Annotated in this window: 56 protein-coding genes (2 of these 56 running past the window's edge); 29 read left to right on the top strand and 27 right to left on the bottom strand. The window is 54.3% G+C overall.

Features of this window, described 5'->3' with window-relative positions:
- The 5 genes in view from recG to gmk are tightly spaced (at most 52 nt apart) and all read right to left on the bottom strand, a layout consistent with a single transcriptional unit that may run on beyond the window.
- On the bottom strand, window positions 1-514 hold the 5' portion of the coding sequence (recG, locus tag ACH1XZ_RS11805; RefSeq protein ID WP_395595715.1) for an ATP-dependent DNA helicase RecG. It extends 1,568 nt beyond the left edge of the window; only the first 514 of its 2,082 coding nucleotides appear in the window; its start codon is at window positions 512-514; its stop codon lies off the left edge, out of view.
- A gap of 5 nt (window positions 515-519) precedes the next feature.
- Window positions 520-1,206 carry a tRNA (guanosine(18)-2'-O)-methyltransferase TrmH gene (gene trmH, locus ACH1XZ_RS11800; RefSeq protein WP_395595714.1) on the bottom strand — a complete coding sequence of 229 codons (687 nt, stop codon included), beginning with the start codon at window positions 1,204-1,206 and terminating at the stop codon, window positions 520-522.
- Between the two features lie 4 nt (window positions 1,207-1,210).
- Window positions 1,211-3,325 carry a bifunctional GTP diphosphokinase/guanosine-3',5'-bis pyrophosphate 3'-pyrophosphohydrolase gene (spoT, locus tag ACH1XZ_RS11795; protein ID WP_035895850.1) on the bottom strand — a complete coding sequence of 705 codons (2,115 nt, stop codon included), beginning with the start codon at window positions 3,323-3,325 and terminating at the stop codon, window positions 1,211-1,213.
- A 17-nt stretch (window positions 3,326-3,342) separates the two neighbouring features.
- Window positions 3,343-3,618, bottom strand: coding sequence for a DNA-directed RNA polymerase subunit omega (gene rpoZ, locus ACH1XZ_RS11790; protein WP_000135058.1), 276 nt, complete (start codon window positions 3,616-3,618; stop codon window positions 3,343-3,345).
- Window positions 3,619-3,670: 52 nt separating this feature from the next.
- The gene (gene gmk / locus ACH1XZ_RS11785) at window positions 3,671-4,294 is read right to left on the bottom strand and encodes a guanylate kinase (protein WP_035895845.1); all 624 of its coding nucleotides are present in this window, start codon (window positions 4,292-4,294) and stop codon (window positions 3,671-3,673) included.
- Window positions 4,295-4,550: 256 nt separating this feature from the next.
- Here gmk and ligB point away from each other — a divergent pair, with 256 nt between their 5' ends.
- Entirely contained in the window at window positions 4,551-6,227 is a 1,677-nt protein-coding gene (ligB, locus tag ACH1XZ_RS11780) for an NAD-dependent DNA ligase LigB (protein WP_395595713.1), read from the top strand.
- On the opposite strand, the gene ACH1XZ_RS11775 is transcribed toward ligB, so the two are convergent.
- The 3 genes from ACH1XZ_RS11775 to ACH1XZ_RS11765 form a co-directional block, all read right to left on the bottom strand.
- Entirely contained in the window at window positions 6,224-6,841 is a 618-nt protein-coding gene (locus ACH1XZ_RS11775) for a trimeric intracellular cation channel family protein (protein WP_035895841.1), read from the bottom strand. The two genes, ligB and ACH1XZ_RS11775, sit on opposite strands and share 4 nt — an antisense overlap.
- Window positions 6,842-7,087: 246 nt before the next feature.
- Window positions 7,088-8,821, bottom strand: coding sequence for a phosphoethanolamine transferase CptA (locus ACH1XZ_RS11770; protein ID WP_395595712.1), 1,734 nt, complete (start codon window positions 8,819-8,821; stop codon window positions 7,088-7,090).
- Between the two features lie 281 nt (window positions 8,822-9,102).
- Window positions 9,103-9,966 (bottom strand): YicC/YloC family endoribonuclease, encoded by an 864-nt coding sequence (locus tag ACH1XZ_RS11765; RefSeq protein ID WP_395595711.1) that lies wholly within the window; start codon window positions 9,964-9,966, stop codon window positions 9,103-9,105.
- A gap of 203 nt (window positions 9,967-10,169) precedes the next feature.
- Here ACH1XZ_RS11765 and rph point away from each other — a divergent pair, with 203 nt between their 5' ends.
- Window positions 10,170-10,886, top strand: a complete 717-nt coding sequence (gene rph / locus ACH1XZ_RS11760; RefSeq protein WP_395595710.1) for a ribonuclease PH — start codon at window positions 10,170-10,172, stop codon at window positions 10,884-10,886.
- Window positions 10,887-10,949: 63 nt separating this feature from the next.
- Window positions 10,950-11,591 (top strand): orotate phosphoribosyltransferase, encoded by a 642-nt coding sequence (gene pyrE, locus ACH1XZ_RS11755; protein ID WP_395595709.1) that lies wholly within the window; start codon window positions 10,950-10,952, stop codon window positions 11,589-11,591.
- A 37-nt stretch (window positions 11,592-11,628) separates the two neighbouring features.
- Here pyrE and slmA read toward each other — a convergent pair whose 3' ends face one another.
- The 3 genes from slmA to coaBC all read right to left on the bottom strand — a co-directional run bounded on the left by slmA (window position 11,629) and on the right by coaBC (window position 14,034).
- Entirely contained in the window at window positions 11,629-12,225 is a 597-nt protein-coding gene (gene slmA / locus ACH1XZ_RS11750; RefSeq protein WP_035895831.1) for a nucleoid occlusion factor SlmA, read from the bottom strand.
- Window positions 12,226-12,377: 152 nt separating this feature from the next.
- Window positions 12,378-12,836 (bottom strand): dUTP diphosphatase, encoded by a 459-nt coding sequence (gene dut, locus ACH1XZ_RS11745; RefSeq protein ID WP_185667490.1) that lies wholly within the window; start codon window positions 12,834-12,836, stop codon window positions 12,378-12,380.
- Entirely contained in the window at window positions 12,814-14,034 is a 1,221-nt protein-coding gene (gene coaBC, locus ACH1XZ_RS11740) for a bifunctional phosphopantothenoylcysteine decarboxylase/phosphopantothenate--cysteine ligase CoaBC (RefSeq protein WP_395595834.1), read from the bottom strand. The genes dut and coaBC overlap by 23 nt, the downstream gene beginning before the upstream one ends.
- Before the next feature lie 176 nt (window positions 14,035-14,210).
- Between coaBC and radC the strand changes: the two genes are divergently transcribed.
- From radC to mutM, 4 genes are all read left to right on the top strand, one after another.
- The gene (radC, locus tag ACH1XZ_RS11735) at window positions 14,211-14,876 is read left to right on the top strand and encodes a RadC family protein (protein WP_395595708.1); all 666 of its coding nucleotides are present in this window, start codon (window positions 14,211-14,213) and stop codon (window positions 14,874-14,876) included.
- 219 nt (window positions 14,877-15,095) lie between these two features.
- The gene (gene rpmB / locus ACH1XZ_RS11730; RefSeq protein WP_002436699.1) at window positions 15,096-15,332 is read left to right on the top strand and encodes a 50S ribosomal protein L28; all 237 of its coding nucleotides are present in this window, start codon (window positions 15,096-15,098) and stop codon (window positions 15,330-15,332) included.
- Window positions 15,333-15,354: 22 nt separating this feature from the next.
- Window positions 15,355-15,522: a 50S ribosomal protein L33 gene (gene rpmG, locus ACH1XZ_RS11725; RefSeq protein WP_003024094.1), complete on the top strand. Its 168-nt coding sequence runs from the start codon at window positions 15,355-15,357 to the stop codon at window positions 15,520-15,522.
- A 98-nt stretch (window positions 15,523-15,620) separates the two neighbouring features.
- Window positions 15,621-16,430, top strand: a complete 810-nt coding sequence (gene mutM / locus ACH1XZ_RS11720; RefSeq protein ID WP_395595707.1) for a bifunctional DNA-formamidopyrimidine glycosylase/DNA-(apurinic or apyrimidinic site) lyase — start codon at window positions 15,621-15,623, stop codon at window positions 16,428-16,430.
- A 52-nt stretch (window positions 16,431-16,482) separates the two neighbouring features.
- Here mutM and coaD read toward each other — a convergent pair whose 3' ends face one another.
- The gene (coaD, locus tag ACH1XZ_RS11715) at window positions 16,483-16,962 is read right to left on the bottom strand and encodes a pantetheine-phosphate adenylyltransferase (RefSeq protein ID WP_395595706.1); all 480 of its coding nucleotides are present in this window, start codon (window positions 16,960-16,962) and stop codon (window positions 16,483-16,485) included.
- 8 nt (window positions 16,963-16,970) lie between these two features.
- Window positions 16,971-18,248, bottom strand: a complete 1,278-nt coding sequence (gene waaA / locus ACH1XZ_RS11710) for a lipid IV(A) 3-deoxy-D-manno-octulosonic acid transferase (RefSeq protein ID WP_395595705.1) — start codon at window positions 18,246-18,248, stop codon at window positions 16,971-16,973.
- A 403-nt stretch (window positions 18,249-18,651) separates the two neighbouring features.
- On the opposite strand from waaA, the gene rfaQ reads away from it, so the two are divergent.
- The 6 genes from rfaQ to ACH1XZ_RS11680 all read left to right on the top strand — a co-directional run bounded on the left by rfaQ (window position 18,652) and on the right by ACH1XZ_RS11680 (window position 25,073).
- Window positions 18,652-19,722, top strand: a complete 1,071-nt coding sequence (gene rfaQ, locus ACH1XZ_RS11705; protein ID WP_395595704.1) for a lipopolysaccharide core heptosyltransferase RfaQ — start codon at window positions 18,652-18,654, stop codon at window positions 19,720-19,722.
- A complete protein-coding gene (locus ACH1XZ_RS11700) occupies window positions 19,719-20,834 on the top strand; it encodes a glycosyltransferase family 4 protein (protein ID WP_395595703.1) in 1,116 nt (371 codons plus the stop codon). Before rfaQ ends, ACH1XZ_RS11700 begins: the two co-directional genes overlap by 4 nt.
- Window position 20,835: 1 nt before the next feature.
- Complete coding sequence (gene rfaP, locus ACH1XZ_RS11695; protein WP_395595702.1) at window positions 20,836-21,633, top strand: lipopolysaccharide core heptose(I) kinase RfaP; 798 nt, start codon at window positions 20,836-20,838, stop codon at window positions 21,631-21,633.
- Between the two features lie 18 nt (window positions 21,634-21,651).
- A complete protein-coding gene (waaO, locus tag ACH1XZ_RS11690; protein ID WP_395595701.1) occupies window positions 21,652-22,668 on the top strand; it encodes a lipopolysaccharide 3-alpha-galactosyltransferase in 1,017 nt (338 codons plus the stop codon).
- Between the two features lie 57 nt (window positions 22,669-22,725).
- The gene (locus ACH1XZ_RS11685) at window positions 22,726-23,706 is read left to right on the top strand and encodes a glycosyltransferase family 2 protein (RefSeq protein WP_395595700.1); all 981 of its coding nucleotides are present in this window, start codon (window positions 22,726-22,728) and stop codon (window positions 23,704-23,706) included.
- A 113-nt stretch (window positions 23,707-23,819) separates the two neighbouring features.
- Window positions 23,820-25,073, top strand: coding sequence for an O-antigen ligase family protein (locus ACH1XZ_RS11680; RefSeq protein ID WP_395595699.1), 1,254 nt, complete (start codon window positions 23,820-23,822; stop codon window positions 25,071-25,073).
- Between the two features lie 75 nt (window positions 25,074-25,148).
- Here ACH1XZ_RS11680 and rfaC read toward each other — a convergent pair whose 3' ends face one another.
- The 3 genes from rfaC to rfaD are packed head-to-tail and all read right to left on the bottom strand — an operon-like array spanning window position 25,149 to window position 28,103.
- Window positions 25,149-26,111 carry a lipopolysaccharide heptosyltransferase RfaC gene (rfaC, locus tag ACH1XZ_RS11675; protein ID WP_395595698.1) on the bottom strand — a complete coding sequence of 321 codons (963 nt, stop codon included), beginning with the start codon at window positions 26,109-26,111 and terminating at the stop codon, window positions 25,149-25,151.
- 3 nt (window positions 26,112-26,114) lie between these two features.
- Window positions 26,115-27,161 carry an ADP-heptose--LPS heptosyltransferase RfaF gene (gene rfaF, locus ACH1XZ_RS11670; RefSeq protein WP_395595697.1) on the bottom strand — a complete coding sequence of 349 codons (1,047 nt, stop codon included), beginning with the start codon at window positions 27,159-27,161 and terminating at the stop codon, window positions 26,115-26,117.
- Between the two features lie 9 nt (window positions 27,162-27,170).
- Complete coding sequence (gene rfaD, locus ACH1XZ_RS11665; RefSeq protein ID WP_123651048.1) at window positions 27,171-28,103, bottom strand: ADP-glyceromanno-heptose 6-epimerase; 933 nt, start codon at window positions 28,101-28,103, stop codon at window positions 27,171-27,173.
- Between the two features lie 217 nt (window positions 28,104-28,320).
- Here rfaD and kbl point away from each other — a divergent pair, with 217 nt between their 5' ends.
- The 3 genes from kbl to ACH1XZ_RS11650 all read left to right on the top strand — a co-directional run bounded on the left by kbl (window position 28,321) and on the right by ACH1XZ_RS11650 (window position 31,747).
- The gene (gene kbl / locus ACH1XZ_RS11660; protein ID WP_395595696.1) at window positions 28,321-29,517 is read left to right on the top strand and encodes a glycine C-acetyltransferase; all 1,197 of its coding nucleotides are present in this window, start codon (window positions 28,321-28,323) and stop codon (window positions 29,515-29,517) included.
- Between the two features lie 9 nt (window positions 29,518-29,526).
- A complete protein-coding gene (gene tdh / locus ACH1XZ_RS11655) occupies window positions 29,527-30,552 on the top strand; it encodes an L-threonine 3-dehydrogenase (protein WP_035894695.1) in 1,026 nt (341 codons plus the stop codon).
- A 157-nt stretch (window positions 30,553-30,709) separates the two neighbouring features.
- The gene (locus ACH1XZ_RS11650) at window positions 30,710-31,747 is read left to right on the top strand and encodes a glycosyltransferase (protein ID WP_395595695.1); all 1,038 of its coding nucleotides are present in this window, start codon (window positions 30,710-30,712) and stop codon (window positions 31,745-31,747) included.
- Here the strand turns inward: ACH1XZ_RS11650 and ACH1XZ_RS11645 are convergent.
- From ACH1XZ_RS11645 to gpmM, 3 genes are read right to left on the bottom strand one after another with little or no spacing between them, the layout of a single operon-like run.
- A complete protein-coding gene (locus tag ACH1XZ_RS11645) occupies window positions 31,744-32,679 on the bottom strand; it encodes a divergent polysaccharide deacetylase family protein (RefSeq protein ID WP_395595694.1) in 936 nt (311 codons plus the stop codon). The two genes, ACH1XZ_RS11650 and ACH1XZ_RS11645, sit on opposite strands and share 4 nt — an antisense overlap.
- 3 nt (window positions 32,680-32,682) lie before the next feature.
- The gene (gene envC / locus ACH1XZ_RS11640; protein WP_395595693.1) at window positions 32,683-33,954 is read right to left on the bottom strand and encodes a murein hydrolase activator EnvC; all 1,272 of its coding nucleotides are present in this window, start codon (window positions 33,952-33,954) and stop codon (window positions 32,683-32,685) included.
- 9 nt (window positions 33,955-33,963) lie between these two features.
- Window positions 33,964-35,511: a 2,3-bisphosphoglycerate-independent phosphoglycerate mutase gene (gpmM, locus tag ACH1XZ_RS11635; protein ID WP_395595692.1), complete on the bottom strand. Its 1,548-nt coding sequence runs from the start codon at window positions 35,509-35,511 to the stop codon at window positions 33,964-33,966.
- A gap of 248 nt (window positions 35,512-35,759) precedes the next feature.
- Here gpmM and ACH1XZ_RS11630 point away from each other — a divergent pair, with 248 nt between their 5' ends.
- The 5 genes from ACH1XZ_RS11630 (at window position 35,760) to cysE (ending at window position 38,951) form a co-directional block, all read left to right on the top strand.
- Complete coding sequence (locus tag ACH1XZ_RS11630) at window positions 35,760-36,191, top strand: rhodanese-like domain-containing protein (RefSeq protein ID WP_035894704.1); 432 nt, start codon at window positions 35,760-35,762, stop codon at window positions 36,189-36,191.
- Between the two features lie 38 nt (window positions 36,192-36,229).
- Window positions 36,230-36,481, top strand: coding sequence for a glutaredoxin 3 (gene grxC, locus ACH1XZ_RS11625; RefSeq protein ID WP_035894705.1), 252 nt, complete (start codon window positions 36,230-36,232; stop codon window positions 36,479-36,481).
- An 84-nt stretch (window positions 36,482-36,565) separates the two neighbouring features.
- Window positions 36,566-37,033, top strand: coding sequence for a protein-export chaperone SecB (gene secB / locus ACH1XZ_RS11620; RefSeq protein ID WP_395595691.1), 468 nt, complete (start codon window positions 36,566-36,568; stop codon window positions 37,031-37,033).
- The gene (gene gpsA / locus ACH1XZ_RS11615) at window positions 37,033-38,052 is read left to right on the top strand and encodes an NAD(P)H-dependent glycerol-3-phosphate dehydrogenase (protein ID WP_395595690.1); all 1,020 of its coding nucleotides are present in this window, start codon (window positions 37,033-37,035) and stop codon (window positions 38,050-38,052) included. Before secB ends, gpsA begins: the two co-directional genes overlap by 1 nt.
- 77 nt (window positions 38,053-38,129) lie before the next feature.
- Complete coding sequence (gene cysE / locus ACH1XZ_RS11610) at window positions 38,130-38,951, top strand: serine O-acetyltransferase (RefSeq protein ID WP_185667467.1); 822 nt, start codon at window positions 38,130-38,132, stop codon at window positions 38,949-38,951.
- Window positions 38,952-39,030: 79 nt separating this feature from the next.
- Here the strand turns inward: cysE and trmL are convergent, their stop codons facing one another.
- The 5 genes from trmL to ACH1XZ_RS11585 all read right to left on the bottom strand — a co-directional run bounded on the left by trmL (window position 39,031) and on the right by ACH1XZ_RS11585 (window position 43,816).
- Complete coding sequence (trmL, locus tag ACH1XZ_RS11605; protein WP_395595689.1) at window positions 39,031-39,504, bottom strand: tRNA (uridine(34)/cytosine(34)/5-carboxymethylaminomethyluridine(34)-2'-O)-methyltransferase TrmL; 474 nt, start codon at window positions 39,502-39,504, stop codon at window positions 39,031-39,033.
- Between the two features lie 57 nt (window positions 39,505-39,561).
- Window positions 39,562-40,746, bottom strand: a complete 1,185-nt coding sequence (lldD, locus tag ACH1XZ_RS11600) for an FMN-dependent L-lactate dehydrogenase LldD (protein WP_395595688.1) — start codon at window positions 40,744-40,746, stop codon at window positions 39,562-39,564.
- Entirely contained in the window at window positions 40,743-41,519 is a 777-nt protein-coding gene (lldR, locus tag ACH1XZ_RS11595) for a transcriptional regulator LldR (protein ID WP_123651056.1), read from the bottom strand. The genes lldD and lldR overlap by 4 nt, the downstream gene beginning before the upstream one ends.
- Window positions 41,516-43,171, bottom strand: coding sequence for an L-lactate permease (gene lldP, locus ACH1XZ_RS11590; protein WP_395595687.1), 1,656 nt, complete (start codon window positions 43,169-43,171; stop codon window positions 41,516-41,518). Before lldP ends, lldR begins: the two co-directional genes overlap by 4 nt.
- A gap of 282 nt (window positions 43,172-43,453) precedes the next feature.
- A complete protein-coding gene (locus tag ACH1XZ_RS11585) occupies window positions 43,454-43,816 on the bottom strand; it encodes a YibL family ribosome-associated protein (RefSeq protein ID WP_395595686.1) in 363 nt (120 codons plus the stop codon).
- Between the two features lie 275 nt (window positions 43,817-44,091).
- On the opposite strand from ACH1XZ_RS11585, the gene ACH1XZ_RS11580 reads away from it, so the two are divergent.
- The 7 genes from ACH1XZ_RS11580 to yiaY all read left to right on the top strand — a co-directional run bounded on the left by ACH1XZ_RS11580 (window position 44,092) and on the right by yiaY (window position 51,364).
- On the top strand, window positions 44,092-44,304 hold the full coding sequence (locus ACH1XZ_RS11580; RefSeq protein ID WP_395595685.1) for a hypothetical protein: 213 nt from the start codon (window positions 44,092-44,094) through the stop codon (window positions 44,302-44,304).
- A gap of 198 nt (window positions 44,305-44,502) precedes the next feature.
- Window positions 44,503-44,868, top strand: coding sequence for a DUF3302 domain-containing protein (locus ACH1XZ_RS11575; protein ID WP_395595684.1), 366 nt, complete (start codon window positions 44,503-44,505; stop codon window positions 44,866-44,868).
- A 2-nt stretch (window positions 44,869-44,870) separates the two neighbouring features.
- The gene (locus ACH1XZ_RS11570; protein WP_395595683.1) at window positions 44,871-46,007 is read left to right on the top strand and encodes an HlyD family secretion protein; all 1,137 of its coding nucleotides are present in this window, start codon (window positions 44,871-44,873) and stop codon (window positions 46,005-46,007) included.
- 74 nt (window positions 46,008-46,081) lie between these two features.
- Window positions 46,082-46,690 carry a glutathione S-transferase gene (locus ACH1XZ_RS11565; protein ID WP_395595682.1) on the top strand — a complete coding sequence of 203 codons (609 nt, stop codon included), beginning with the start codon at window positions 46,082-46,084 and terminating at the stop codon, window positions 46,688-46,690.
- A 99-nt stretch (window positions 46,691-46,789) separates the two neighbouring features.
- Window positions 46,790-48,181: an L-seryl-tRNA(Sec) selenium transferase gene (gene selA / locus ACH1XZ_RS11560; protein WP_395595681.1), complete on the top strand. Its 1,392-nt coding sequence runs from the start codon at window positions 46,790-46,792 to the stop codon at window positions 48,179-48,181.
- Window positions 48,178-50,028: a selenocysteine-specific translation elongation factor gene (selB, locus tag ACH1XZ_RS11555; RefSeq protein WP_395595680.1), complete on the top strand. Its 1,851-nt coding sequence runs from the start codon at window positions 48,178-48,180 to the stop codon at window positions 50,026-50,028. Before selA ends, selB begins: the two co-directional genes overlap by 4 nt.
- A gap of 184 nt (window positions 50,029-50,212) precedes the next feature.
- On the top strand, window positions 50,213-51,364 hold the full coding sequence (gene yiaY, locus ACH1XZ_RS11550) for an L-threonine dehydrogenase (RefSeq protein ID WP_395595679.1): 1,152 nt from the start codon (window positions 50,213-50,215) through the stop codon (window positions 51,362-51,364).
- Between the two features lie 77 nt (window positions 51,365-51,441).
- Here the strand turns inward: yiaY and ACH1XZ_RS11545 are convergent, their stop codons facing one another.
- The 3 genes from ACH1XZ_RS11545 to ACH1XZ_RS11530 form a co-directional block, all read right to left on the bottom strand.
- On the bottom strand, window positions 51,442-51,885 hold the full coding sequence (locus tag ACH1XZ_RS11545; RefSeq protein WP_395595678.1) for a hypothetical protein: 444 nt from the start codon (window positions 51,883-51,885) through the stop codon (window positions 51,442-51,444).
- Between the two features lie 105 nt (window positions 51,886-51,990).
- The gene (locus ACH1XZ_RS23365) at window positions 51,991-53,958 is read right to left on the bottom strand and encodes a glycoside hydrolase family 127 protein (RefSeq protein ID WP_459253852.1); all 1,968 of its coding nucleotides are present in this window, start codon (window positions 53,956-53,958) and stop codon (window positions 51,991-51,993) included.
- A gap of 10 nt (window positions 53,959-53,968) precedes the next feature.
- Window positions 53,969-55,369 (bottom strand): MFS transporter, encoded by a 1,401-nt coding sequence (locus ACH1XZ_RS11530; protein WP_395595677.1) that lies wholly within the window; start codon window positions 55,367-55,369, stop codon window positions 53,969-53,971.
- Between the two features lie 239 nt (window positions 55,370-55,608).
- Between ACH1XZ_RS11530 and ACH1XZ_RS11525 the strand changes: the two genes are divergently transcribed.
- Window positions 55,609-56,246, top strand: partial view of an AraC family transcriptional regulator gene (locus ACH1XZ_RS11525; protein ID WP_395595676.1) — the 5' portion only. It continues 181 nt past the right edge of the window; 638 of the gene's 819 nt are visible here — the first part of the coding sequence; the start codon lies at window positions 55,609-55,611; the stop codon falls past the right edge of the window.

Below are 56,246 nucleotides of genomic sequence, written 5' to 3'. Positions count from 1 at the left end.
CCAGCGCCTGGTCGGTGAGCTTGCGCAGCGTGGCTTGCTTGATGCCTTCGGTGGTGGGGTAGACCGGGGTTAAGGTCTCCTGCAAATCCGGCGTGCTGAGGTCACCCTGTACGCGGTATTCCGGGTGGATCATCTCCGCGCCGTACTTGCCGCGCTTCGCTTCACCGTAGGCCAGCACGCGCCGCCCGGTGGCGAGGCTGTTTTTCATCGCCGCGTTGAAGTTGAAGAAGCGCATGGTCAGAATGCCGGTGCCGTCGCTAATCTGACAGGTCATCATCCGGCGGCCGCCGAAGGTGATATTGCAGTTCAGGACTTCGCCTTCCACGGTCACGTAGATGCCGGGAAGCAGTTCACCGATGGGATAAAGTTGGGTGCGGTCTTCGTAGCGCAACGGCAGATGCAGGAGCAAGTCCTGCACCGTATGCAGACCGATCTTCGCCAGCCGACTGCTCTGCGCGGCGCCTACGCCGGTCAATGTGTTGAGCGGAACGGCATCCAGCAGACGGCTTTGCATGGCGGTTACTCCGTAGCCTGCATAGTGGACCACCACGTAGCATCGGCTTCAATTTCGCCCTGCTCGTTGACGTGGGGATAAGGAAGGCCTTTGCGTTTAGCGACGTGTGCCAGCACCGGGTAGCCGCCTTCAAACAGCAGTCGCTGCTGCTCTTCGGCCGGCAGCATGCTGTTTTCGCGTTGATACATGCCGGCGTTCTGACGCTGGCGCTGGGCTTCATAGAGGATCAACGCAGAGGCGACGGAAACGTTGAGCGACTGCACCATGCCGATCATCGGGATGATGATGTCCTGGTCTGCGAGGGCTAACGCTTCCTGGGTGATACCGGTTTTTTCCTGCCCCATCAGAACACAGGTTGGGCGGGTGTAGTCGATTTCACGGAAATCGACCGATGTGTCTGACAGGTTGGTTGCCAGGATTTGCATGCCCTGGCGCTTTAAATGGCCAACCGCATCGCCGATGGTGGGATGGGTTATTACCTGTACCCAGCTGTTACTGCCCGCCGCGGATGCCATCGGGCGCATTCGGGTGCTGGGCCAGACCGCGTGAACTTCGTGTACGCCTACCGCGTCGGCGGTACGAACGATCGCCGAGACATTATGAGGTTTGTGAACCTCTTCCATGCAGACCGTCAGGTCAGGCTGACGCCTGGCGAGCATCTCACGAATACGCGCATAACGCTGTGAATTCATAAAGCTAGTTTCGGTTACGAGTGACTTTAATGACGTCCGGCATCACGCGGATTTTGCGCATGATATTCGCCAGGTGCACGCGGTCACGTGCGGTCAGACGGATAAAGGCGCTATAAACGCGGCCGTCTTTCTCTTCCGTATTCAGGCTTTGAATATTGGACGTCGCGGTGTTGATAGCTGCCGTCAGGTTGGCCAATGCCCCCTGATGGTTGAACATATCGACCTTAATCTCGGTGATAAATTCCTGCGCCGTCTCTTTGTCCCACTCAACTGCCATGAATTTCTCAGGTTCTTTCTGATAGCCGCGAATGTTGCGGCAGGATTCATGGTGAATAACCAGCCCTTTACCCGGGCTGACGTGGGCGATGATCGGGTCGCCAGGGATTGGGCGACAGCATTTCGCGAAGGTGATCAGCACGCCGTCTGCGCCTTTAATCGGCAGATGGCTGTGCCCTGAGGCACCTGGTGCGGAAGGAATCGCTTCACCCTGCTGGAGGTTTTTCGCCACCACCACGCTCATGGCATTGCCCAGGCCAATTTCGGCCAGCAGGTCGTCGAGAGTGGCAAGACGCATACGGTCAAGTTCGCGCTGAACATGGTCCGCTGGAATTTCCGCAAGCTTGCGGCTACCGCCCAGCGCATGGTTCAGCAGACGGCGACCCAGGCTGACGGAGTCGTCGCGCTTGAGGTTTTTCAGCATCTGACGGATTTTGGCGCGCGCTTTCGAGCTGACGACAAAATTAAGCCATGCGGCGTTCGGGCGTGCGCCCGGCGCGGTGATGATTTCGACCGTCTGGCCGCTGGAGAGCGGCTGCGACAGCGGGTAAGGCTGGCGGTCGACGCGCGCGCCGACGCAGGCATGACCGATATCGGTATGCACGGCGTAGGCGAAGTCCACCGGCGTAGCGCCAGCGGGCAGTTCGACAATGCGGCCTTCAGGGGTGAAAACGTAAATCTCATCCGGGAAGAGATCGGATTTAACGCTCTCGATAAATTCAAACGAGCTACCGGCGCTCTGCTGCAGCTCCAGCAGGCTTTGCATCCAGCGCTGGGCGCGGATTTGTGCGGTAGTACTGCTTTCGCCACCGTGCTCTTTGTAAGCCCAGTGCGCGGCAACACCCATCTCTGCCATTTGATCCATGTCTTCAGTACGGATCTGGACTTCGACCGGGACACCGTGTGGCCCAATCATTGAGGTGTGCAGGGACTGATATCCGTTGGCCTTTGGAATCGCGATGTAGTCTTTTACGCGACCCGGGCGCGGTTTGTACAGGCTGTGCATCTGGCCTAGTACGCGGTAGCAGGTATCCAGATCGTGGACGATAACGCGGAAGGCGTAGATATCCATGATCGAGTGAAAACGCTGCTCTTTCAGCACCATTTTGCAGTAGATAGAGTACAGATGTTTCTCGCGACCACTAACGCGACACGGAATTCCCGCTTCCTGCAAACGCCCTTCGATTTCAGAAAGGATCTTCTGAATCATCTCTTTACGGTTACCGCGCGCGGCTTTCACCACCTCTTTAATGACGCGATAACGGTTTGGATACAGCGCTTCAAAGCCCAGCTCTTCGAGCTCGGTCTTGATGTGGTGGATACCTAAACGGTGTGCCAGCGGGCTGTAAATTTCGAGGGTTTCACGGGCGATGCGGCGACGCTTGTCCGGGCGTAATGAGCCCAGCGTGCGCATGTTGTGGGTGCGGTCAGCAAGTTTGATGAGGATGACGCGGATATCCTGCACCATCGCCATAATCATTTTGCGAAAGTTTTCGGCCTGCGCTTCTTTCTTATCGCGGAACTTGAGCTTATCAAGTTTGGAGACCCCCTCTACCAGTTCAGCAACGCTCTTACCAAAGAGCTGCTCCATGTCCTGGTAGGTGGCAGGGGTATCTTCAATCACGTCATGCAGCAGGGCGGCCATCAGCGTTTCATAGTCGAGTTTCATCTCGGCCAGAATACAGGCTACCGCTACCGGGTGCGTGATATAGGGTTCACCGCTTGAACGTGTCTGCCCCTCGTGAGCGTCACGTGCAACGAGATAGGCCTGCCGAAGACGCTTAATCTGGTCTTCCGGCAGGTAATTTTGAATCAGCTGATTCAGGCTCTCAAACAGATACAAGGGCGACCCGCTTATTATTAACGACGACCTTCAGCAATAGCGGTAACAGCTTGTAATTCAGCGGCTTCCTGCTCTTGTTGTTCCTGGCGCTCACGCACGTCGAGGATCTGGTTGTTGATCAGACCTTCTTCGATTTCGCGCAGTGCGATAACGGTGGTTTTGTCGTTTTCTTCTGGAACCAGCGGATCCTTTCCGCCTACCTGCATCTGACGAGCGCGACGCGCGGCGACCAGTACCAGGTCAAAACGGTTACCAATTTTCTCTACAGCGTCCTGAACAGTTACGCGTGCCATACTTTAATGCTCCACAGATAGTGATGGACTGGGCATGATACTGAAAGTGGGTTCAGTCTGCCAATAATTTGCTGATTAAAGCGTCATGTCGCTGCTTTTGGCGGCTCATACGCAGACGTTCTGCCCGGAGGATGGTTTTAAAGTCACCCAGCGCGGTATCAAAATCATCATTGACGATAAGGTAATCATATTCCGCGTAATGACTCATTTCTGCAACTGCCTGAGCCATACGTTTTGCGATAACCTCTTCGCTGTCCTGTCCGCGGCCGCGCAGGCGACGGTCCAGTTCAATTTTGGACGGCGGCAGAATAAAGATGCTGCGTGCGCCCGGCATGCTTTTACGGATTTGCTGAGCGCCCTGCCAGTCGATATCAAGGAAGACATCAACGCCGGTTGCCAGTACCTGCTCAATTGCCTGACGCGAGGTGCCGTAATAGTTGCCAAAGACTTCTGCGTGTTCCAGGAATGCCCCTTCGCCAATCATCGTTCTGAAATCGTCGTGATTCACAAAGAAATAGTGTTCACCGTGCACTTCACCCGGACGCGGCGCGCGCGTGGTATGTGAAACAGATACCTGGGAGTCGTACAACGGTTGGGTTTTCAATAAAGCCTGAATCAGGCTGGATTTACCCGCGCCGCTAGGGGCGGAAACAATATAGAGCGTGCCTTGAGCCATGAGTGTCTTTTGTATGTGATTATCGAAAGAGAACTTACATACGAGCCTATTATACACGGCGCCGCCACGCGACGTAGCCTTTGTCACATTTTTTGTGCCAGTTTCTTTCATTTTGCGTGCCGTTTTCCTGATTTCCCCTGCTGTTGCTGCAACAACGTTTTTTTCCCTGAAGCCTGCTCGTAAAACCCTCGATCTCTTCTCGCATCGTGAAAAGGGCTGCGCTACAAACGGGCTATCCGTTTGAGAGGGAAAGAAAATGAGAGCATGGATGAGTATCGTGGGGTTGTTGCTTACGCTCCAGGTGCAGGCAGCCTGTCCTGCCTGGTCTCCTGCCAGGGCCGAGCAGGAGATTGCACAACTGAAGGGTCAGATATCGCAATGGAATAAAACCTACTGGCAGCAAGGAGAGAGTGAGGTTAGCGACGGTGTGTATGACCAGCTTGCTGCGCGGCTTGCCCAGTGGCAACGCTGCTTTGGCGTGACATCCGTCGAGGAAACCAGCCTGTTGCCACTCAGCAGGACGATACAACATCCGGTGGCGCATACCGGCGTGCGCAAACTGGCGGATGAGCGCGCAGTTGGTGCTTGGATGACGGGGCGGGAAGGTATCTGGGTGCAGCCGAAAGTCGATGGTGTGGCGGTGACGCTGGAATATCGGAATGGTTATTTGAATAAAGTCATCAGCCGGGGGGATGGCTTACGTGGGGAAGACTGGACTGAAAAAGCCAGGCGCATTCCGTCTATTCCGCAAAACGTGAGCGGTAAGCTGGCAAACAGCGTTCTACAGGGTGAGATATTTTTAGGCACCGAAGGGCATGTACAGCAGAAAATGGGCGGCATGAACGCACGCTCAAAGGTGGCGGGTATGCTGATGCGGCAAAGCAGCGGAGAACCGCTATCGGCGCTCTCGCTGTTCGTGTGGGCGTGGCCTGATGGCCCTGTTTCTATGCGTGAGCGGCTGGATTTGCTCGCCGCCTCTGGTTTTGCGCTTACCTCGCGTTATACGCATCCCGTGAAGCAGGTTAAAGAGGTGGCTGACTGGCGTTCGCGCTGGTTTAACTCGGCATTACCCTTCGCTACGGATGGCATCGTTATCCGCGCAGCAAGAGAACCCGATGGCGCAAATTGGCTCCCGGCGCAGGGGGAGTGGGTCATTGCGTGGAAGTATCAGCCGGTATCACAAGTGGCTGAGGTAAGTGGTATCCACTTTGCTATTGGCCGTACAGGAAAAATTTCCGTTGTTGCTGAACTGGAGTCATTCATGCTGGACGACAAGCGCGTGCGGCGGGTCAATATTGGGTCGGTGGCGCGCTGGCAGGCGCTGGATATCACGACGGGCGATCAGCTGTTGGTGAGCCTGGCAGGCCAGGGCATTCCGCGCCTGGAAAGTGTGGTGTGGCGTGATCTCGACCGGACAAAGCCGCAGCCTCCCGCGTCCACCTATCACGCACTCACCTGTTTCTATCGCGCCGACAATTGCCGGGAGCAATTCTTAGCGCGCCTTATCTGGTTGGGGCAGCCAGCGGTTCTGGATATTAAAGGGATCGGTGAAGCCGGCTGGAGTCAGCTTGCGACAGCGTATTCGTTTGACCATATCTTTTCCTGGCTTGGGCTGACGTTAAAGCAACTGCAGTCAACGCCTGGTATGACAACGGATCGTGCGCAGCGGCTTTGGCACCGTTTAGACATGACGCGCAGACAGCCTTTTCGTCGCTGGGTAAAGGCGATAGGCGTGCCGTTGCCAGATATGGCCTTGAAGGCGCTTGATGACGATTCCTGGGAGCAGTTACGGTCGCGTGATGAGCGGAGTTGGCAAACGCTGCCGGGTATTGGCATTGAGAAGGCGCGGAGCCTGGCAGCGTTTGTTCATGACCCCGTGATTGGCTCGCTTGTTGAAGCGCTGAGGTCATCAGGGATAGCGGGATTTAATTAGTGTGTTTCGTGACGGTAGTGGAAAACCGGCAGACCGAGCTTGAGCCTTAGCGCCAGCATACGCGCGGTAAAACCGAAGAGTAGCGTTGAGATCACCACCACATCATGGTTGCTGACGTATTGCTGTAGCGCGACGTATAGCACGGCGGCGGCAAATGATATGCCGGCGTAAAGCTCTTTCTGGAATACCAACGGAATGCGTTTACAGAACATATCGCGCAGCACACCACCAAATACGCCGGTAATGACGGCGGCAATAACGGCGATGATGGGGCCTTCTCCCATATCCAGCGCTATCTGTGCACCAATGATTGAGAAGACAATCAGGCCGATGGCATCCAGCACCAGGAATAGGCGGCGCAGGTGGGGCATGACCGGGGCCACAATGGTGGTAAGTACCGCTGCGATGGCGACGGTAATAATGTATTCAGGGTGCTGTACCCAGCCTAATGGGTAGTGACCAAGCAGCATATCGCGCACGGAACCGCCACCTAGCGCAGTAGCCGTGGCGATGATGATAACGCCAAAAGTATCCATGCGGCGGCGCCCGGCAGCCAGGGCTCCGGTCATTGCTTCAGCGGTGATGCCGATAAGGTAAAGGATATGCAGTAACATGTTCGCTCCCAGAAAGAATGGCTGGAGGGTAGCGATTTGTGCGCATGGTCACGATTGAGTTTTTCTAAGGCAAAATGGTTTTGATTAGAAAAACTAATCTAGCTTTGGTGATTTTACTCTGCTTTTGTCAGTTTTCTGTGGTTTAAGTCGATTTTTGGTGATTAGAAAATGTAATTTATTTTTAGCGGAGACGTGAAACTAACAGCGCGAAAAAAAGCCGCTTCAAGATGAAGCGGCCTGGAGTCGTTACTGATTACCGATTTGCTCGCCGAATGGCAGCTTGTCGTAATCGGTTAGCGTTTTCTTGTCATATGGGTTGCCAATCCAGCGTGTCGTCTCTGTAAACTGTGGGTTGGTTAACGCGCGGGTAGGGTCATACCCGTCGTAGGTTAAACCGGCCAAGTCGGACCAGGTATGGATAAGCTCGGAGCTGCTGTATTTGCGGTTAACATCCTGAGAGAAATCGCGAGGATGCTCCTGATGCCATTTTTCTGACGTCCACAGCAGGAACGGGATGGTGTACATATGGCGCGTTGGCGCCAGCTCGTTACGTCCCTGTGTATGGTGTGGCGGCGTGTCATAAACCTCTTCACCATGGTCAGAGAAATACAGCAGGAAACCGTTCGGATCGGTCGCTTTGTAGTCCTTAATCAGGCTGGAAACGACGAAATCGTTGTACAGGTTAGCATTATCGTAGTTGTTATACGTGTCCTGCTCATCCTTGCTTAGCCCAGCTGGCATCGTGTCGGTTTTACCCGAGAATTTATTCCAGTTTTCCGGGTAACGGTACTCGTAGTTAATATGTGTGCCCAGTAGATGCACGATGATAAATTTCTTCGGTGCAGGGTCTGTCAGAACCTCTTTAAACGGTGCCAGAACGTTAGCGTCGTATTCGCGGGCGCTCTGGGTACGTTGCTGGTTCATATAGAATTGCTTGTCGGTCTGTTTAGAGAACACGGTCAGCATGGTATTACGCGAGGTCATCGTCTGCTGGTTGGTGATCCAGAAGGTTTTATAACCCGCCTGTTTCATCAGGTTCATCAGTGATGGCTTCGTCAGATACAGATCCGGATTTTGCTCGTTGGCAAAGGTCAGCGCTTGCTGAAGGATCTCAATCGTGTAAGGACGAGAGGTCACTACATCGTTGAAAACGGTGAAGTTCGGGTCTGACTTGTGCAGGGCATCCAGCTCTGGTGTGGTTTCACGTGGGTAGCCATAAAGACTCATATGCCCACGCTGCGTGGATTCACCGATGACCAGAACCAGCGTACGCGGGGCATTCCCTGAGCTGTCTTTCAGGTTTGCCAGCGGTGGTAGTGCATGGTTGTCGTTTAGCAGTCGGGTCAGATTATCTAGCTGATGGTGATACTGGTAATAACCAGTAATGAACTGCCATGGCGCAGCAGGGGCCAAACGGCCAGAGAGGCCATCCAGGACATCTGCGACGGGTTTGTCTTTCATCAATACGCCAGTAGCAAGCGGGTTCAGAACCAGCCCATACAGCAGGGCAAAGGAGACAAGCCAGCGCCAAGGTTTCGGGATGTAGACCGGACGCAGACGGGTCCAGAGAAGCACGGCAATAACGGTATAGACCACCGCGACCAATACAATCTTCAGGCTAAAATATTGGCTTAAGAACTCACCCGCTTCATTAGTGTTGGTTTCAAACATCACGAATAAAACGCTCTGTGAAAACTCCTGGCCATAAATAACGTAATAGCAGATAGCTGCAAGGGAAGCTGCCCAGAGTACGACGCCGATTAGGGCACCGATGATCCGAGTTTTCTTTGGAAACAGGAAGACAGGTACCAGCCACAATAAGCTAAAGAGAATCGAATCACGCAGCCCGGTAGATCCGCTGTAGCCCGTTGCATAGATAACAATCTGTAATACCGTTGAAAAGAAACAAAAATACAATACGGCCCAGCCAAGGGCTTTCCAGCTGAACGCTGGTGTACTCTGAGTAGTCGTGGATTGCATAAATTTAACTTAATTTGAAGTCGAGGCAGCCAGTTTAGCCACCAATACTTAAGATATAATTAGACTGATATCTGAGCGTAAAAAAGAGATAAGACGGATTCTTCTTGTGGGTAAGAGAGAAGGTTATCTCATTAGAAACGTTCGGGATATCGCATCATTTCCATAATCGCCCTTTATGTAAGGGGCGGTAATGATGCAATTTACTTGATGAAAAAGAAACTACCTGAAATAAAAATGCCCACGCGAAGGTGGGCATGGCGTTTTATCGTCATTAACGAAAATTATTCGATATTCTGAATCTGCTCGCGCATTTGCTCGATCAGTACTTTCAGTTCGATAGCCGAGTTAGTGACGTCAGCATTAATTGATTTCGATGCTAAGGTATTAGATTCACGGTTAAATTCCTGCATCATGAAGTCCAGACGGCGGCCAACCGCTTCTTTTTTCTTCAGGATGTTATAGGTCTCTTTCACGTGCGCTTCGAGGCGATCCAGCTCTTCGGCAACATCAATACGCTGGGCCATCAGCACCAGCTCCTGCTCAAGACGGTTGTTCTCAAGCTGAACTTCCGCGTCTTCCAGCTTGGCAACCAGACGGTCGCGCTGCCATTGCAGGATTTCCGGCATATGGGCACGGACTTTGGTCACTTCGCCGCTGACGCCTTCCAGACGCTGCTCAATCAGGGCTTTCAGCGCCTGGCCTTCAGTTTCACGGGCGACGATAAAGTCGTCCAGCGTACCGTCCAGCGCATTCAGAATTTCGGCGGCGATAGCATCCAGATCTTGTTCCTGAGCCGCCATTACGCCCGGCCAGCGCAGAATGTCGACCGGGTTAATTTCCCCTTCGTCGCTCTGCATTTTGACCCAGTTTGCGGCGTTAACCAGCTGCTTTGCCAGGTTTTCATTAAGAATAAGCTCGCCTTGCGCGCTGGCGTCTGGCTCGAAGCGCAGGGTGCATTCAACTTTCCCGCGCGTTAAGCGGCTACGCAGGCGTTCGCGAACAACGGGCTCCAGGCTGCGGAACTGCTCCGGCAGACGGAAATAGGTTTCGAGATAACGCTGGTTAACAGAGCGCAGTTCCCAAGCGGCGCTGCCCCAACTGCCCTTGATTTCACGGCGGGCATAGGCGGTCATGCTGCGGATCATAGACGTTCCTGTTTTTAAAGGAGAGATGGGGGGATTATAGCCTCCGGGGGCTTATGAGGATAGGAATAAGCGCCGTTAATCCGTATACGCGCCATCCTACAAGCTGTCACTGAGTTGGGCTCACTCCCTTGCCGCCTTGATACAGCTTGAATGATTTTGTGTATAATGCGCGCCACATTCGTTTCAAGCCGGAGATATCTATCATGCGTCCAGCAGGTCGTAGTGCCAACCAGGTGCGCCCCGTCACCCTGACCCGTAATTATACAAAACACGCTGAAGGCTCCGTGCTGGTCGAATTTGGTGATACCAAAGTGCTTTGCACCGCCTCTATTGATGAAGGCGTACCCCGTTTCCTGAAAGGCCAGGGTCAGGGTTGGATCACCGCCGAGTACGGCATGCTGCCGCGCGCGACCCACACGCGTAATGCCCGTGAAGCGGCAAAAGGCAAGCAGGGCGGTCGTACCATGGAAATTCAACGTCTGATTGCTCGTGCGTTACGTGCGGCAGTGGACCTGAAAGCGCTGGGTGAATTCACCATTACCCTGGACTGCGACGTTATCCAGGCCGACGGTGGCACTCGTACTGCATCGATTACCGGTGCCTGCGTAGCGCTGGCCGATGCGCTGGGCAAACTGGTTGCCGCTGGCAAACTGAAAACTAACCCAATGAAAGGGATGGTAGCCGCAGTTTCTGTCGGTATCGTGAACGGCGAGGCGCTGTGTGACCTGGAATACGTTGAAGACTCGGCGGCAGAAACCGATATGAACGTAGTGATGACCGAAGACGGACGCATCATTGAAGTTCAGGGCACCGCGGAAGGCGAGCCGTTCACCCATGAAGAGTTACTCACCTTGCTGGCGTTGGCCCGAGGGGGAATCGAATCCATTATCACGACGCAGAAAGCGGCGTTAGAGAATTGATGTTAAGGGCGACGTTGTCGCCCTTTTTTTTGTCCGTAATAAAGTGAGATGAGGAGCGAATCCATGAAACCGTATCAGCGCCAGTTTATTGAGTTTGCGCTTAACAAGCAGGTACTTAAGTTTGGCGAATTTACGCTGAAATCCGGGCGCAAAAGCCCCTATTTCTTCAACGCCGGGCTGTTTAATACCGGGCGCGATCTGGCACTGTTAGGCCGTTTTTATGCCGAAGCGCTGGTGGATTCCGGTATTGAGTTTGATCTGCTGTTTGGGCCTGCCTACAAAGGTATTCCGATTGCCACGACCACTGCGGTCGCGCTGGCGGAACATCACGACCGTGATTATCCGTACTGCTTTAACCGTAAAGAAGCCAAAGATCACGGCGAAGGCGGCAACCTGGTGGGTAGCGCGCTGACCGGCCGCGTGATGCTGGTGGATGACGTGATCACTGCGGGTACCGCGATCCGTGAGTCAATGGAAATTATCCAGGCCAACGGCGCGCAGCTTGCCGGTGTGCTGATCTCTTTGGATCGTCAGGAACGTGGACGCGGTGAAATTTCAGCTATTCAGGAAGTGGAACGCGACTACGGTTGTGAAGTTATCTCGATCATTACGCTGAAAGAGCTGATCGCCTATCTGGAAGAAAAACCGGAGATGGCTGAGCATCTGGCTTCAGTGCGCGCTTATCGCGAGGCGTACGGCGTATAAAAAAATAGCCCGGCATCTGCCGGGCTATTTGAGTGCATTATTGCAGTTGCGCAACAATCAACGGCCAGCGGGCGTCGAAATCGTCCGTTGGTCGGTATTTGAATTCGCTGCGAACAAAGCGTGACAGCATCCCTTCACAGAAGGCCAGCAACTGGCTTGCCAACAGCGTTTCATCCGTTTCGTAGCCTTCACCTTCCCGCATTTTCCGCTCACGCAGAACCTGGCGCAGTTGAGCTTCAATACGCTCAAACAGCTGGTTGATACGTCCCTGCAGGCGGTCTTGCTCAAACATGAGCGCATGGCCGGTCAGGATACGGGTCAACCCCGGGTTGAGTTCACCAAAGCCAAGAATCAACAGCACAATCAGACGTAAACGTGTAGTAGTGTCCTTCTCGTCTTTGAGGATCAGGTTGATTCGGGTAATCAGGCTATCTTCGATAAACTCGATAAGGCTATCGAACATGCGGGTTTTGCTAGGAAAATGCCGGTACAGCGCTGCTTCGGAAACGCCAACGGAAGCGGCCAGCTTGGCCGTTGTAATACGCTGGCTACCATCGCTGGATTCAAGCATCAACGCCAGGGATTGAAGTATTTCCTCGCGACGATTCCTTTTCGCAGTTTGCTTTTCTGCCATGTTCTAAAATACCCCTGAAAATAAAACACTTGTCAGGCGAGCATCCACACGGTGACCGCAATCATAATTTGCAGTGATGTATTCGCATTATGACACCGTGAGATACGTAAAAACGGGCGCACCGTACTTTACAGGGTGCGCCTTAGGACGAGTTACTTGCGCCCTGAGTGGCCAAAACCACCTTCGCCACGGTCGGTGGCTTCAAACGATTCGACCAGATTAAACTCGGCCTGTACGACAGGAACAAACACCATTTGCGCAACACGTTCGCCCGGCTCAATGGTGAAGGTCGTTTGCCCACGGTTCCAGATAGAAACCATCAGCTGACCTTGGTAGTCGGAGTCAATCAACCCGACCAGGTTACCCAGCACGATACCGTGCTTGTGGCCAAGGCCAGAGCGCGGAAGCATGACGGCTGCCAGAGAGGGGTCGGCAATGTGAATCGCCAGCCCTGTCGGCAGCAAGGTAGTTTCGCCTGGCGCCAGCTCTACGGCGTCATCAAGACAGGCGCGCAGATCAAGGCCTGCAGAGCCAGCAGTGGCATAGGTAGGCAGCGGGAACTGCTGACCAATACGCGAGTCCAGAATCTTAACGTCGATTTTTTTCATCATAACGGGTAACGATCTCGTCCAATAATAGTTGGCCCAGGAGTGACTTACTGGCGAGTGGTAAGCGCTTCTCGCCGTCCTGCCAGAAAAGGTGTAATGCGTTGTTATCGCTATTAAATCCTTGATTTGATTGCGAAACATCGTTAGCGCAAATCAGATCAAGATTCTTGCGGCTACGCTTTTGCCGCGCATATTCTTCCACATTATTCGTTTCGGCGGCAAACCCTACGACATAAGGTCGCGCTGTTTTTCGTGCTGCCACGCCGGCGACGATGTCAGGGTTTTTCACCATTTTTATTGTGAATTCATCACCCTGGGTATCCTGCTTCTTAATTTTTTCGTCGGCAATGACGGCGGCACGATAATCCGCGACGGCGGCACAGCCGATGAAAATATGCTGCCCGGCGACGCCTGCCTGAACGGCCGCATTCATCTCTTCGGCGGTTGTTACGTCAACGCGCTGCACGAACGCTGGGGTTGGCAGCGATACCGGGCCGCTTACCAGCGTAACGTTCGCACCGCGCTGTGCGGCCGCTTCGGCGATGGCAAAGCCCATTTTCCCGGAGCTGTGGTTGGTGATGTAACGCACCGGGTCCAGCGGTTCACGGGTTGGGCCAGCGGTAATCATGATGTTCAGATGTTGCAAATCTTTGACGGGCGAAAAGTGCGCTGCAGCCATATCGACAATCGTCAGTGGGTCAAGCATGCGTCCTGGACCGACGTCACCACAGGCCTGGCTGCCGCTATCCGGGCCCCAGATGAGCATATTGCGCGAGGCTAATACTTCAAGATTGTGCTGGGTGGCGGCTGCACGGTACATCTGCTGGTTCATGGCCGGTGCGATGGCAATCGGCGAAGGTGTTGCCAGACAGATAGTAGAGACCAGGTCGTTTGCCATCCCTGCGGCGACGCGGGCTATCAGGTCTGCCGTAGCTGGCGCCAGAATCACGAGGTCAGCCCATTTCCCCAGCTCAATGTGACCCATTGCGGCTTCTGCTGCGGTATCGAGCAGGCTGTCGGAAACCGGGTAGCCGGAAACGGCCTGCAGGCTTAATGGGGTGATGAAAGCTTTTGCGGCTTCCGTCATGGCAACGCGCACATCCGCGCCGCGGTCGCGCAGGCGACGTACGAGTTCCGGCGTTTTATAGGCAGCAATGCCGCCGCTGACGCCAAGAACAATTTTTTTACCGGCCAGGCTCATCATGATTCTTTCCTGTTAGGGGGACACCAGAATTCGCGCATTTTATCACAATCCCGTCGGGGTCGTGCGCCTGTGACATCGACACTTTGCGAGGGGCTACGCAAGCGCGCTATCTCTGCCGTGCGGTAGTGTCCGCGTTGTGACAGCATGACGGTTGTTTTTGGAAGGAGGTTGCCATGGAGAGCGCAGAAGTGATGCTACCGCGCGAAAAGATGCAGCGGTACGGAATTGAGTCGCTATCGGATACCGAGCTGCTGGCGCTGTTTTTACGAACGGGTACGCGAGAAAAAAGCGTGATGCGCTATTCTCACGACCTGCTGCGACATTTTGGGTCGCTCTATCGGTTGTTGTCCGCAACGGAAGCGGAGATGACCCGGATTGATGGCATGGGGATTGCCAAATATGCGCAGTTGAAAGGAATTGCCGAGTTGGCGCGTCGATACTTTAGCGTGAGAATGCTGGAAGACGATTCTTTGCTGAGTCCTGAACTGACCCGGGAGTTTTTACAAAGTCAGTTGGCGGATGAGGAGCGAGAAATCTTTGTGGTCATCTTCCTCGATAACCAGCACAAAGTGCTCAAACATAGTCGACTTTTTTCCGGCACGTTGAGCCATGTGGAGGTGCATCCGCGCGAAATTGTACGAGAAGCCATCAAAGTGAATGCTGCAGCGGTGATCCTCGCGCATAATCATCCATCAGGTAATGCCGAACCGAGTAAATCAGACAGACTTATCACCGAAAGGGTGGTAAAGTGTTGCCAATTCATGGATGTACGTGTACTCGACCATCTGGTTATTGGCCGCGGTGAGTATGTTTCTTTTGCCGAACGAGGCTGGATTTAGCGGATAATTACGCGATCCACCGGGATCTTTGTCTGTTCGGGACTTGAGCATATCTTCGTGTCAGCGTATACTACGCCACCTTTGAGAATCTCGGGTTTGGCATTTGGGCCTGGCAATCGAGAGTTCACTTAGAACTACGCGATGACCGGGCTGTAAAGCCTGACGAGGCGCCGATACCCCATACGAAGCTCGAGCTAATTTGATTTTTGGAGAATAGACATGTCCCGAGTCTGCCAAGTTACTGGCAAGCGTCCGGTGACCGGTAACAACCGTTCCCACGCACTGAACGCGACTAAACGCCGTTTCCTGCCGAACCTGCACTCTCACCGTTTCTGGGTTGAGAGCGAGAAGCGTTTTGTCACCCTGCGTGTATCTGCTAAAGGTATGCGTGTTATTGATAAGAAAGGCATCGATACAGTTCTGTCCGAACTGCGTGCCCGTGGCGAAAAGTACTAAGTACTTAACGAGGAAATAAATCATGGCTAAAGGTATTCGCGAGAAAATCAAGCTGGTTTCTTCTGCTGGTACAGGTCACTTCTACACCACCACGAAGAACAAACGTACTAAACCGGAAAAACTGGAACTGAAAAAATTCGATCCAGTTGTCCGTCAGCACGTTCTGTACAAAGAAGCTAAAATCAAATAATTTTAGTTTCGATGTCACGAAAAACCTCGCCTCGGCGGGGTTTTTTGTTTTCTACGCGTCCCCATAATAGAGAGATCTGTATTTGAGCCGGAGACGCTATGCCTGAATTACCCGAAGTTGAAACCAGCCGCCGGGGCATCGAACCTCACCTGGTCGGTGCGACCATCCAGTACGCCGTTATTCGCAACGGCCGCCTACGCTGGCCCGTCTCTGACGAAATCTACCGCCTGAGCGACAAGCCTGTCCTGAGCGTTCAGCGACGCGCTAAATACCTTCTGCTGGAACTCCCTGACGGTTGGATAATTATCCATCTGGGAATGTCGGGTAGTCTGCGTATCCTCTCTGAAGAACTGCCTGCTGAAAAGCATGACCATGTTGACCTGGTGATGAGTAACGGCAAAGTGCTGCGTTATACCGACCCACGTCGCTTTGGCGCCTGGTTATGGACCACGGCGCTGGAAGGACACAGCGTGCTCGCTCATCTTGGCCCAGAGCCGCTGAGCGCGGAATTTAACGCTGACTATCTGCTGGCGAAGTGCGTGAAGAAGAAAACGGCGATTAAGCCCTGGCTGATGGATAACAAGCTGGTGGTGGGTGTGGGAAATATCTATGCCAGTGAATCGCTGTTTGCCGCGCGGATCCATCCGGATCGGCTGGCGTCATCGCTCTCAAGAGAAGAGGGTGAACGACTGGTAGGCGCGATCAAAGCGGTGCTGGCGCGATCGATTGAACAGGGTGGGACGACGCTAAAAGACTTCCTGCAAAGCGACGGCAAGCCAGGCTATTTTGCTCAGGAGTTACAGGTGTATGGGCGCAAAGGGGAAGCGTGCCGGGTATGTGGTGCGCCGATTGTGGCGAGCAAGCATGCGCAGCGGGCGACGTTTTACTGCAAACAGTGCCAGAAGTAACCCATACAGGTAGCCCGGCCAAGCGAAGCGCCGCCGGGAACGACACCGAAGCCTACTTCAGCTTCTCCATCAATGCCTGATGCACGTTCACCGGCAGGAAATGGGTCACATCGCCATTGTGCCGCGCCACCTCTTTTACCAGCGTTGACGAGATAAATGACCACTCTTTAGAAGGCATCAGGAAGACGCTTTCCAGTTCTGGCATCAGGTGGCGATTCATATGCGCCAACTGCATTTCATACTCAAAGTCAGCCACGGCGCGCAGGCCGCGAATCAGAATGTTGGCCTGTTGCACGCGGGCAAAGTTCGCCATCAGGTCGCTGAAGCCCATCACTTCGACGTTAGCAAGATGCGCCGTAGCCTGCTGTGCCAGCGCCACGCGCTCGCTCAGATCAAACATCGGTTTTTTGCTGGGGCTTGCGGCAATGGCAAGGATGACATGGTCAAACATGCAGGCTGCACGGGTCACGATATCAAGGTGACCGTTGGTGATCGGATCGAAGGTGCCTGGATAAATTGCCCGTTTTTGCATAGTCATCCTCAATGCGTTTTCGGTGGCAGGTAAGGCTCCAGAAGCTGTAGCAGGCGCTGCAGTGCGCCCTGATTCTGGTAAAGAACCTCAACGGCATGACGGCCATAGAAACTACGGTAGTCTTCATCGGCTAACAGGGACGCAACTTCTTTCTCAAGGCTGGCGACATCGGTGACGGTAATCAGCCCGCTCGCCTGCTCCAGGCGAGCACAGATATCTTTAAAGTTGAAGGTGTGTGGCCCCATCAGCACCGGAATAGCATGGGCAGCTGCTTCCAGCGGGTTGTGCCCGCCACGTTCAACCAGTGAACCACCAACAAACGCTAGATCGGCAATGCCGTAAAGCAGCATCAGTTCACCCATTGTATCGCCAATCACCACCTGAGTGGTGGCAGAAGGCACTTCGCCGGAAGAGCGAGTCGTATAGCTCAGGCCTGCCTGACGGGTCAGGTTGATGGCATCCGGGAAACGCTCAGGATGGCGAGGCACCAGAATCAACAAGAGATCGGGATATTGCTGTAGCAACGCTTTGTGCGCGGAAATAATGATGCTCTCTTCACCATCGTGGGTGCTGGTAGCAATCCATACCGGGCGATGCGGAGCCCATTGGCGACGCAGCGTGACGGCTCTGGCCGCCAACTGTGGCGTTACCGAGATATCAAACTTCAGGCTGCCGGTAATCGTGACCTGGTTGTTTTTCGCCCCTAAGGCAACAAAGCGTTTTCCGTCTTCTTCATTCTGCGCTGCAATCAGCGTGATGCGTTGCAGTAGCGTACGTACAAACGAGCCCAGTTTTGCGTAACCGGCAGCAGAGCGCTCGGAAAGACGGGCGTTGGCAATGACCAGTGGAATATGGCGACGATGCAGCGCGGCAATGAGGTTCGGCCATAGCTCCGTTTCCATGATAAGTACCAGCTTAGGGTCAATCTTATCGAGGAAGCGATTAAGGGCATCGGGTAAATCATACGGCAGATAGACGTGCTGGACATCTTTGCCAAAAGCGGACTGAACGCGTTCTGAACCCGTTGGGGTCATGGTGGTTACCGTAATCGGTAAATCAGGGTAACGATGACGCAACGCGCGAACCAGAGGGATAGCGGCAAGTGTTTCACCGACGGAAACAGAATGCAGCATAATACCGCCAGGCTTAAGCGGTTGGCGGTAGAAACCATAACGTTCACCCCAGCGTTTGCGATAGGCTGGAGCCTTACGTCCGCGCAGCCAAAGCCGTACCCAGATGAGAGGCTGGATAAGGTAGAGGAGGGCGGTGTAAAGCAATTCAAGCATAATAAATAGCTGAGTTATGAATGTGCTGTGGATTCTATGTATTTACCCTTGGCTTTACCATTACTTTTGCTGTTTTTGGTCTAAATTATCCACAGCGCTGCATCTGGCTGTAGATATTACTGTTAATCCTTCTTTTTACGCCATTCGCTGCTATTTATCCCCCTTAGATTTTGGTGGCGAAGTTTCGATGTGTTCGTTGCTTTTCTTGCTTATCATAATGATTTTGAAGCTAAAGATTGATTTGTAGTGCAAGGTGCTTGCTGTTCGGATTGCGACAAAAGAAGTGATACACTGTTGCGTCAAAAATGAGTGCAATACCAGTAATCAGGTAACTGTTGAGCCTGGGGCGGTAGCGTGCTTTTTTTCCTCTATTTACCGAAAAACCTCAACCAAAGAGTCGCTTGTGGAAAAGCCATTTAGAAAAATTCTGGTCATTAAAATGCGTTTTCACGGGGATATGTTGCTAACCACTCCCGTTATTAGCACGCTTAAATGCCACTATCCTGATGCGAAGGTTGATGTCTTGCTGTACGAAGAGACGATGCCGATTTTATCCGAGAACCCTGAAATAAACGCGCTGTATGGCATCAAAAATAAGAAAGCTAAGGCCTCGGAAAAGATCGCTAATTTCGTCAGTTTAATCAGAACGCTGCGAGCTAATCGATACGATCTTGTCGTCAATATGGCCGATCAATGGATGGTTGCCGTGCTGGTGCGTTTACTGAACGTGCCGATGAGCATTTCACAGGACTATCATCATCGTCAGTCGGCTTTCTGGCGTAACAGCTTTACGCATCTGGCGGCGCTGAAAGGGAAAAACGTCGTTGAGAGCAACCTGTCGGTGCTGGCGCCGCTGGGCTTTGATACGACGATCGCTAAAACGACGATGAGCTACCAGTCGGCATGCTGGGAACGTGTACACGGTGAACTGGAGAAAGCGGGCGTTAGCGCTCGCTACGTTGTGATTCAGCCGACGGCGCGACAAGTTTTTAAATGCTGGGAGAACCAGAAGTTCTCTCAGGTGATTGATGCCCTACATGCGCGTGGCGTTGACGTCGTGCTGACTTCAGGCCCTGGTGCGGAAGATTTAGCCTGCGTGAATGCGATTGCACAAGGCTGTCAGCGCCCGCCGGTAACGGCACTGGCTGGGAAAATGACGTTTCCTGAGCTGGGTGCGCTAATTGACCATGCCGCGCTTTTCATCGGCGTTGACTCCGCGCCAGGCCATATCGCCGCGGCGGTCAACACGCCGCTAATTTGTTTGTTTGGCGCCACAGACCATATTTTCTGGCGTCCCTGGTCGGACAATATGATTCAATTCTGGGCCGGTGATTATCGACCAATGCCGCCGCGCGAGCAGCGCGATCGCAATGAGATGTATCTTGCGGTCATTCCCGCTGAAGATGTTATTGCAGCCATTGATAAAATAATGCCCGCCGGTCAGGCTGAAGCTGTAAAAGGTGAAGCGCTATGATCGTTGCATTCTGTCTGTATAAGTATTTTCCCTTCGGCGGACTCCAGCGAGATTTTATGCGCATTGCGCAAACCGTAGCGGCTCGTGGGCATCAGGTGCGAATCTATACGCAATTCTGGGAAGGTGAATGTCCCGATGTCTTTGAGTTAATTCTGGTCCCGGTAAAATCTCGCACTAACCATGGGCGTAATGCCGAATATTATGCGTGGGTGCAAAATCATTTACGTGAGCATCCGGTGGCGCGAGTCGTTGGCTTCAATAAGATGCCAGGGCTCGATGTCTACTATGCTGCCGACGTTTGCTATGCCGAAAAAGTGGCGCAGGAAAAGGGGTTCTTTTATCGCCTGACGTCGCGCTATCGCCATTATGCCGCGTTTGAACGGGCGACCTTCGAGCAGGGTAAGCCAACGCAACTCCTGATGCTGACCGATAAGCAGATCGCAGACTTTCAAAAGCACTATCAGACGGAGCCCGGGCGCTTTCATATCCTGCCGCCAGGAATCTACCCGGACAGAAAATACAGCCAGCAGATACCTGATGCCCGCCAGATTTATCGCGAAAAGAATGGCCTGACCGCGGCACAAAACGTGCTGCTACAGGTAGGATCTGACTTTACGCGCAAAGGTGTGGATCGCACGCTAAATGCGGTTGCTGCGTTGCCGGAAAGCGTGCGGCGGAACACCCAACTGTTTATTGTCGGCCAGGATAAACCGGGAAAATTCGCGGCATTGGCCGAGAAACTGGGGATTCGTCGTAACGTTCATTTCTTTGCTGGTCGCAACGATGTGGCGGAATTGATGGCGGCAGCCGATCTGTTGTTACACCCTGCTTATCAGGAAGCTGCGGGTATTGTACTGCTGGAGGCGGTCACGGCGGGATTACCGGTCTTAACGACCAGCGTATGTGGCTATGCGCACTATATTGCTGATGCAAACTGTGGCGAGGTTATCGCCGAGCCGTTCCGGCAAGAAGCCTTGAATGAGATTTTATTGAAGGCCCTAACCCAGCCAGCGCTGCGTGCTGCCTGGGCTGAAAATGCGCGCAATTATGCCGATACACAAGATTTGTACAGTCTGGCGGATAAAGCGGCAGATATCATTATAGGTGATTGAGATGGTTGAGCTGAATGAACCGCTTGCCACGCTGTGGCGTGGTAAAGATGCTTTTGAGGAAGTGAAACACCTAGAAGGCGAAGTGTTTCGTGAACTGGAGACTCGCCGTACGCTGCGCTTTGAGATGGCGGGCGCGAGCTATTTCCTGAAATGGCACCGCGGCACGTCGCTAAAAGAGATTGTAAAGAACCTGATATCGCTGCGTATGCCGGTGCTGGGCGCTGACCGGGAATGGAATGCGATTCATCGCCTGCGCGATGTCGGCGTTGATACCATGCAGGGGGTTGGCTTTGGTGAAAAAGGGCTGAATCCGCTGACAAAAACGTCTTTTATCATTACTGAAGACCTCACGCCGACCATTAGCCTTGAAGATTACTGTGCCGATTGGGCAACGAACCCGCCGAACGCGGTGGTTAAGCGTATGATCATCAAGCGCGTCGCGACCATGGTGCGCAAAATGCACCTGAGCGGGATTAACCACCGCGACTGCTATATTTGCCACTTCCTCCTGCACTTGCCGTTTAACGGTCGGGAAGATGAGCTGAAAATCTCGGTTATCGATCTTCATCGTGCGCAGATTCGTCATCAGGTCCCGCAGCGGTGGCGTGATAAGGATTTGATTGGCCTCTATTTCTCGTCGTTGAATATTGGTCTGACATCACGGGATATTTTGCGCTTTATGCGGGTCTATTTTGATAAACCTCTCCGTGAAGTGCTGCGCGAAGAACAGGCGCTGCTGGCAAAAGCAGCAGACAAGGCCAATAAAATTCAAGAAAGAACGATCAGAAAATCGTTGTAATTGTTGGGAGAGGGTCATATGAATTATCAGCATCTTAACGCAGAAGAGTATATTAATCAGACATTGTGCTATGGCGCAGAGTCTCTATCTGCTGATGCTAACCCGTTGCATATTGCCTACGGGATAGATAAAAATTTTCTGTTTGGGTGCGGCGTATCAATCGCATCAATTCTGTTAAATAATCGCGATCTGAAATTTGTTTTTCATGTCTTTATTGATATTCTGGCCGAAGATGAACGCGCAAATTTTGCCCAGCTCGCCACTGATTATAATACCTGCATCTATATCCACGTAGTTAATTGTCAAAAACTGGCCTCATTCCCAACAACGAAAAACTGGTCGGTAGCAACCTACTTCCGTTTCATTATTGGTGACTACTTTATCGGTCAGCAGGAGCGCATTTTGTTTATGGATGCCGATATCATGTGCCAGGGTGGCGTGGGCGAACTCTTCGCTCTGCCGCTTGAAGATAAGGTCGCTGCAGTCGTGCCGGAACGAGATAAGGCATGGTGGCACTCACGCGCTCAGGGATTAGATTGCCCTGAACTCGAAAATGGATATTTTAATGCCGGTTTTTTACTCATCAATGTTTCTGCTTGGGCGCAGGAATATGTGTCAGTCAAGGCGCTGACGATGCTGAGTGACAAAAAAATCGCCAGTAAACTCTCCTATCTCGATCAGGATTTGCTCAACATTACACTTGCTGGAAAGGTTAAATTTATTGATTATAAATTTAACACGCAATTCAGCCTTAACTATGAACTCAAATCCGAAGTTGTTAACCCAATAACCGATGAAACAGTATTGATTCATTTTATTGGACCAACAAAACCGTGGCATGAGTGGGCGAACTATCCCAGCGCCGCGCCGTTCCAGCTAGCGAAACAAAATTCCCCCTGGAAAAACCGCGCCTTGATGAAGGCAAGCAACTCAAACTATGCGAGATATAGTGCGAAGCATTGTTTCAAGCAAGGTAACATCTTGAGTGGTATCAAAAGCTATTTATATTATGGCTATCTGAAAATCACAAAGTGAACATATAGTAATTAGTCATTTTTATTTACTGCAACCTTTCATAAAAAGGCTTTGTTGATGAACAGCAATCCCCCCCTGGTTTCGATTATTATGCCGACTTATAATTCTGCAGCGTTTATATTAAAAACGCTTCAAGAACTAGGGTCGCAGAATTTTGATAACTATGAGGTTGTCGTTGTTAATGATGGTTCAAAGGACAATACACGAGATATCCTGACGGCAGAGGCGAAGAAAAACCCTCGGTTAGTGCTTGTTGATAAAGAGAATGGTGGTGTTTCTTCAGCACGCAATGCAGGGATTCGCGCTGCCAAAGGTGAGTTTATCTCTTTCCTTGATGATGATGATCGCATTGCCCCAGATTTCATTCTTCAAATGTATACACAGCAGCAGAAAACCGGCGTTGATGCTGTCTATTGTGGCATGTATAGGGTATATGATGATACTGAAAAAGGAAAAGTGAAGGTTGATACTGAGTTTTCAGAAGGGCATATTCTCTATAGTTTTCTTACGGGTAAAGTGAATTTTCATTTGGGATCTCTATTTATCCGTAAAAAGATCATTGAAGAGAATTCTCTCTCCTTTAATGAACAGTTAAAGATTGGTGAAGATATTTTGTATATCTATCAACTTCTATCTCTTTGTTCGGTGAGTTCGGTAGCAGAATATATGTATTATTATGTTTGCCGACCTGGCTCAGTGATGAATATCAGAAGGGACAGTCAGCATTATCAACATGAAGCATATGCCCATGAGGTCATAAGAGATACGATTGCTGAAAAATATAACCTTGAAGATCGCACTCGTGTACTTGATTTTCTATACACCAATGCAAACTATCATAAAATAAGATACATGTGGAAGCTATTACAACTGGGTGATTTTTCATTATTGTCTTCTGAAATAAAAAACAATAGTGATTTTTTTTCTGAGCGCGGCAATTTTTTATCTCTGGATAAGAAAACAAAACGAAGAGCAATGTATATTAAGATGGATAATAAAATAATTTGGCGAGTCATTCGAATGATAAAATCAGGTTGAGTGATTCTGCATTGCATTATCTGTCTGCGACTCCATTGGGTATCTTTTATGTATGTTCATTTTTGAACATGTTCCATTAGCATCCTAATTTCTATTTTTGTATAGGTGATTGATTGAACGCAAATAGTTCGTGTACTCTCAAGCGGCAGCTACCCGCTTACGCTAAGCAGTTGGTTCTTTTTATTTTCCTTGTTGCACTAGCAGCACTGCCGTTTGCGGAGCATATTTCTAACAAATTGCTACCTGTGGCCGGAATTATTTCGTGTCTATGTGTTATCACCAACCCACGGAGTTATTTTAAAAAAAGCCCGGCGCTCATTATTTTCATATCACTTATCGCACTGGGACTTCTTAACCTGGTATGGGCAACAATATTTAAAGGACACTCAACGGAGTTTACCAACGCCTATCGTGGGCCGATGGAGTTTGGTAAAGTAGCGCTATTCTCTTCTTTTGTATTTTTGGCTTTATTAACCGATCATCAGGATGAAGAGAGGAAAGTCAGTAAAATTTGGTTCATTAACACTGCTTTATTTTCGCAGTTATTATTTTTTGGTTTCGGAGCATGGCAGTATTTTTTCCTCCATATGGAACGGGTCGAGTTTGCAACTAAATTTGCAACTACCGCTAGCTATATATTTATGTTCTCGACAATATTTACCGCTATTCTTATCCTCAAGATAGATGGTAAGTATCGGAATTTACTTTTTGTGCTAAACTTATTTATTGGATTGAGCACTGTTTTGATGACCGGAACCCGCGGTGCAATCCTCGTATTGCCAGTTCTTTACGTGTTCATCATTATTCTGCACTGTGTGTTAACAAAAAAAATAGACTATAAGTTAATAGCATTTTCAGTAATTGTGTTTATTGGTACTTCACTTGCTTTTAAAAATGTTATTGAGACCAGAACGAATAATCTTCACCAGGATATGTCCAACTATTCTCAGAACGATAGCGACTCATCTGTTGGGGCTCGATTGGCTATGTATGAGTCTGGATTGCGTACGTATGCTTTCTGGGGGCAATCACTGGAAACTCGTTCGGAGAAAATTCATGCTTTAGCAAAAGAAGAACCACGGCTTGATGGTGCACTTATCTACCTGAACGCGCACCTACACAATGATATTATTGAAACGCTATCCACGCGCGGCGTACCTGGTGTTTTGCTGATTATCTTCTTCTACCTCGCTTTCGCGTACTACGCTGTTGCCGTCCTGAAGGATTATTATTTACTTATTCTCCTGGCCGCCCCAGCGGTATTGAGTCTCAGTGATGTAATACTCTTCTCGAAAATAGGCCCAACTGCGCTGATGGTTGTGCTGCTTCTGATGTGCGTGTATTCAAAAAACCGAATGATAAAGTAATCACCAGGACAGCCTGAAAATAAAAAGCCCGCGTGGATTATTAATATTCACGCGGGCTTTTTTAATGGCGCAGTATTATTTATCACGGTCTACCGTTTCAAATACGCTGGCTGAGGTGAGATCGTTCAGATCTCCGGACGCTGAACAACACGCCACCTGATTCTTCCCATACCCCCCAATCAACCCCGGATCCGTCGGCCCATAAAGCGTGACATTAGGACGATCCAGCGCAGCCGTAAGGTGGCTGAGCCCGGTATCGACGGACACCACGAATTTAGCCCCCGCCAGCTCGTGCGCCACCGCCTCAAGGCTAAGGCGCGGCAGCACCTCTACATAGTCAAACCCTTCGGCTAACCGTTTTGCGCGAGCCTCTTCATGGGGCGCGCCCCACGGCAGCTTAATCCGTAGGCCGCTCCCGGCGAGAAGGCCAATCAGCTCGCGCCAGTGGCTTTCCGGCCAGTGCTTGTCGTCACGGGTCGTCGCATGCAGGAACACGCAGTAAGGCGCAGAGTCTGGCACGATGTCGCCCAGGAAATGCTGTGCAATAGCGTAATCACCTTGAGCTTCCGGTTTGGTATACCCCAGGCTTTTGGCAAACAGTTCGCGTGTCCGTTCCACGGCATGCTGCGCTTTAGCAATATGGTGTTTACGGTTATAGAACAGGCTGGCCAGCGGCTCACGCGCGGTACTCCAGTCCATGCCATTTTTGACGCCATGGGCGAGGCGAGTGACCAGCGCGGCGCTTTTCACCAGCCCTTGAGCATCAATGACGACATCGTAGGCTACGGCCTGAACCGCTTCTTTAAAGGCTTTACGCTCGGCTTTTATCGGCGCAGAGAACCACGCTTTACGCCAGCGGCGAATCGCCACCGGTATGACGCGATCGACGGCTTCATGCCAGGAGGGAATCTGCGCGAAGCCCTCTTCGACAACCCAATCAAAGCGGATGCCGGGAATGGCGCGCATAGCATCGGTTAACGCGGGCAGCGTGTGCAGCACGTCACCCATTGAGGATGTTTTGACGATCAGAACCCGCATGCGTCAGGCTTCCTCGCTCGACATCAGAGCATTGAGCTCTTCCAGCACGCGGGCTGGGGTAATATCTATCAGACTCTGGTGATAGCCTTGGGCGGAGTCGCCTTTACGCACCTTGTGATAGCCGGTGATAAGACGAATCACGCGCGCCTTGTTGGACAGCGGTGGCGTAAAATCAGGGCTGCTCGGGCCATACAGTGCGACCAGCGGGCGGTTCAGCGCGGCGGCAACGTGCATCAGGCCGGAGTCATTGGTGACGACAGCCTTGCAAGCGGCAATCAGAATGACGGCTTGTTCCAGCTGAGTTTCCCCAGCCAGATTGCGGCACCAGCCTTTTTGCTCGTCGCTCAGTGAAGCGATGATCTCATTACCGGCGTCGTTATCTTTTGCCGAGCCGAAGAGGACAATCTGGTTACCCTCATCAATGAGCTGTTTTGCCAGCGCGGCGTAGTGATAATGCGGCCAACGTTTCGCCGGGCCAAATTCAGCGCCGGGACAAAAGCCGATCATCGGACGTTCACTGGAAAGCGAGAATGCGTTACAGGCCAGGGATTTCTCCCCTTCGTTAACCTGCAACTGCGGCCATAGCAGAGGCTGCGGCAGATCTTTGGCGCAGCGCATCACGCCTTTGTCATAAGCCAGCGCGACGTAACGCTCGACCATCAGCGGCCAGGCGTCTTTATCCAGCACACGCGCATCATTCAGCAGGCCGTAGCGCATTTCTCCACGCCAGCCGGTTCGCAGCGGAATACCCGCAAAGAACGGCACAAGGGCCGATTTAAACGAGTTAGGCAGGACGTACGCGCGGTCGTAGCGCTTTTCACGCAGGCTATGACCGAGCTTGCGCCGTTCGCCAATTTCCAGCGCGCCATGCCCAAGCGGCATAGCGATCGCTTCATTGACTTCCGGCATCCGCGATAACAGCGGACGGCACCACGCGGGTGCCATCACGTCGATTATCGCCTGGGGATAGCGCGCCTTGAGCGTGCGATAGAGACTTTGCGACATCATCATGTCGCCCACCCATGACGGGCCGATCACCAGTATTTTCATGCTAACTTCTTACGCGTCGCGGTTCAGCCAGGCCATATATTCCGTTACGCCTTCGGCGACGGTCTTGAACGGCTTATCGTAGCCTGCAGCGCGCAGGTTAGTCAGATCGGCCTGAGTAAACGCCTGATAACGGCCTTTCAGTTTGTCCGGGAACGGAATGTATTCGATGCTGCCTTTCTTGTGGTACGCCAGGGTGGCATCTGCAACGGCCTGGAAGGATTCTGCGCGACCGGTACCCAGGTTAAAGATGCCGGATTTACCGTTTTCCCAGAACCACAGGTTCACCGCGGCAACGTCGCCAACGTAGACGAAGTCACGCTTGAAGCCATCGCTGCCTTCGAACAGTTTCGGGCTTTCGCCATTGTTCAACTGGGTATTCAGGTGGAACGCAACGCTCGCCATGCTGCCTTTGTGGCCTTCACGTGGACCATAGACGTTGAAGTAACGGAAACCGACGATTGGGGAATCCACTTCCGGCATGATGCGACGCACGTATTCGTCGAACAGGAATTTGGAGTAGCCGTAAACGTTCAGCGGTTTTTCGAATTCGCGGGACTCGATGAAGTCGCTGGTGCGGCCGCCGTAGGTGGCTGCGGAAGAGGCGTACAGGAACGGAATTTCACGCTCCAGGCAGTAGTGCAGCAGCTCTTTGGAGTACTGATAGTTGTTATCCATCACGTACTTACCGTCCCACTCGGTGGTGGAAGAGCAGGCACCTTCGTGGAAGACCGCTTCAATTTCGCCAAACTCTTCACCGGCCATCACCTGGATCAGAAAGTCTTCTTTATCCATGTAGTCAGTGATGTCCAGATCGACCAGGTTCACAAACTTGGTACCATCTTTCAGGTTATCCACCACCAGAATGTCGGTGATGCCTTTGTCATTGAGCGCTTTCACGATGTTGCTGCCAATAAAGCCAGCGCCGCCGGTAACGATAATCATAACTGTAACCTTTGAAATGAATAGGCCCTGGACAATCCCGGGCACGAATACCCTTTATCATATCATCACATTGCTAAGCCTTCAGCCTTTCGCCGTATCGTGAACATCAGGCCACGTGATTTATGCTGCAAATAATTCATTCAGAAATGCATCATCTCGTATCTGCGTATAGCTTTGGGTAATATGTGCCAAATTTTACCGGATCTGGAGAGTTGCAATGCGTGGTGATTTCTACAAACAGTTAACGAACGACCTGGACACCGCTCGTGCGGAAGGGTTGTTTAAAGAAGAACGTATTATCACCTCCGCTCAGCAAGCGGACATCACCGTGGGTGACGGCAGCCACGTCATCAACTTCTGTGCCAACAACTACCTTGGCCTGGCGAACCATCCTGAACTGATTAACGCTGCGAAAGCAGGTATGGACAGCCACGGTTTCGGTATGGCTTCCGTTCGTTTCATCTGCGGCACTCAGGACAGCCACAAGGTGCTGGAGCAGAAACTGGCGAGCTTCCTCGGCATGGAAGATGCGATTCTGTACTCCTCCTGCTTCGACGCCAACGGCGGCCTGTTTGAGACGCTGCTGGGCGCAGAAGACGCCATTATCTCCGATGCCCTGAACCATGCCTCAATCATCGACGGCGTGCGTCTGTGCAAAGCGAAGCGCTTCCGTTATGCCAACAACGATATGGTTGAGTTGGAAGAGCGTCTGAAAGAGGCGCGTGCTGCCGGTGCGCGTCATGTGCTGATTGCCACCGATGGCGTGTTCTCCATGGACGGCGTGATTGCCAACCTGAAAGGCGTGTGCGACCTGGCAGACAAATATGATGCGCTGGTGATGGTCGATGACTCCCACGCCGTCGGTTTTGTTGGCGAAAATGGTCGTGGCTCCCATGAATACTGCGATGTGATGGGCCGTGTGGACATCATTACCGGTACGCTGGGCAAAGCGCTCGGCGGCGCGTCCGGTGGCTATACCGCTGCGCGCAAAGAGGTGGTGGAGTGGCTGCGTCAGCGTTCACGCCCGTACCTGTTCTCCAACTCTCTGGCGCCAGCCATTGTCGCCGCGTCGATTAAAGTGCTCGAAATGGTCGAGTCCGGCGCTGAACTGCGTGACCACCTGTGGGCTAACGCGCGTCTGTTCCGCGAAAAAATGACCGCGGCAGGCTTCACCCTGGCGGGTGCCGATCATGCCATTATTCCGGTGATGCTGGGCGATGCTGTTATCGCGCAGAACTTCGCCCGTGAGCTGCAAAAAGAAGGGATCTACGTGACCGGCTTCTTCTTCCCGGTCGTACCAAAAGGTCAGGCGCGTATTCGCACCCAGATGTCGGCGGCGCATACGACGGAACAAATTGAACGTGCGGTGGAAGCCTTTACCCGCATCGGTAAACAACTGGGCGTCATTGCCTAAGGGTGTGAGATGAAAGCGTTATCCAAACTGAAAGCGGAAGAAGGGATCTGGATGACCGATGTTCCTGAACCGGAACTCGGCCATAACGACCTGCTGATTAAAATTCGCAAAACCGCTATCTGCGGTACCGATGTGCATATCTACAACTGGGATGAATGGTCACAGAAGACCATTCCGGTACCAATGGTTGTTGGCCACGAGTACGTGGGTGAAGTGGTCGGTATTGGTCAGGAAGTGCGTGGCTTTAAAATCGGCGACCGCGTCTCCGGCGAAGGCCATATCACCTGCGGCCACTGCCGTAACTGCCGCGCGGGTCGTACACACCTGTGCCGCAACACCATCGGCGTGGGCGTAAACCGCCCGGGCTGTTTCGCAGAATATCTGGTGATCCCGGCGTTTAACGCCTTCAAAATCCCGGACAATATCTCTGACGATTTGGCCTCTATCTTCGACCCATTTGGCAACGCGGTGCACACGGCGCTCTCCTTCGACCTGGTGGGTGAAGATGTGCTGGTCTCCGGAGCTGGCCCGATTGGCGTGATGGCGGCAGCCGTGGCGAAGCATGTAGGTGCGCGTAACGTGGTGATCACCGACGTGAACGAATACCGTCTGGATCTGGCGCGCAAAATGGGCGTTACCCGTGCGGTTAACGTTTCCAAAGAGAATCTGAACGATGTGATGGCTGAGCTTGGCATGACCGAAGGGTTCGACGTGGGCCTGGAGATGTCCGGCGCACCGCCAGCATTCCGTTCTATGCTCGACACCATGAACCACGGTGGACGTATCGCGATGCTGGGGATCCCGCCGTCAGATATGTCTATCGACTGGACGAAAGTTATCTTTAAGGGTCTGTTTATTAAGGGTATCTACGGTCGTGAAATGTTTGAAACCTGGTACAAGATGGCGGCACTGATTCAGTCTGGTCTGGATCTGTCACCAATGATTACCCACCGTTTCGGTATTGACGACTTCCAGAAAGGTTTTGACGCCATGCGTTCCGGTCAGTCGGGCAAAGTGGTACTGAGCTGGGATTAATCGGCTTCACAAAAGTTGTCCCCGGGTATTTATTAGCGTTAAATACCCGGGGATTTTTTTGCCCTGACGCATGCCAGGCAGCAGCCACTTTCTCTGACCTTTTGCTGTCGGCTATGTTAAATATTGCCGTTAATTACACTGTTTCGCAGGATTTTATATGACCTACACCCCCGGTCTCCTGAGCGTCATTATGCCGCTTTACAATACCGGCGAACCGTTTATCGCCTGTATGGATTCGCTGATCGCGCAAACCTGGAAGAACATTGAGATAATCATCGTTAACGATGGTTCAACGGATAACTCGGCAGAACTCGCCCAATCCTATGTTGACCGTTTTCCGCACGTCCATCTGCTGCACCAGCGTAACGGCGGCGTTTCCGCCGCGCGAAATACCGGGATGGAAGTCGCCAGGGGGGAGTACATTGCCTACGTTGATGGTGATGACATTGCCTACCCAGAAATGTATGAAACGCTGATGAACATGGCGCTTAAGGACAATCTGGACGTCGCGCAGTGCAACGCCGACTGGTGTATTGCTGAAACGGGAAAAACCTGGGCGTCGATTCCCACCGACCGCATTCGCTCGACCGAGGTGATGACCGGGCCAGATTGGCTGCGTAAAGGGCTGGCAAGCCGTCGCTGGCGCCATGTGGTGTGGATGGGGGTTTATCGCCACCAAACCATTAAAGATGCAGGCCTCTCGTTTATTCCGGGCTTACACCATCAGGATATCGTCTGGTCGACTGAATTCATGTTTAACGCCAAACGTGCGCGTTACACCGAGATGCCGCTGTACAAATATTTCCTGCACGGCGCATCCGTCAGCCGTCTTCCGCGTACCGGCCTGAAGAATCTGGCCTACCAGCGTCATTACATCAAAATTACCCGTCTACTCGACAAGATGAACCACGACTACGCTGGGCGCATTCCTATTTATCCAGAGTTTAAACAGCAGGTTATCTACGAAGCGCTGCGGGTTTGCCACTGTATCCGCAAAGAGCCAGACCAAAAAATTCGCGAGCGAATGATCGCTGAAGTGGATGTTTCGGGGATGTTTAAGCGGATGGTGAGTAATATTTGTAGCGTGAAGCTGGCGTATCAGGTGATGCTGTGGGCCATCCGCTTTGGCAAGTGGCGCGATAAGTCACTCACGCCACGCCGTCTGGCCCATTTAACTCTGGAGCTGAAAGACTAACTGTTGTTCTGCCACCCCTGCCACTGCAACTGCATATACTGCACCAGCGTGCTGTGGGTGATGCTCTCGCTTAACACGTTGAAGAAACGGCTGGCGTAAACAGGCTCCAGCGGTTTCTTTGGCTTGCAGAGCTTCACGCCGCGGAACGGATTGCGCGGTGCGGTTGGCTGACTTTGGGTTGGCAGACTGTTGTTTGGTCTTGAAGTATCAACCTGCGGTTCGTTAAGCAGGCTGCTTGGGCGAACCAGCGTAATGTCCGGTGGCAGGTTGTAGACCATCTGCTGCAGTACACGGACGGTGGTTGGGTGCGGGTGACCAATGGCGATGGCCGAACCGTTGCGGCGCGCTAAATCGATAGCACGATTAAATTGCACGCGGATATCCGCTTCGTTCTGCGTATCGTCGAGGAAGACCCGACGCTTAATCACCTTCACGCCGGTACCGTTCGCGGCGCGCATGGCCTGGCTGTTGCCGATGGTCATGCTGTCGAGGAAGTAAAGGTTATAGCGGCTGAGCGCCTGCATTACCTTTTGCATCCCAAACAGGCTAGAGGTCATCGCGCTGCCCATATGGTTGTTCAGCCCGACGGCGTACGGCACCTTGTCCACAGCTTCGCGAATAATCCGTTCGATTTCATCGCTGCTCATGTCCGGGCGAAGGGTGTCTTTTTCCAGCGGCTGCTTGCTGAGCGGCGCCATCGGCAGGTGAATCAGCACCTCATGCCCGCTGTTATGGGCTTTGGTGGCCATTTCACGCGCATGGGGTGCATTGGGTAATACCGCGACGGAAATGGTGGAGGGCATCGCCAGCACCTGGTTTTCCGTCTGTGGACGATAACCAAAGTCATCGATAACGATTGATAATTTACCGGCGTAGCTCGGTGCGGCTAATGCCAGCGCACTGAGTAAAACTATCCTGCGAAATTGAAGCAAAACTTATCTTCCCAACCACGGCAGTGGATTGACCGCCTGACCCTGACGGCGAATTTCGAAATAGAGCGACGGTCTGCCTTGACCGCCACTGTTGCCCACCAGAGCGATAGGCTGACCGGCGCGGACCTGTGTGCCAACGCTGACCAGCGCGCTTTGGTTATAACCGTACAGGCTCATATCGCCTTTACCGTGCTCGACCACGACCACCAGGCCATAGCCTTGAAGCCAGTCGGCAAGGATGACGCGCCCATCGGCGATAGCTTTCACCTCGGTGCCTTCCGCTGCGCTTATCACCATCCCCTTCCAACGTAGTTCACCTTGCAGCTGTTCGCCATATCGATGAAGCGTTGTTCCGCGAACGGGCCAGAAAGCCTGGCCGCGTGGCGCGCCAAGGCCGCCGGTACGGGCCATCAGCGAGCGTTCACTTTCGGAAGGTTTGTAGGTGGTGCCTTTACGAGTGGCTTCCTGTTGACGGTTGCGCACGGCTTGGGCTTCACGCGCTTCGCGTTCGGCGCGGGCTTTAGCCGCGGCTTCCGCGCGGGCAATGCTGCTACGCAGACGGGATTCGTTCGCGCGCATTTCACCGAGCTGCTGCTGACCCGCCTGAATGGAGGATTCGAGCCCGGAAATGGTTTTCTGACGTTCATTACGCGCCGCTTCGAGTTTGGCCTGCTGGGCCTTCTGCTCGTACAGCAGCGTTTGCTGTTCGCTCTGTTTTTCTTCCAGCTCGGTTTTCTGCGCGGCGACTTCTTCGCGGGTCTGCTTAAGCTCGGCGATGGTTTCCTGGCGCGCCTGGTTCAGGTAGCCAAAGTAAGCCTGCAGGCGTTGGCCGCGCTGGCTCTCTTCACCGCTGAGGATGAGCTGAATGCCGGTGTGCTCGCCCTGCCGGAATGCGGCATCAAGCTGTGCCGCCAGATTCCGCTCCTGCGCCGCACGCTGTTTTTCCAGCCTGGCGATGGAGGCGTTCATCTCGGCAATCTGTGCGTTGAGCTGCGCCAGTGAGTTTTGCGTTTCACGAAGCTGTCGCGCGGCGGCGGCAATGGCCTGTTCCTGCGCTTTAAGCTGGGCGAGAAGGGTGGAGCGTTGTTGTTGCTGTTGGCGTACCGCACGCTCTTTGGCGGCGATATCGGCCTGAATCGACTGGAGCTGTGAGCGGTCGTCCGCATGGGCGGGCGCGGCGCACAGCAATACGCCAGCGCTGAGCGCGCTGGCGTAGAACGTGGACCGAAGCGTCGCCTCGGCCCATTTAATGGAATAAATCGCCTTTCCCCTCATGGGGAGGGATTATTCCACGATGAACAGCGGCTTACCAGTCATCTGTTGCGGGATTTCCATCCCCATCAGCGACAGCATGGTTGGCGCGATATCGGAAAGCTTGCCGCCTTCCACCGCTTTCACGGATTTATCACCCACGTAGATCAGCGGAACCGGCAGGCTGGTGTGCGCGGTGTGTGCCTGGCCGGTAGCCGGGTCACGCATCTGCTCAGCGTTGCCGTGGTCAGCGGTAACCAGCAGCTGGCCGCCTACTTTCTCAACGGCGTGAGTCACTTCATCCAGGCAGTGATCCAGCGCTTCAACCGCTTTCACCGCCGCTTCCATTACGCCGGTATGGCCAACCATATCGCCGTTCGGGTAGTTACAGATGATGGTGTCGTACTTACCGCTTTCGATAGCGGCAACCAGCTTCTCGGTCAGCTCAGCGGAGCTCATTTCCGGCTGCAGGTCGTAGGTCGCGACTTTCGGGGAGTTGATCAGGATGCGGTCTTCGCCTTTGAACGGGTCTTCTACGCCGCCGTTGAAGAAGAAGGTAACGTGCGCATATTTTTCAGTTTCGGAGATGCGCAGCTGCGTTTTGTCATGTTTCGCCATCCACTCACCAAAGGTGTTTTCCAGGGATGCTGGTGGGTAAGCGCAAGGGGCTTTGATGTCTGCTGCGTACTCGGTCAGCATGATGAAGTCGCCCAGCTTCACTTCTTTGTGGCGTTTGAAGCCGTCGAAGTCGGCGTTAACGAACGCGCGGGTGATTTCACGCGCACGGTCAGCACGGAAGTTCATGAAGATCAGCGCGTCGCCGTCTTCCATAGCGGCATCGGCCTGGCCGGCGGCACGGATAACGGTCGCTTTCACGAATTCGTCGTTTTCATCGCGAGCGTAGGCTGCTTCCAGCGCGGCAACCGCGGTGTCAGCCTGGAATTCGCCTTTGGCTTCAACCAGCAGGTTGTAAGCTTGTTCAACGCGATCCCAACGGTTGTCACGGTCCATTGCATAGTAACGGCCAATGATGGACGCTACGCGGCCTTTGCCCAGCGCGGCAAATTTCTCTTCAAATTTCTGCAGGGAGCCATTGGCGCTGCGCGGTGGGGTGTCGCGACCGTCGAGGAACGCGTGCAGGTAGATTTTTTCTGCGCCACGTTCAGCGGCCAGCTCTACCATTGCCATGATGTGGTCTTCATGGCTGTGTACGCCGCCGGCGGACAGCAGGCCCATGATGTGTACCGCTTTACCCGCAGCGACCGCTTTGTCTACCGCGCCGGACAGCACCGGGTTAGCGAAGAAAGTGCGCTCTTTGATTTCGACGTCAAGACGAGTCAGGTCCTGATACACGATGCGACCCGCGCCCAGGTTCACGTGACCGACTTCAGAGTTACCCATCTGACCGTCTGGCAGACCGACTTCCAGGCCAGAAGCGTGGATCAGGGTATGCGGACGTTTTGCCCACAGCGCGTCCATAACCGGAGTTTTAGCGCTGTAAATAGCGTTATCCTGATGCTCTTCGCGGTAGCCGTAGCCATCCAGAATCACCAGTACCATAGGTTTTTTAGTAACCGACATTGCGACAACCTCATGCTCTAAAGACAGAAAATTTGCGTAATTTTACTACAGCTGAATCGATAAAATAACAACGAGAGATCAAAGAAAGCGGGGAGATGGGCGCTGAAAAACGCACAAAACCTCCGTTTTTTCCGTAGCACTCCGCAGAAAACGCATTACATCGCGCGCGCTGGCTGTATTTGCGCCACGCCGCAGGTATACTCCTTCCCTGGTTTTTAAACATTACACGTCGGGAGCTGTTACCCCCCATGCAAGAGATTATGCAATTTGTTGGTCGTCACCCTGTCCTGAGCATCGCGTGGATCGCGCTGTTGGCGGCCGTGCTGTTCACCACCTTTAAAGGGCTGATGTCTAAAGTTAAGGTCATCAACCGCGGTGAAGCGACCCGTCTGATTAACAAAGAAGACGCGATTGTCGTCGACCTGCGCCAGCGTGACGATTTCCGTAAAGGTCACATTGCCGGTTCTGTGAACCTGCTGCCGGCTGAAATCAAAGCCAACAACGTCGGCGAGCTGGAAAAACACAAAGACAAACCGGTTATCGTCACCGACGGCTCCGGCATGCAGGCGACTGAATCTGCTAGCGCGCTGCTGAAAGCTGGCTTTGAAAAAGTCTTCGTACTGAAAGAAGGTATCGCAGGCTGGAGCGGTGAAAACCTGCCTCTGGTTCGCGGCAAATAATACCGGCTTGTAGATCGGGTAAAGTCAGGAGAGCTGTAATGGCCAAGATTGAAATCTATACCAAAGCAACGTGTCCATATTGCCATCGTGCAAAAGCGCTGCTGGCTGAAAAAGGCGTCACCTTTGAAGAACTGCCAATCGACGGCAACGCCGAAAAGCGTGAAGAGATGATTCAGCGCAGTGGTCGTACGACGGTTCCGCAGATTTTTATTGATGCACAGCACATTGGCGGCTGCGACGACTTGTATGCGCTTGATGCACGTGGTGGACTCGATCCCCTGCTGCGCTAATGCTTTGCGAAGCGTTCACGCCTGACCTGGGCGGGCGTGAGGCATTCCGCTTTTTTTAAGGACAACACGAAAGGGTTTTTACACATGTCAGAACAAAACAACGCAGAAATGGCTTTCCAGATTCAGCGCATTTACACCAAAGATGTTTCTTTCGAAGCACCAAATGCGCCACACGTTTTCCAGAAAGATTGGCAGCCAGAGGTTAAACTTGATCTTGATACGGCTTCCAACCAACTGGCTGAAGGCGTGTATGAAGTGGTGCTGCGTGTCACCGTAACGGCGAGCCTTGGCGAAGAAACTGCGTTCCTGTGCGAAACTCAGCAGGCGGGTATCTTCTCCATCGAAGGTATTGAAGGGACTCAGATGGCACATTGCCTGGGTGCATACTGCCCGAACATCCTGTTCCCGTATGCGCGTGAATGCATCACCAGCCTGGTTTCCCGTGGGACTTTCCCACAGCTGAACCTTGCGCCGGTTAACTTTGATGCGCTGTTCATGAACTATCTGCAACAGCAGGCTGGCGAAGGTGCAGAACAACATCAGGATGCCTGATGAACGCACTTAATGCTTCAATGACTGTGATCGGTGCCGGCTCGTACGGCACCGCTCTTGCCATTACCGTGGCAAGAAATGGCCATCCAGTTGTACTCTGGGGCCACGATCCCAAGCATGTCGCGATGCTACAGCACGATCGCTGCAACGCGGCATTCCTTCCTGACGTTCCGTTCCCCGATACGCTCCACCTCGAAAGCGACTTAGCGACCGCGCTGGCCGCCAGCCGCGATATTCTGGTGGTGGTGCCAAGCCACGTGTTTGGCGACGTATTACGTCAGATGAAGCCGCTGCTGCGTCCTGATGCTCGTCTGGTCTGGGCGACAAAAGGGCTGGAGGCTGAAACCGGCCGCCTGCTGCAGGACGTGGCGCGTGAAGCGCTGGGCCCGGATATCCCGCTTGCGGTGATTTCAGGACCGACGTTTGCCAAAGAGCTGGCCGCAGGTTTGCCAACGGCGATCTCGCTGGCGGCGACGGACCCGGTTTTTGCCGACGATTTGCAGCAGCTGCTGCACTGCGGTAAGAGCTTCCGCGTGTACAGCAATCCAGATTTTATCGGCGTCCAGTTGGGCGGCGCGGTGAAAAACGTGATTGCGATTGGCGCAGGCATCTCTGACGGCATCGGCTTTGGCGCGAACGCGCGTACGGCGCTTATCACCCGTGGGCTAACCGAAATGTCACGCCTTGGCGTGGCGCTGGGTGCAGACCCGGTGACCTTTATGGGCATGGCGGGGCTTGGTGATTTAGTGCTGACCTGTACCGACAACCAGTCGCGCAACCGTCGTTTCGGTATGGCGCTCGGGAAAGGGGCACAGGTTCAGGAAGCGCAAGACAGTATTGGCCAGGTGGTCGAAGGTTACCGTAATACCAAAGAAGTCCGCGAGTTGGCGCACCGTGTAGGTGTCGAAATGCCAATAACCGAGGAAATTTATCAGGTATTATATTGCGGAAAAAACGCGCGCGAGGCAGCATTGACCTTATTAGGTCGTGCACGCAAGGATGAGCATAGCGGCAACTAATCGCAGGAAACCTTTGTCATCCCGACGATCCGGCAAGCGCAGACTTGCCGATCGTTCCAATATGTCTGGAGTAAGCAATGTCGTGTGAAGAACTGGAAATTGTCTGGAACAATATTAAAGCGGAAGCCAGGGCTCTGGCGGACTGTGAGCCTATGCTCGCCAGCTTCTATCATGCGACGCTACTCAAGCACGAAAACCTCGGCAGCGCCTTAAGCTACATGCTCGCCAACAAACTGGCTTCACCGATTATGCCCGCCATCGCCATTCGCGAAGTGGTGGAGGAAGCCTACGCCGCAGACCCGGAAATGATTGCCGCTGCCGCCTGTGATATTCAGGCCGTGCGCACCCGTGACCCGGCGGTCGACAAATATTCTACGCCGCTGCTGTACCTGAAGGGCTTCCACGCCTTACAGGCTTACCGTATCGGTCATTGGCTATGGGCGCAGGGTCGTCGTGCGCTGGCCATTTTCCTGCAAAATCAGGTATCGGTGTCGTTCCAGGTGGACATTCACCCGGCGGCGAAGATTGGCCGTGGCATCATGCTCGACCACGCCACCGGTATTGTGGTGGGTGAAACCGCCGTGATTGAAAACGACGTTTCTATCCTGCAGTCCGTTACTCTTGGCGGTACCGGTAAAACCAGCGGTGATCGTCACCCGAAAATCCGCGAAGGCGTGATGATTGGCGCCGGGGCGAAGATCCTCGGCAATATCGAAGTGGGTCGCGGGGCAAAGATTGGCGCGGGCTCGGTGGTTCTCCAGCCGGTTCCACCACACACCACCGCGGCGGGCGTACCGGCGCGTATCGTCGGCAAGCCGGAGTCGGATAAACCGGCGATGGATATGGATCAGCACTTCAACGGCATCAACCACGGATTTGAGTACGGCGACGGGATTTGATTCCTTGCCCGGTGGCGCTGCGCTTACCGGACCTACCAAACCGTAGGCCGGATAAGGCGTAGCCGCCATCCGGCAAATATCAACTGCGCAATACCGCGCCCGGATATCCCAGCTGGCGCCACGCCTCATACACCACCACCGACACCGCATTCGACAGGTTCATGCTACGGCTGTCCGGCATCATTGGAATACGAATTTTTTGCTCAGGCGGCAGCGCGTCCAGAATGGTCGCGGGCAGCCCGCGCGTTTCCGGGCCAAACATCAGATAGTCACCGTCCTGATAGCTCACCGCGCTGTGCGCGGGCGTGCCTTTGGTGGTCAGGGCAAACAGGCGCTGCGGGTTTTCGCTTTCCAAAAACGCGGCGTAATCGGCATAGCGCGTGACGGCGGTGAACTCATGGTAGTCCAGCCCGGCGCGGCGTAGGCGCTTGTCGTCCCAGGCGAAGCCCATCGGTTCGATGATATGCAGACGAAAGCCGGTGTTGGCGCAAAGACGGATGATGTTCCCGGTATTGGGCGGGATTTCAGGTTCGAATAAAACGATGTTAAGCATACTGCCCCCTTGGATTGCGGGGGCAGGATAGCAGAATTTGGGGAAACCCTCACGGACCTACGCCGCGCTCCCCTGCTTAATCGCCCCAAACGCCTGCGCCACTTCCGCACTCTGTACCAGCGAATCACGGCTAATCTCTTTAATCGATTTCGCTCCGGTCAGCGTCATCGCCACCTTCATCTCTTTCTCAACCAGATTCAGCAGGTTAGCCACACCCGCCTGGCCGTGAGTCGCCAGCGCATACAGATACGCACGGCCCAGCAGCACGCTATCTGCGCCCAGCGCAATCATGCGCACCACGTCCAGGCCGTTGCGAATACCGCTGTCGGCCAGGATCGTAATATCACCTTTTACCGCGTCGGCAATCGCCGGCAGCGCACGGGCGGAGGAGAGCACGCCGTCAAGCTGGCGGCCGCCGTGGTTGGAGACGACGATCCCGTCGGCGCCAAAGCGTACCGCATCGCGGGCATCTTCCGGGTCGAGGATCCCTTTGATCACCATCGGGCCATCCCAGAATTCGCGGATCCACTCCAGGTCTTTCCACGAAATGGATGGATCGAAGTTATTCGCCAGCCAGCCGATGTAATCCTCCAGCCCGGTTGGCTTGCCGAGGTAAGCGGAGATATTGCCCAGGTCGTGCGGACGCCCGTTCAGGCCGACGTCCCACGCCCATTGTGGATGGGTGGCGGCCTGCCAGTAGCGGCGCATGGCGGCGTTCGGGCCGCTCATCCCGGAGTGCGCATCGCGGTAGCGCGCGCCGGGGGTTGGCATATCGACGGTAAAGACCAGCGTTGAACAGCCTGCCGCTTTGGCGCGCTCCAGCGCGTTGCGCATAAAGCCGCGATCGCGCAGTACGTACAGTTGGAACCACATCGGGCGCTTGATGGTCGGGGCGACCTCTTCAATCGGGCAGACCGACACGGTGGAAAGGGTAAATGGAATTCCTTTGGCATCGGCGGCAGCGGCGGCCTGAACCTCACCGCGACGGGCGTACATGCCGCACAGGCCGACCGGCGCCAGCGCCACCGGCATCGAGAGCTGCTCTTTGAACAGCGTAGTCTCGAGGCTCAGGTCGGACATATTTCTCAGGATGCGCTGACGCAGCGCCACATCTGACAGGTCTTCCACGTTGCGGCGCAGGGTATGTTCCGCGTACGCGCCTCCGTCAATGTAGTGGAACAAGAACGGCGGCAGAATGCGCTGGGCAGCGGCACGGTAGTCACTCGCGGCGGAAATAATCATGCTTTTTTCTCCCTGGAAAGTTCAGTGTGGTCGTCGGGCAGGCGGGTACTCCGCGCCTGGCGGGCCAGGTCTTCGTCGAAACGTTTAATGGTGGTGTGGACAAAACCGAGGTGCGCCATCATCGCCTGACGAGCGCCTTCGGCATCGCCAGCGGTAATGGCGTCGAGGACGGCCAGGTGCTGCTCGGTGAGCTTCGCAAAGACCGGCGGCACCAGATACATGCGCTCGCGACTCTGAATCACCGAAGATTGCAGCAGGTCGAAAAAGCCGCGCATGGTTTGCAGCAGCACCACGTTGTGAGATGCCTCGGCGATGGCCAGATGGAAGCGAACGTCGGCCTGTGAGGCGAGGTCCGGATCGTCGCTCTGGGTGGCTTCAAAGCAGAGGCGGATTTTTTCTTTGTCGGCATCGGTCGCGCGCATTGCGGCGTACCATGCGGTGCTGGCTTCGATGGCGTGGCGGGCTTCGAGGATGTCGAAGCTGTAGTCCGGGTCGTCGGCCAGCAGGGTTTTCAGCGGCTGCACAATATTCTGTTCAGACCAGCCCTCATGCTGCCAGCGCACGAAGGTGCCGCCGCCGCGACGGCTGAGCAGCAATCCTTCGCTCACCAGCTTCGCCAGCGCTTCGCGCAGCGAGTTGCGCGAGACGCCAAGCTGGGCTGCCAGCTTTCTTTCGGCGGGTAATCGCATACCCGCCTCCAGTTGCTGTTCTTCAATCAGCGCCCGCACGCGGCAGGCGACATCGTCTGACAGACGTTTGGGCAGTATTATCACGGAATCATCCAGGTTAAGACGTAAGCCTGCAGCGTCGTTATCACGCCCACCATACAGGTGAAGATCAGGCTGTGTTTCACGGTAAAGCGGAACAGGTCGGACTCTTTGCCCACCAGGCCCACCGCCGCACAGGCAATGGCGATAGACTGCGGGGAAATCATCTTCCCGGTCACGCCGCCGGTGGTGTTAGCGGCAACCAGCAGCACGTCCGACACGCCAATCTGCTGCGCGGCGGTAGCCTGAAGCGCGGCGAACAGGGCGTTGGAGGAGGTGTCTGAACCGGTCAGGAACACGCCGAGCCAACCGAGGAACGGTGAGAAGAAGGTGAACGCATGGCCGGTATGCGCCAGCGCCAGTGCCAGCGTTGACGACAGGCCGGAGTAGTTTGAGATAAAGGCGAACGCCAGCACCATGCCGATGGAGTAAATCGGTAACGCCAGCTCTTTCAGCGTAGAGCCGAAAGTGCTGATGGCATCTTTTGGCTTCATGCGCAGCCAGACGATAGAAAGCAGGGCGGCAAACAGGATCGCGGTGCCGGTCGCCGACAGCCAGTCAAACTTATACACCGCCGCGTAGGCCGTCGCCTGGCTCACCACCGGCGGCATACGCGCGACCAGCTTGTCGAGATACGGCACGGAAATGTTAATCACCAGGTCATACAGCGCGCCGCCCGGCGCGAACAGCGCCTTAAAGGGTGGAATACTCCACAGGGTGACGGTAGCGGTCAGGAACAGGAACGGTGACCAGGCGCGAACCACTTGTCCCGCGGTGTAGCGGGTACGCGACAGATCCATATCGACCTGCGAAGCGCCCATGTCGCCAAAGCGGAAAATACGTACCGGCTGCCAGCGCTTGAGGAACAGCGTCAGGCAAACCAGCGAGACCAGTGAAGAGATGATGTCCGGCAATTCCGGCCCGAGGAAGTTAGAGCTGAGGTACTGGGCGATAGCAAACGAGCCGCCCGCCACCATTACCGCAGGCCAGGTCTCTTTGATGCCGCGCCAGCCGTCCATAATCGCCATGATCCAGAACAGCACGATAATGGTCAGGAACGGCAGCTGACGGCCAACCATCTGGCCGATTTCAAAGCTGTCCAGGCCGGTGACTTGCCCGGCCACCAGGATTGGAATACCCATCGCGCCGAACGCTACCGGCGCGGTGTTGACGATAAGACACAGACCCGCGGCGTACAGCGGGTTAAAGCCGAGTCCAACCAGCAGCGCGGCGGTAATCGCCACCGGCGCGCCAAAGCCCGCCGCCCCTTCGAGGAATGCGCCGAAGGAGAAGCCGACAATCAGCATTTGCAGACGCTGGTCCGGGGTTATCGAGAGGATCGACGAACGGATAATGTCGAACTGCCCGGTCTTCACCGAGATTTTGTAGACGAAGACGGCGGCGATAATAATCCAGGCGATCGGCCACAGGCCATAGAAGAAGCCGTAAACCACCGACGCCAATGCACGGTCGACCGGCATCTTATAGAACAGCAGCGCCACGGCCAGCGCGATAAATACCGTCCAGCTTGCCGCAACATAGCCTTTCAGCTTGAGCTTAATCAGCGCGAAGAAGAAGAACAGGATTGGGAGTGAGGCTATCAGGCTTGATAACCAGATATTCCCAGCCGGGTCGTAGTTTTGTTGCCAGAGGCTCATGCAGGTCTCCAGGGGGCCACACCAGCCGGTTGCGGTGAGTCTATGCTCAGCTCTGCGTCACGGTTTGTGTAAAATTGGCCCTGCCAATATGGTGATGTAGGGATAATGCCAATGAATGGTTAACTAATTGTTATGTTCTAGCAATTGCTTTGTGAGTAAAGATTATGGAAGTGTGAACCAATAGAGATTTGGTTGTGAAATTGGTTGGGCCAATTGGTTTGGGGGGATTTCAGCGGAAAACAAAACCTTCCCCCGGGCGGGAGAAGGTTAAGGGGAGGGGAATCAGAACTCGCTCTTGGCGAACCCTGTCATCTCTTGCAGACCCATTTCGCGGCCAAGCGCACTCATTGGGTGCACAACGACCAGACCACGGACGCTTTTCTTCAGCTTACCCATGTCGGCCTGTTCTTTTTTGGTAATCGCACGGCTGAACGGTAGTTTGGTCAGCTGCTGCGCTTCTTTGCTGAGTTTTTGAGTACGGACTTCACGCAGACGCGCGATTTCCGTTTCAAGTTTGGTTTTTTCTGCCTCAAGTTCGGCGTACTTCTCGGCACCTTCAACCAGAGACAGCGCGGCCTGCTGGTGGCGGAGAGCATCAAGCAGGTCGCTCAGGCGTTTAATTTCGTTCTTTTCGATTTCTTTCATGTTGCTGGTATCTGATAACAAAATAGACGTAATAACCTCTAGTATGCGCGTTGTCGCTCATTTCTGGTAGTTAATTATACAAAATGGAGAAGTTTCTACGCGTGATAATAAGGATGTTATTTATCTAACCCGATGAATTTAAATGTAATATCAAGAATGAGTTAACACGATCGCTTTTTTGAAAATAAGCGACAAAAATCCGCACATTTTCCTCAACAGGCTGGCGTCTTATTATCCATCCTTAAAGTAAGGCTAATCGATTGGGAGGACGTGCGATGAGTAATAAAATGGGTGAAAACATTCCGCGGATTATCGACAAAGCGGTCGATTTTATGGCCTCCAGCCAGGCGTTTGTGGAGTACCTGCACAAAAGGCCGCACACCGACCGGATACCGGACGATATTCCGGAAGATAAAGCCGGGATGTACCTTGAACGTCTGGCCTACTATCGCAACCTGTACCGTCCGGTAGATTCGCAGCACAAATAGCGTCGGTTTGGGCTATTTCTCAAACGGGTAATGCACTCGGTATTACCCGGGATATGCTTTGCCTCTCTCCAGAAATAAAAATTACCCCGCCGGGTGATGGCGAAAATAGCGTTTGAGCATTATTTTCAACATATCGGTCAGTCGTGTCTTCGGCCGCCAAACCTCTCAAAACCCGAATAGCGTGAATCTGAGGCAGGTATGTTTCTAAACTATTTTGCGTTGGGTGTGCTCATCTTCGTCTTTCTGGTGCTGTTTTACGGAATCATCATGATTCATGATATTCCCTATAACATCGCGAAAAAACGCAACCATCCCCATGCCGATGCGATTCATACCGCCGGGTGGGTTAGTCTGTTTACTCTGCACGTGATCTGGCCATTTTTATGGATCTGGGCCACGCTCTACCAGCCCGATCGCGGCTGGGGAATGCAATCACATATCTCCCCTTCGGAACCCAAGCCAACCGGCGATGACTCGCTTTTCAGGCTTTCTCAAAGGGTCACCGAGCTTGAACAAAAGCTCGCGGAAATACGCCCCACCGCCGACACGACTTCGGAGCAATAATCATGGATCTGCTGATTGTTTTGACCTATGTCGCGCTCGCGTGGGCGGTATTTAAAATATTTCGTATTCCGGTAAATCAATGGTCGCTGTCAACCGCCGCATTGGGCGGCATATTTTTGGTTAGCGGGCTTATTTTATTGATGAACTATAACCACCCCTATACTTTTACGGCGCAGAAGGCGGTGATTTCTATTCCTATTACGCCGCAGGTAACGGGCGTGGTCAGCGAAGTTACAGAGAAAAATAATCAACTGATCAAAAAAGGCGAGGTGTTATTTAAACTTGACCCGACGCGCTATCAGGCGCGGGTGGATCGTTTACAGGCCGACCTGGTGACCGCCACGCACAACGTGGATACCCTCAAAGGGCAACTGTCGGAGGCTCAGGCCAATACCACGCGGGTTTCCGCCGAACGCGACCGTTTATACAAAGACTATCAGCGCTACCTGAAGGGCAGTCAGGCGCGGGTAAATCCGTTCTCAGAAAGCGATATCGACAATGCCCGGCAGAACTATCTGGCTCAGGATGCGATGGTGAAAGGCTCGGTTGCCGAGCAGTCGCAGATTAAGAGCCAGCTGGATAGCATGGTGAACGGCGAGCAATCGCAAATTGTCAGCCTGCGCGCGCAGTTGGCGGAAGCAAAATATAACCTCGACCAGACGGTGGTTCGCGCACCCAGCGATGGCTATGTCACGCAGGTATTGATCCGTCCTGGCACCTACGCCGCGGCGCTGCCGCTGCGCCCGGTGATGGTGTTTATCCCTGAACAGAAACGGCAGATAGTTGCCCAGTTCCGCCAGAACTCGCTGCTGCGACTGGAAGCAGGCGATGATGCCGAAGTGGTGTTTAACGCGCTGCCGGGGCAGGTTTTCCACGGTAAGCTCGCCAGCATACTCCCGGTGGTTCCCGGCGGCTCCTATCAAGCGCAGGGCGCGCTACAGTCGCTGACGGTCGTGCCGGGGACGGACGGCGTCATGGCGCTGATTGATTTGGAACCCAATGATGAGGTCGACTCGCTGCCGGACGGCATCTATGCGCAGGTAGCGGTGTATTCCGACCATTTCAGCCATGTTGCGGTGATGCGTAAAGTCCTGCTGCGCATGACCAGCTGGATGCATTATCTCTATCTGGATCACTAGGCGGGAAAAAACCAGAAGGCGAATGAAGCTGCCTGAGCCATACTGAAGACTTTGTTGGCGCAAAGGAGATGAAGATGAAACTGGTCGGCAGCTACACCAGCCCATTTGTACGTAAAATATCGATCCTCTTACTGGAAAAGGGGATTGCCTTTGAGTTTGTGAATGAACAGCCTTACAACGCGGAAAATGGCGTGGCGCAGTACAACCCATTGGGCAAAGTACCCGCGCTGGTCACGGACGAGGGTGAGTGCTGGTTCGACTCGCCGATTATCGCCGAGTACATTGAGCTTTTGGGCGTGGCGCCTGAGATGGTGCCGCGTGACCCGCTTGCCGCGCTGAAAGTGCGCCAGATGGAGTCTCTGGCTGACGGCATTATGGACGCTGGCCTGGCTTCCGTACGTGAACAGGCTCGCCCAGCCGCGCAGCAATCAGAAGCTGAAGTGCTGCGCCAGCGCGAGAAGATAAGCCGCAGTCTGGATGCGCTGGAAGGCTATCTGGCCGACGGTACGCTGAAGACCGACACCCTCAATCTCGCGACCATCGCCATTGCCTGTGCTATTGGCTATCTGAACTTCCGCCGCATTGCGCCGGGCTGGTGCGTGGAGAGACCGCACCTCGTGAAATTGGCGGAAACGCTCTTCCTGCGTGAGAGTTTTGCGCGCACCGAACCGCCAAAGGCTTGATTGAACGCTATAACGCGGAGCCGCTGTACATTGTACAATCCCTCCCTTATGACTCCCTCTCCCGTCGGGAGGGGTAACATTTAACCGTCAGGCCGACTCATGACTACCGATACCCGTTCGCTCTACAGCCAGCTTCCCGCGACCGATCGCCTGCTTCGCGATCCCGCTTTCGCCCGTTTACTTGATGCCCACGGCCACTCGCAGGTGGTGGAACAGCTTCGCCAGATGCAGGACGAGGCGCGCCTTTGCATTCGTGAGCAGCAGACGCTCCCGGTCTGGAGCGAGGATTGGGCGCAGGAGACGCTGCGCCGTTTGAGCCGCGATGCGCAAAGCGCATTACGCCCGGTCATCAACCTGACGGGCACCGTGTTGCATACCAACCTTGGGCGCGCGCAGCAGGCGCAGGCGGCGATTGATGCTGTTACCCAGGCGATGCGCGACCCGGTGACGCTGGAATATGATTTAGACGGCGCAGGGCGTGGCCACCGCGACCGTGCGCTGGCGGACCTGTTGTGTCGGATAACCGGCGCGGAAGATGCCTGTATTGTCAATAACAACGCCGCGGCGGTGCTGCTGATGCTGGCCGCGACGGCGGCGGGAAAAGAAGTTGTGGTTTCACGCGGTGAGCTGGTCGAAATTGGCGGCGCGTTTCGCATTCCCGACGTGATGCGTCAGGCCGGCTGCGTACTGCATGAAGTAGGCACCACCAACCGCACGCATGCGAAAGATTACCGTCAGGCCTTCAACGACAACACCGGGCTGCTGATGAAGGTGCATACCAGCAACTACAGCATTGAAGGCTTTACCAAATCGGTAGAAGAAGCGGAACTGGCGGAGATTGGCCGCGAGCTTGGCGTGCCGGTTGTCGCGGATCTCGGCAGCGGTTCGCTTATCGACCTCAGCCGTTTCGGCCTGCCGAAAGAGCCGATGCCGCAGGAGATGATTGCCGCAGGCGTGAGCCTGGTCAGTTTTTCCGGCGACAAACTGCTCGGCGGCCCGCAGGCCGGGATTATCGTCGGCAAAAAGGCGTTGATAGCCCAGCTACAGCAGCACCCGCTCAAGCGCGCGCTGCGTGCCGATAAAATGACGCTGGCTGCGCTGGAAGCGACGTTACGCTTGTATTTACACCCGGAAAAGCTGGCGGCTGAACTCCCGACGCTACGCCTGTTAAGCCGCACGGCGGAAGAGATTCACCAGCAGGCGTTGCGCCTGCGTGAACCGCTGGCCCAGCGCTATGGCGATGAGTTTGCGGTGCAGGTGATGCCGTGCGCGTCGCAGATTGGCAGCGGTTCCCTGCCGTCCGAAAGCCTGCCGAGCGCCGCGATTGCGCTGACCCCGCTGGACGGTAAAGGGAGCCGACTTGAAGCGCTCTCTACCGCCTGGCGCAGCCTGCCCGTCCCGGTCATTGGCCGAATTTATGATGGGCGCCTGTGGCTTGATTTACGCTGCCTTGAAGATGAACCCCGTTTCCTGGAGATGTTGTTGAAATGATTATTGCCACCGCCGGTCACGTTGACCACGGCAAAACCACCCTGCTGCAGGCGATCACCGGCATTAACGCCGACCGCCTGCCGGAAGAGAAATCCCGCGGTATGACGATTGACCTCGGCTACGCCTACTGGCCGCAGCCGGATGGCCGCGTGCTGGGCTTTATCGACGTGCCCGGGCATGAAAAATTCCTCTCCAATATGCTGGCTGGCGTTGGCGGCATTGACCACGCTCTGCTGGTGGTGGCATGCGATGACGGCGTGATGGCGCAAACGCGTGAACATCTGGCGATCCTCCAGCTAACGGGCAACCCGACGCTGACCGTGGCGTTAACGAAGGTGGACCGCGTTGATGCCGCCCGTATCGACGATGTTCGCCACGAAGTCGCCGATGTTCTGCGTGAGTATGGCTTTGAGCAGGCGACGCTGTTTGAAACCGCTGCGACAGAAAACCGCGGCATCGACGAACTGCGCGACCATTTACGCCAGCTAACCGCTCGCGCACATCCGGAGAATCAGCGCTTTCGCCTGGCGATTGACCGCGCGTTCACCGTTAAGGGCGCGGGGCTGGTGGTCACCGGTACGGCGCTGTCGGGCGATGTGCGCGTGGGCGACACGTTATGGCTGACCGGCATGGACACGCCGATGCGCGTGCGCGGCCTGCATGCGCAGAACCAGCCGGTGGATCAGGCCCACGGCGGGCAGCGTATTGCCTTGAATATCGCAGGGGCGGCGCAAAAAGAAGATCTTAACCGCGGTGACTGGCTGCTGAGCGAAGCGCCGCCAGCGCCGTCTGAACGCGTGATTGTCGAGCTGCAAAGCCACGTGCCGCTGACCCAGTGGCAGCCGCTGCATATTCACCACGCGGCGAGCCATATCACCGGTCGCGTGTCGCTGCTGGAAGATAATCTGGCCGAACTGGTGCTTGATGCGCCGCTGTGGCTGGCGGATAACGACCGGCTGGTGCTGCGCGATATCTCGGCAAAAGTGACGCTCGCCGGGGCGCGCGTGGTGACGCTCAACTCGCCGCGCCGTGGTAAGCGCAAGCCCGAGTATCTGGCGTGGATTGCCGCGCTGGCGCTGGCCACAGAAGATGCACAGGCGCTGGCGGTGCATCTCACTCGTGATGCGGTGAACCTGCGTGATTTCGCCTGGGCGCGTCAGTTGAGTCCTCAGGGGCTTGAGAAGCTGATTGCTCAGCCGGGCTTTATCCTCGCGGGTGACAGCCTGCTGGATGCGCCGCTGGCGGCTCGCTGGCAGCGTAAGCTGATGGACGCGCTGGCGCTCTATCATGAGCAGCATAAAGATGAACCGGGCCCTGGGCGCGAGCGTTTGCGCCGCATTGCGCTGCCGATGGAAGACGAAGCGCTGGTGCTGACGCTTATCGAGCAGATGCGTGAAAGCGGCGTGATTGCCAGCCATCACGGCTGGCTGCATCTGCCGGATCACAAAGCCGGATTTACCGACGGGCAGCAGGCGGTGTGGCAGAAAGCCGCGCCGCTGTTTGGCGACGAACCCTGGTGGGTGCGTGACCTGGCAACGCAAACCGGCACCGATGAGAACACCATGCGTAGCGTGTTACGCCTGGCGGCGCAGCAGGGGATGATCACCGCGATTGTGAAAGACCGCTATTACCGTAACGACCGGATAGTGACTTTTGCGAGCATGATCCGCGAGCTCGATCAGGAAAAAGGTTCAACCTGCGCGGCGGACTTCCGCGACAAGCTTAACGTAGGCCGTAAGCTGGCGATTCAGATTCTCGAATATTTTAACCGCATTGGTTTTACCCGCCGTCGCGGGAATGACCATTTATTACGCGATGCGCTACTGTTCCCGGATAATAAAAATTAACAAAACAATGCGAAAAGATATCAAATAAAATACATAGATATATCAAACTCCAAAAAGCACGCCATAAACAATAACATGGTGTGCTTTTTATTTTATCCATAGATAAAAATGCTAACCTGATCGGGTTTTCTCGATAAATATTGCTATAGCCTCGACAGCCTGCTTATTAAATAAAGGAACTATCATGGCTGCATCGACTTTTTTCATTCCATCTGTGAATGTCATCGGTAATGGCGCGTTAAATGACGCAATGAACACAATGAAAGAGTACGGCTACCGCCGTGCGCTGATTGTCACCGATGCAGTGCTGAACAAGCTGGGCGTAGCGGGCAATATCCAGAAACGCCTACAGGAATTCGACATCCTGAGCGTGGTGTTTGATGGCACCCATCCAAACCCTACAACGGTCAACGTTGAAGAGGGTCTGGAAATGCTGCGCGCCAATGATTGTGATTGCGTCATTTCCCTGGGCGGCGGCTCTCCGCACGACTGCGCGAAAGGGATCGCGCTGGTGGCCTCGAACGGTGGCGATATTCGTGATTACGAAGGCGTTGACCGCTCCGCGAAGCCGCAGCTGCCAATGATTGCGATTAACACCACGGCGGGTACGGCGTCTGAAATGACCCGTTTCTGCATCATCACCGACGTGACCCGTCATATCAAAATGGCGATTGTCGACAAACACGTCACCCCAGTGCTGTCCGTTAACGACTCTTCCCTGATGGAAGGCATGCCGAAAGGGCTGACCGCCGCCACCGGTATGGATGCGCTGACCCACGCGATTGAAGCCTACGTTTCTATCGCCGCCACGCCGATTACCGACGCCTGTGCGCTGAAAGCGATCACCATGATTGTTGAAAACCTGCCGACCGCCGTTGAACACGGTAGCAACAGCGAAGCGCGTGAAGCGATGGCCTACGCGCAGTTCCTGGCGGGCATGGCGTTCAACAATGCTTCCCTGGGCTACGTTCACGCGATGGCGCACCAGTTGGGCGGTTTCTACGACCTGCCGCACGGTGTTTGCAACGCGGTGCTGCTGCCGCACGTTCAGGTGTTCAACAGCAAAGTGGCTGCGGCACGTCTGCGTGATTGCGCGAAGGCGATGAATATCGATGTGAGCGCGATGAACGACGAACAGGGCGCGGCGGCATGTGTTGACGCCATTCGCAAACTGGCGCGTCAGGTGAATATTCCAGCCGGTCTGCGTGAGCTGAACGTGAAAGAAGAGGATATCCCGGTACTGGCAACCAACGCGCTGAAAGATGCGTGTGGCTTCACCAACCCTATCCAGGCAACTCACGAAGAGATCATGGCGATTTTCCGCGCGGCGATGTAATTCGGGCTCGGTAATAAAAAAAGCAGAACGTTCGCGTTCTGCTTTTTTTGTGCCTGATGGCGCTGCGCTTATCAGGCCTACTGTTCTGGGTCGATGAGTGAGAGGCGTACTATCAGTGGACGGAACTGGCTATAGAACCATAGCCCTGCCCAGCTCAGGCTGCCGAGAACGCCGGTAAATACCAGCGCGAGCAGAGCAAATAAACAGGGGCTAATAATCAACGTACTGAAGCCATGCACAACTTCCCCATTCCAGCGAACCGCAAACAGCGTAATCCCAATAGCGCCGAGAATACCGTTCAATATGCCGATCGGGACGAGTGAGCCGAGCAGCCCAAGAAGGTAGATTTTATAAATAGAGCCTGCGCTGATTTTCTTTAAAACGACCGTTTTGAATTCATCCATGTGATTGTGTTTACGTGTTATTTGTTGAATGAGAACACTATAAATTATCTGGCGGTGGCTGAGGTAGACAGGATCGCCATTATGGGCTGAACCTACAAATAATTGTAGCCCGGCCAAGCGCAGCGCCGCCGGGGGAACCCGGAGTCGGCGTATTCACGCCTCGTCCGGGCTACGGGCCGTAGGCCTGATAAGCGTAGCGCCATCAGGCAACATACCGCACAATCATCCAGCCAGTTTCTCTTCGTTAACCCAGATACGCATCTCCCCCTCGCCACGGTTGGCCCAGCTAAACCACGGGATAAAGGTCAGCGTTTGCGTCTGACGCTCGGCGGGCGCCGTATCGTAATGCCACAGCGATTGTTGTTCTGGATGACGCGCGGTGTACTTCACGCCCTGCGCCTGCAACAGCACCTTATGGGCGAAAATGCCTTTGCCTTCCAGTTCGGTAAACGTTGCGTTATCCGGCAGCCACAGGTTATGCAGCTCCTCACCGTTATCGGCCTGCTCCAGGCAGTAGACCAGCGGCCCGCGCTGCACGGCGACTTTCCCGGCGACGTGGCGCACCAGCGGGTTGCCGTAAACGCGACGCACCGGCATCGGCATCGTCAGAGTGAGCGTATCGCCTTCAACCCAGGTACGGGTGATATGCAAATAGCCTTTTTTCACCGTTCCCGCAACGTCACGACCGTTCAGCGCCACCTGCGGCGCGCTGCACCAGTCCGGCAGACGCAGCGCCAGCGTATGGTGTACCGGAACCGGCGAATCAATGGCTACCTTGACCTGATCCTGCCACGGGTAGTTACCGCTAATGCGCAGACGTAACGTTTGATCGCCCACCGGCACTTCCATGCTGTTACCGATGTAGAGGTTTACGTACAGGGCATCTTCCCGCGGTGTGTAGATGTAGTGGCCGATGGAGGTCAGCACGCGGGCGATATTCGGTGGGCAGCAGGCGCAGCCGAACCAGCGTTGCCGCACCGGCTTCACGTGGTCGTAAATGTGGTTAAATTGCAGCGTTTTCGGGTGCACTTCTAGCGGGTTAACGTAGAAGAAGTGCTTGCCGTCCAGCGCCATCCCGCCGAGAACGGTGTTGTACAGGGCACGCTCCATCACATCGGCGTACTGGCTGTCACCTTCCATTTCCAGCATGCGGCGAGCAAACATCATCAGGCCGATGGAGGCGCAGCTTTCGGCGTAGACCGTGTCGTTAGGCAGGTCGTAATCGCTGCTGAAGGCTTCGCCGCTGCTCTGTGAGCCGATACCGCCGGTAATGTACAGCTGCCGCTGCGCCATGTTGTTCCACAGGCGCAGGCAGTCCTGACGTTTACTTTCATCGTTGCTCAGCCGCGTAAGGTGTGCCACGCCGGTCATCAGGTAGACAAAACGCACCGCGTGGCCGATGGCGGTTTGCTGCTCGGCAAGCGGTTGGTGCGCCTGGCTATACGCTTTGTCTTTCACCATCCACGCCGGGCCGTAGGTATTCCAGTAGGACGTTTTACCGCGCTTCTCGTACTCATCGTCATAGAAGTGCGGCTGTTTACCGCGTTCTTCGACGAAGTAGTTCACCAGCGCCATGTAGCGCGGTTCTTGCGTCACGTCATACAGGCGCATCAACGCCAGCTCAATTTCCGGATGACCCGGATAGCCATGGATCTGTTTGTCACCGGTACCGAAGACCTGGTCGATATGGTCAGCCAGACGACATACCACCTCCAGCAGGCGGCGTTTGCCGGTAGCCTGGAAGAAGGCCACGCCTGCTTCAATCATATGGCCAGCACAATACAGTTCGTGGCATTCGGCCAGATTGGTCCAGCGTTCGCCAGGCGCCTTCGCCGTGAAGTAGGTATTGAGATAGCCATCTTCACACTGGGCCGCGGCAACCAGCTCAATGACTTCATCAGCGGTACGTTCGAGCTCTGCATCCGGCTTCTGACACAGCGACCAGGCGACGGCTTCCAGCCACTTCGCCACGTCGCTGTCCTGGAAGACCATGCCGTAAAATTCTCCCTCCTGTTGCCCGGCGGCGATGCGGAAGTTCTCTATCGCATGGCTCGGCTCAGCGTCGTCTATCCGGTCGTTCAGCGCATCCCACTGATAGGGGATCACCACATCACGCACCAGCTGTTGATACTGCGCGAAAAACGGATCGTTCACTTTCAACGTATGTAAATCGACTTCCATAACGGACATGACAAACTCCTCAGGACGAAACGTGACGTGCGCGAAGATCGGTAGCGATGCGCGCCATCATAGGATTATTGAGCTTGCAGGCGCGGATTGAGAACGCCAGCAGCAGATGGAACAGGGCCGGCAGCAGGGTTTCCATCGAGGAGATCCCCGCCAGCGATGACGCGGTTTGGTTGGCGGCACCTGGCTGATAAGCCACATAAATAAAGACAAGGCTGATGATGCCTGCGCTGGACGCCCAGGCGAGCTTGATGAAAAACAGATTAAAGGCGAAGTTCATGCCGGAAGAACGAACGCCGGTTTTCCACTCGCCGTAGTCGTCGGAGAAGGCCATCAAGGAGAAGTGCAGCGGCAGCGTGAAGCCCAGAATAATGCCGTTGCCGAGGATCACCGCGAGCCATAGGGTCTGGTAGGCCGGACCGGTAGGCAAGAACCACATTCCCGCCGCGATCGCGGCCAGCACCAGGTTGGTGTAGTAGTACAGTTTGACGGTATCAAAGCGGTGCGATAGCAGGTTGATAATCACCGAACCGAAAATAGAGGCAAACGTCACCATGGTGAAAAACAGCGAGGTGTAGCCCGTTGAACCGCCCAGCACGTAGGTGATGAAATACATGTAACCGCCGCCGCGGATATTGAACACGTTAATCAGCAGGAACGACATCAGCAGCATCAGCAGAAGCTGGTCGTTTTTGCGCAGCCCGGCGATGTGTTCACGCAGGGTGAACTTGCCCATCATATCCAGCGATACGCGTTCGCGAACCCAGAAGAAGCAGCACAGGAACATCACCGCCGCAATGGCGCACAGCACGCCGACGCCATATTGGTATCCCTGCGCGGTATTACCTTGTCCCAGCGCTTTCACCAGCCACGGTAAGCCAACGGAGACCAAAAAGCCCGCCACGCCGCACAGCACAAAACGCCAGGCCTGGCAGGAGATCACTTCGCTGTGGCGCGTGGTCATGGTGTTGATAAGCGCGCAGTAGGGCACGTTGATCGCGGTATAGCTGACGGAGAGCAGCAGATAGGTGCCGAAGGCCCAGGCAATCTTCACGCCCATGCTGGCGTCGGGAACGGTAAAGGTAAGTACGCCGATGATGGCGATGGGAAGCGCAATCCACATCTGCCATGGACGAAAGCGCCCCCAGCGGCTCTGTGTGCGGTCGGCCAGCACACCCATAATCGGGTCGGAAATCGCATCAAATACGCGGAGTGCCAGGAATAGCGTGCCGACCAGTGCAGGCGTCAGGCCAAAGACATCGGTATAGAAGAACGTCAGGAAATTCATGATCAGGCAGGTAATAACGGTACCGCCTGCATCGCCGAGACCATAGCCGATTTTCTCGCGGACGGATAACTTATCGTCCTGTAAACCCGGCACAACCTCGCTGGTGGAAATAGGTGTAGCGGTCATGGAATGCTCCTCGCAATGTGGAGATGTCTGCTTCAGTAGGGATATTGTTGTAATGTCACGACCTGTTTAATTTTGCCTGGAAAGCGGGGAGCAACAAGGTCGTAAAGAAGTATAAAAAGAGGGTAATTCCGACCTGATCATAAAAATGTGAAGACGATCGGGCGAAAGCCAATTTAATTGTTAATAATCAAATGGAAAGGGTGTTTATTTTTGACGGTTAAGCGGGATCATTCATATTTATGCTCAATCTATCCATAGCGCTTCCGATTAAGGTGCAAAACGGTGGGTTATTTATCTCCCGCGGTGTCGGACGGCATCCGGCGCGCAGGCTGAGTTCCTGGGAGCTGATTTTTGTTGAAAAGGGGACATTAACGATTCAGGAAGAGGAGCGTGTCTTTCAGGTAACCGCTGGCGATAGCCTGCTGCTCTGGCCCGGTCGCCGCCACGTTGGTATGGCCGATTTTCCCGCTGATCTTAAATTCTACTGGCTGCATTTTGAGCTGAATACGCCCACGCAGCCGCATCCGCTATTAACCCAGTTAGCGATTCCCCAGCAGACCACGCTGCACGACCCGCAGTATTTAACCTCCCTGTTTCGGCAGTTTCTCCACGAGCAGGAGAAAATTCAGCGCAATGCGTCGCTGGAGCTTATTTTGTTATTGATTTTGCAAAACATTTCTTTATCTGCACAACACGAAGAGCCGAAAGATGAGGGCGGCGCGGCGCTGGCATGGAAAGCGCAGCAGGTGATCCACACGCGCTACCATTTACCCCTGTCCACCTCGATGCTTGCGCGCGAGCTGCACTGTAATGCGGATTACCTTGGGCGCGTGTATCGACGCGTTTTCCACCTGACAATCACCGAAGCGATTCACCG

Origin of the sequence: Kluyvera chengduensis (assembly GCF_044197065.1) — a bacterium.
Lineage (GTDB): Bacteria > Pseudomonadota > Gammaproteobacteria > Enterobacterales > Enterobacteriaceae > Kluyvera > Kluyvera ascorbata_C.
The sequence above is the reverse complement of the archived record's forward strand: the minus strand, read 5'-3'. Positions and strand labels throughout refer to the sequence as shown.

Excerpts from the sequence above, each read along its gene's own strand:
- trmL (WP_395595689.1), bottom strand. The coding sequence starts at position 39,504 with ATGCTTAACATCGTTTTATTCGAACCTGAAATCCCGCCCAATACCGGG.
- ACH1XZ_RS11630 (WP_035894704.1), top strand. The coding sequence starts at position 35,760 with ATGCAAGAGATTATGCAATTTGTTGGTCGTCACCCTGTCCTGAGCATC.
- coaBC (WP_395595834.1), bottom strand. The coding sequence starts at position 14,034 with ATGAGCCTGGCCGGTAAAAAAATTGTTCTTGGCGTCAGCGGCGGCATT.
- gmk (WP_035895845.1), bottom strand. The coding sequence starts at position 4,294 with ATGGCTCAAGGCACGCTCTATATTGTTTCCGCCCCTAGCGGCGCGGGT.
- yiaY (WP_395595679.1), top strand. The coding sequence starts at position 50,213 with ATGGCTGCATCGACTTTTTTCATTCCATCTGTGAATGTCATCGGTAAT.
- rph (WP_395595710.1), top strand. The coding sequence starts at position 10,170 with ATGCGTCCAGCAGGTCGTAGTGCCAACCAGGTGCGCCCCGTCACCCTG.
- ACH1XZ_RS11530 (WP_395595677.1), bottom strand. The coding sequence starts at position 55,369 with ATGACCGCTACACCTATTTCCACCAGCGAGGTTGTGCCGGGTTTACAG.
- ACH1XZ_RS11765 (WP_395595711.1), bottom strand. The coding sequence starts at position 9,966 with ATGATCCGCAGCATGACCGCCTATGCCCGCCGTGAAATCAAGGGCAGT.
- ACH1XZ_RS11585 (WP_395595686.1), bottom strand. The coding sequence starts at position 43,816 with ATGAAAGAAATCGAAAAGAACGAAATTAAACGCCTGAGCGACCTGCTT.
- waaA (WP_395595705.1), bottom strand. The coding sequence starts at position 18,248 with ATGCTTGAATTGCTTTACACCGCCCTCCTCTACCTTATCCAGCCTCTC.
- lldP (WP_395595687.1), bottom strand. The coding sequence starts at position 43,171 with ATGAGCCTCTGGCAACAAAACTACGACCCGGCTGGGAATATCTGGTTA.
- selA (WP_395595681.1), top strand. The coding sequence starts at position 46,790 with ATGACTACCGATACCCGTTCGCTCTACAGCCAGCTTCCCGCGACCGAT.
- ACH1XZ_RS11685 (WP_395595700.1), top strand. The coding sequence starts at position 22,726 with ATGAACAGCAATCCCCCCCTGGTTTCGATTATTATGCCGACTTATAAT.
- ACH1XZ_RS11570 (WP_395595683.1), top strand. The coding sequence starts at position 44,871 with ATGGATCTGCTGATTGTTTTGACCTATGTCGCGCTCGCGTGGGCGGTA.
- trmH (WP_395595714.1), bottom strand. The coding sequence starts at position 1,206 with ATGAATTCACAGCGTTATGCGCGTATTCGTGAGATGCTCGCCAGGCGT.
- ligB (WP_395595713.1), top strand. The coding sequence starts at position 4,551 with ATGAGAGCATGGATGAGTATCGTGGGGTTGTTGCTTACGCTCCAGGTG.
- ACH1XZ_RS11770 (WP_395595712.1), bottom strand. The coding sequence starts at position 8,821 with ATGCAATCCACGACTACTCAGAGTACACCAGCGTTCAGCTGGAAAGCC.
- pyrE (WP_395595709.1), top strand. The coding sequence starts at position 10,950 with ATGAAACCGTATCAGCGCCAGTTTATTGAGTTTGCGCTTAACAAGCAG.
- slmA (WP_035895831.1), bottom strand. The coding sequence starts at position 12,225 with ATGGCAGAAAAGCAAACTGCGAAAAGGAATCGTCGCGAGGAAATACTT.
- kbl (WP_395595696.1), top strand. The coding sequence starts at position 28,321 with ATGCGTGGTGATTTCTACAAACAGTTAACGAACGACCTGGACACCGCT.
- rfaC (WP_395595698.1), bottom strand. The coding sequence starts at position 26,111 with ATGCGGGTTCTGATCGTCAAAACATCCTCAATGGGTGACGTGCTGCAC.
- rpmG (WP_003024094.1), top strand. The coding sequence starts at position 15,355 with ATGGCTAAAGGTATTCGCGAGAAAATCAAGCTGGTTTCTTCTGCTGGT.
- envC (WP_395595693.1), bottom strand. The coding sequence starts at position 33,954 with ATGAGGGGAAAGGCGATTTATTCCATTAAATGGGCCGAGGCGACGCTT.
- radC (WP_395595708.1), top strand. The coding sequence starts at position 14,211 with ATGGAGAGCGCAGAAGTGATGCTACCGCGCGAAAAGATGCAGCGGTAC.
- ACH1XZ_RS11650 (WP_395595695.1), top strand. The coding sequence starts at position 30,710 with ATGACCTACACCCCCGGTCTCCTGAGCGTCATTATGCCGCTTTACAAT.
- ACH1XZ_RS11580 (WP_395595685.1), top strand. The coding sequence starts at position 44,092 with ATGAGTAATAAAATGGGTGAAAACATTCCGCGGATTATCGACAAAGCG.
- gpmM (WP_395595692.1), bottom strand. The coding sequence starts at position 35,511 with ATGTCGGTTACTAAAAAACCTATGGTACTGGTGATTCTGGATGGCTAC.
- grxC (WP_035894705.1), top strand. The coding sequence starts at position 36,230 with ATGGCCAAGATTGAAATCTATACCAAAGCAACGTGTCCATATTGCCAT.
- lldD (WP_395595688.1), bottom strand. The coding sequence starts at position 40,746 with ATGATTATTTCCGCCGCGAGTGACTACCGTGCCGCTGCCCAGCGCATT.
- cysE (WP_185667467.1), top strand. The coding sequence starts at position 38,130 with ATGTCGTGTGAAGAACTGGAAATTGTCTGGAACAATATTAAAGCGGAA.
- rfaD (WP_123651048.1), bottom strand. The coding sequence starts at position 28,103 with ATGATTATCGTTACCGGCGGCGCTGGCTTTATTGGCAGCAACATCGTG.
- waaO (WP_395595701.1), top strand. The coding sequence starts at position 21,652 with ATGAATTATCAGCATCTTAACGCAGAAGAGTATATTAATCAGACATTG.
- gpsA (WP_395595690.1), top strand. The coding sequence starts at position 37,033 with ATGAACGCACTTAATGCTTCAATGACTGTGATCGGTGCCGGCTCGTAC.
- ACH1XZ_RS11575 (WP_395595684.1), top strand. The coding sequence starts at position 44,503 with ATGTTTCTAAACTATTTTGCGTTGGGTGTGCTCATCTTCGTCTTTCTG.
- selB (WP_395595680.1), top strand. The coding sequence starts at position 48,178 with ATGATTATTGCCACCGCCGGTCACGTTGACCACGGCAAAACCACCCTG.
- tdh (WP_035894695.1), top strand. The coding sequence starts at position 29,527 with ATGAAAGCGTTATCCAAACTGAAAGCGGAAGAAGGGATCTGGATGACC.
- rfaF (WP_395595697.1), bottom strand. The coding sequence starts at position 27,161 with ATGAAAATACTGGTGATCGGCCCGTCATGGGTGGGCGACATGATGATG.
- ACH1XZ_RS11565 (WP_395595682.1), top strand. The coding sequence starts at position 46,082 with ATGAAACTGGTCGGCAGCTACACCAGCCCATTTGTACGTAAAATATCG.
- mutM (WP_395595707.1), top strand. The coding sequence starts at position 15,621 with ATGCCTGAATTACCCGAAGTTGAAACCAGCCGCCGGGGCATCGAACCT.
- ACH1XZ_RS23365 (WP_459253852.1), bottom strand. The coding sequence starts at position 53,958 with ATGTCCGTTATGGAAGTCGATTTACATACGTTGAAAGTGAACGATCCG.
- rpoZ (WP_000135058.1), bottom strand. The coding sequence starts at position 3,618 with ATGGCACGCGTAACTGTTCAGGACGCTGTAGAGAAAATTGGTAACCGT.
- secB (WP_395595691.1), top strand. The coding sequence starts at position 36,566 with ATGTCAGAACAAAACAACGCAGAAATGGCTTTCCAGATTCAGCGCATT.
- ACH1XZ_RS11700 (WP_395595703.1), top strand. The coding sequence starts at position 19,719 with ATGATCGTTGCATTCTGTCTGTATAAGTATTTTCCCTTCGGCGGACTC.
- dut (WP_185667490.1), bottom strand. The coding sequence starts at position 12,836 with ATGATGAAAAAAATCGACGTTAAGATTCTGGACTCGCGTATTGGTCAG.
- rfaP (WP_395595702.1), top strand. The coding sequence starts at position 20,836 with ATGGTTGAGCTGAATGAACCGCTTGCCACGCTGTGGCGTGGTAAAGAT.
- ACH1XZ_RS11775 (WP_035895841.1), bottom strand. The coding sequence starts at position 6,841 with ATGTTACTGCATATCCTTTACCTTATCGGCATCACCGCTGAAGCAATG.
- coaD (WP_395595706.1), bottom strand. The coding sequence starts at position 16,962 with ATGCAAAAACGGGCAATTTATCCAGGCACCTTCGATCCGATCACCAAC.
- rpmB (WP_002436699.1), top strand. The coding sequence starts at position 15,096 with ATGTCCCGAGTCTGCCAAGTTACTGGCAAGCGTCCGGTGACCGGTAAC.